Origin of the sequence: Nonomuraea sp. B19D2, from assembly GCF_040137845.1 — a bacterium.
GTDB lineage: Bacteria > Actinomycetota > Actinomycetes > Streptosporangiales > Streptosporangiaceae > Nonomuraea.
Genome location: NZ_JBEFAK010000012.1, coordinates 111,010 through 168,680, shown reverse-complemented (window position 1 = coordinate 168,680; position 57,671 = coordinate 111,010). Strand labels below are relative to the sequence as shown.

52 protein-coding genes (2 of these 52 only partly in view) are annotated in these 57,671 nt (G+C 70.9%); 18 read left to right on the top strand and 34 right to left on the bottom strand.

Annotation, left to right across the window (positions count from 1 at the left end; genetic code table 11):
- Together ABN273_RS23425 and ABN273_RS23420 are read left to right on the top strand one after the other, a co-directional pair.
- Positions 1-200: the 3' portion of a DUF349 domain-containing protein gene (locus tag ABN273_RS23425; protein WP_349451093.1), read on the top strand. The gene continues 1,030 nt to the left of window position 1, outside the view; only the last 200 of its 1,230 coding nucleotides appear in the window; the start codon falls outside the window, past its left edge; it ends in the stop codon at positions 198-200.
- Positions 201-441: 241 nt separating this feature from the next.
- On the top strand, positions 442-1,533 hold the full coding sequence (locus ABN273_RS23420) for a cupin domain-containing protein (protein ID WP_349451092.1): 1,092 nt from the start codon (positions 442-444) through the stop codon (positions 1,531-1,533).
- 189 nt (positions 1,534-1,722) lie between these two features.
- Here the strand turns inward: ABN273_RS23420 and ABN273_RS23415 are convergent, their stop codons facing one another.
- From ABN273_RS23415 to pgsA, 19 genes are all read right to left on the bottom strand, one after another.
- Positions 1,723-4,008 (bottom strand): RelA/SpoT family protein, encoded by a 2,286-nt coding sequence (locus tag ABN273_RS23415; protein ID WP_502911116.1) that lies wholly within the window; start codon positions 4,006-4,008, stop codon positions 1,723-1,725.
- Positions 4,009-4,096: 88 nt separating this feature from the next.
- Positions 4,097-4,615 (bottom strand): adenine phosphoribosyltransferase, encoded by a 519-nt coding sequence (locus ABN273_RS23410; protein ID WP_349451090.1) that lies wholly within the window; start codon positions 4,613-4,615, stop codon positions 4,097-4,099.
- A gap of 117 nt (positions 4,616-4,732) precedes the next feature.
- Positions 4,733-5,728, bottom strand: a complete 996-nt coding sequence (secF, locus tag ABN273_RS23405; RefSeq protein WP_349451089.1) for a protein translocase subunit SecF — start codon at positions 5,726-5,728, stop codon at positions 4,733-4,735.
- A gap of 1 nt (position 5,729) precedes the next feature.
- On the bottom strand, positions 5,730-7,532 hold the full coding sequence (secD, locus tag ABN273_RS23400) for a protein translocase subunit SecD (protein ID WP_349451088.1): 1,803 nt from the start codon (positions 7,530-7,532) through the stop codon (positions 5,730-5,732).
- 43 nt (positions 7,533-7,575) lie between these two features.
- On the bottom strand, positions 7,576-7,965 hold the full coding sequence (yajC, locus tag ABN273_RS23395; protein ID WP_349451087.1) for a preprotein translocase subunit YajC: 390 nt from the start codon (positions 7,963-7,965) through the stop codon (positions 7,576-7,578).
- Between the two features lie 212 nt (positions 7,966-8,177).
- Positions 8,178-9,209 carry a Holliday junction branch migration DNA helicase RuvB gene (gene ruvB, locus ABN273_RS23390; RefSeq protein WP_349451086.1) on the bottom strand — a complete coding sequence of 344 codons (1,032 nt, stop codon included), beginning with the start codon at positions 9,207-9,209 and terminating at the stop codon, positions 8,178-8,180.
- 261 nt (positions 9,210-9,470) lie between these two features.
- Complete coding sequence (gene ruvA, locus ABN273_RS23385; RefSeq protein ID WP_349451085.1) at positions 9,471-10,091, bottom strand: Holliday junction branch migration protein RuvA; 621 nt, start codon at positions 10,089-10,091, stop codon at positions 9,471-9,473.
- A gap of 148 nt (positions 10,092-10,239) precedes the next feature.
- Entirely contained in the window at positions 10,240-10,770 is a 531-nt protein-coding gene (ruvC, locus tag ABN273_RS23380; protein WP_349451197.1) for a crossover junction endodeoxyribonuclease RuvC, read from the bottom strand.
- Positions 10,771-10,885: 115 nt separating this feature from the next.
- Positions 10,886-12,028: a GNAT family N-acetyltransferase gene (locus ABN273_RS23375; RefSeq protein WP_349451084.1), complete on the bottom strand. Its 1,143-nt coding sequence runs from the start codon at positions 12,026-12,028 to the stop codon at positions 10,886-10,888.
- An 11-nt stretch (positions 12,029-12,039) separates the two neighbouring features.
- The gene (locus ABN273_RS23370; RefSeq protein WP_349451083.1) at positions 12,040-13,701 is read right to left on the bottom strand and encodes a hypothetical protein; all 1,662 of its coding nucleotides are present in this window, start codon (positions 13,699-13,701) and stop codon (positions 12,040-12,042) included.
- Between the two features lie 157 nt (positions 13,702-13,858).
- A complete protein-coding gene (locus ABN273_RS23365; protein WP_349451082.1) occupies positions 13,859-14,608 on the bottom strand; it encodes a YebC/PmpR family DNA-binding transcriptional regulator in 750 nt (249 codons plus the stop codon).
- A gap of 3 nt (positions 14,609-14,611) precedes the next feature.
- Complete coding sequence (gene pdxT / locus ABN273_RS23360) at positions 14,612-15,190, bottom strand: pyridoxal 5'-phosphate synthase glutaminase subunit PdxT (protein WP_349451081.1); 579 nt, start codon at positions 15,188-15,190, stop codon at positions 14,612-14,614.
- A 146-nt stretch (positions 15,191-15,336) separates the two neighbouring features.
- A complete protein-coding gene (locus tag ABN273_RS23355; protein WP_349451080.1) occupies positions 15,337-16,986 on the bottom strand; it encodes an alkaline phosphatase D family protein in 1,650 nt (549 codons plus the stop codon).
- A gap of 266 nt (positions 16,987-17,252) precedes the next feature.
- A complete protein-coding gene (pdxS, locus tag ABN273_RS23350; RefSeq protein ID WP_349451196.1) occupies positions 17,253-18,167 on the bottom strand; it encodes a pyridoxal 5'-phosphate synthase lyase subunit PdxS in 915 nt (304 codons plus the stop codon).
- 129 nt (positions 18,168-18,296) lie between these two features.
- Entirely contained in the window at positions 18,297-19,313 is a 1,017-nt protein-coding gene (locus ABN273_RS23345; protein WP_349451079.1) for a DUF3048 domain-containing protein, read from the bottom strand.
- A gap of 63 nt (positions 19,314-19,376) precedes the next feature.
- Entirely contained in the window at positions 19,377-19,919 is a 543-nt protein-coding gene (locus tag ABN273_RS23340; RefSeq protein WP_349451078.1) for a hypothetical protein, read from the bottom strand.
- Positions 19,920-19,956: 37 nt separating this feature from the next.
- Positions 19,957-21,087 carry a glycosyltransferase family 4 protein gene (locus ABN273_RS23335; protein WP_349451077.1) on the bottom strand — a complete coding sequence of 377 codons (1,131 nt, stop codon included), beginning with the start codon at positions 21,085-21,087 and terminating at the stop codon, positions 19,957-19,959.
- Positions 21,084-21,992: a phosphatidylinositol mannoside acyltransferase gene (locus ABN273_RS23330; protein ID WP_349451076.1), complete on the bottom strand. Its 909-nt coding sequence runs from the start codon at positions 21,990-21,992 to the stop codon at positions 21,084-21,086. Before ABN273_RS23330 ends, ABN273_RS23335 begins: the two co-directional genes overlap by 4 nt.
- Positions 21,982-22,611 (bottom strand): phosphatidylinositol phosphate synthase, encoded by a 630-nt coding sequence (pgsA, locus tag ABN273_RS23325; RefSeq protein WP_349451075.1) that lies wholly within the window; start codon positions 22,609-22,611, stop codon positions 21,982-21,984. The genes ABN273_RS23330 and pgsA overlap by 11 nt, the downstream gene beginning before the upstream one ends.
- A 233-nt stretch (positions 22,612-22,844) precedes the next feature.
- Here pgsA and ABN273_RS23320 point away from each other — a divergent pair, with 233 nt between their 5' ends.
- From ABN273_RS23320 to ABN273_RS23310, 3 genes are all read left to right on the top strand, one after another.
- Entirely contained in the window at positions 22,845-24,986 is a 2,142-nt protein-coding gene (locus ABN273_RS23320; protein ID WP_349451074.1) for an elongation factor G-like protein EF-G2, read from the top strand.
- A gap of 128 nt (positions 24,987-25,114) precedes the next feature.
- A complete protein-coding gene (locus ABN273_RS23315; protein WP_349451073.1) occupies positions 25,115-26,701 on the top strand; it encodes a glycoside hydrolase family 10-like protein in 1,587 nt (528 codons plus the stop codon).
- A gap of 230 nt (positions 26,702-26,931) precedes the next feature.
- A complete protein-coding gene (locus tag ABN273_RS23310; RefSeq protein WP_349451072.1) occupies positions 26,932-29,010 on the top strand; it encodes a hypothetical protein in 2,079 nt (692 codons plus the stop codon).
- 97 nt (positions 29,011-29,107) lie between these two features.
- Here ABN273_RS23310 and ABN273_RS23305 read toward each other — a convergent pair whose 3' ends face one another.
- Positions 29,108-29,638 carry an HIT family protein gene (locus ABN273_RS23305; RefSeq protein WP_349451071.1) on the bottom strand — a complete coding sequence of 177 codons (531 nt, stop codon included), beginning with the start codon at positions 29,636-29,638 and terminating at the stop codon, positions 29,108-29,110.
- Positions 29,639-29,714: 76 nt separating this feature from the next.
- Here ABN273_RS23305 and ABN273_RS23300 point away from each other — a divergent pair, with 76 nt between their 5' ends.
- Entirely contained in the window at positions 29,715-30,299 is a 585-nt protein-coding gene (locus ABN273_RS23300) for an Asp23/Gls24 family envelope stress response protein (RefSeq protein ID WP_349451070.1), read from the top strand.
- A 62-nt stretch (positions 30,300-30,361) separates the two neighbouring features.
- Complete coding sequence (locus ABN273_RS23295; protein WP_349451069.1) at positions 30,362-31,084, top strand: PIG-L deacetylase family protein; 723 nt, start codon at positions 30,362-30,364, stop codon at positions 31,082-31,084.
- An 85-nt stretch (positions 31,085-31,169) separates the two neighbouring features.
- Here ABN273_RS23295 and thrS read toward each other — a convergent pair whose 3' ends face one another.
- Genes thrS through ABN273_RS23280 form a run of 3 tightly spaced genes read right to left on the bottom strand, consistent with a single transcriptional unit; the run spans position 31,170 to position 34,716 of the window.
- A complete protein-coding gene (gene thrS / locus ABN273_RS23290) occupies positions 31,170-33,167 on the bottom strand; it encodes a threonine--tRNA ligase (protein ID WP_349451195.1) in 1,998 nt (665 codons plus the stop codon).
- Positions 33,168-33,199: 32 nt separating this feature from the next.
- Positions 33,200-33,805, bottom strand: coding sequence for a glycoside hydrolase family 25 protein (locus tag ABN273_RS23285; RefSeq protein WP_349451068.1), 606 nt, complete (start codon positions 33,803-33,805; stop codon positions 33,200-33,202).
- Between the two features lie 11 nt (positions 33,806-33,816).
- The gene (locus ABN273_RS23280) at positions 33,817-34,716 is read right to left on the bottom strand and encodes an LLM class F420-dependent oxidoreductase (protein WP_349451067.1); all 900 of its coding nucleotides are present in this window, start codon (positions 34,714-34,716) and stop codon (positions 33,817-33,819) included.
- A 95-nt stretch (positions 34,717-34,811) separates the two neighbouring features.
- Here ABN273_RS23280 and pgm point away from each other — a divergent pair, with 95 nt between their 5' ends.
- Entirely contained in the window at positions 34,812-36,443 is a 1,632-nt protein-coding gene (gene pgm, locus ABN273_RS23275; protein WP_349451066.1) for a phosphoglucomutase (alpha-D-glucose-1,6-bisphosphate-dependent), read from the top strand.
- A 122-nt stretch (positions 36,444-36,565) separates the two neighbouring features.
- Here pgm and ABN273_RS23270 read toward each other — a convergent pair whose 3' ends face one another.
- Positions 36,566-37,258 (bottom strand): DUF2786 domain-containing protein, encoded by a 693-nt coding sequence (locus tag ABN273_RS23270; RefSeq protein ID WP_349451065.1) that lies wholly within the window; start codon positions 37,256-37,258, stop codon positions 36,566-36,568.
- Between the two features lie 11 nt (positions 37,259-37,269).
- Positions 37,270-38,508, bottom strand: a complete 1,239-nt coding sequence (locus ABN273_RS23265) for a hypothetical protein (protein WP_349451064.1) — start codon at positions 38,506-38,508, stop codon at positions 37,270-37,272.
- A 441-nt stretch (positions 38,509-38,949) separates the two neighbouring features.
- On the opposite strand from ABN273_RS23265, the gene ABN273_RS23260 reads away from it, so the two are divergent.
- Genes ABN273_RS23260 through ABN273_RS23250 form a run of 3 tightly spaced genes read left to right on the top strand, consistent with a single transcriptional unit; the run spans position 38,950 to position 41,199 of the window.
- Entirely contained in the window at positions 38,950-40,119 is a 1,170-nt protein-coding gene (locus tag ABN273_RS23260; protein ID WP_349451063.1) for a cytochrome P450, read from the top strand.
- A gap of 18 nt (positions 40,120-40,137) precedes the next feature.
- Positions 40,138-40,893 (top strand): HAD family hydrolase, encoded by a 756-nt coding sequence (locus ABN273_RS23255; RefSeq protein ID WP_349451062.1) that lies wholly within the window; start codon positions 40,138-40,140, stop codon positions 40,891-40,893.
- Between the two features lie 42 nt (positions 40,894-40,935).
- Positions 40,936-41,199, top strand: coding sequence for a DUF4031 domain-containing protein (locus ABN273_RS23250; RefSeq protein ID WP_349451061.1), 264 nt, complete (start codon positions 40,936-40,938; stop codon positions 41,197-41,199).
- Here the strand turns inward: ABN273_RS23250 and ABN273_RS23245 are convergent.
- Positions 41,196-41,807 carry an HD domain-containing protein gene (locus tag ABN273_RS23245; protein ID WP_502911120.1) on the bottom strand — a complete coding sequence of 204 codons (612 nt, stop codon included), beginning with the start codon at positions 41,805-41,807 and terminating at the stop codon, positions 41,196-41,198. The genes ABN273_RS23250 and ABN273_RS23245 overlap by 4 nt on opposite strands.
- 255 nt (positions 41,808-42,062) lie before the next feature.
- Between ABN273_RS23245 and ABN273_RS23240 the strand changes: the two genes are divergently transcribed.
- From ABN273_RS23240 to ABN273_RS23225, 4 genes are all read left to right on the top strand, one after another.
- Entirely contained in the window at positions 42,063-42,485 is a 423-nt protein-coding gene (locus tag ABN273_RS23240; RefSeq protein WP_502911115.1) for an alpha-hydroxy-acid oxidizing protein, read from the top strand.
- Between the two features lie 190 nt (positions 42,486-42,675).
- The gene (locus ABN273_RS23235; protein WP_349451058.1) at positions 42,676-43,113 is read left to right on the top strand and encodes an alpha-hydroxy-acid oxidizing protein; all 438 of its coding nucleotides are present in this window, start codon (positions 42,676-42,678) and stop codon (positions 43,111-43,113) included.
- Between the two features lie 121 nt (positions 43,114-43,234).
- Positions 43,235-43,654: a hypothetical protein gene (locus tag ABN273_RS23230; RefSeq protein ID WP_349451057.1), complete on the top strand. Its 420-nt coding sequence runs from the start codon at positions 43,235-43,237 to the stop codon at positions 43,652-43,654.
- Between the two features lie 185 nt (positions 43,655-43,839).
- Complete coding sequence (locus tag ABN273_RS23225) at positions 43,840-45,090, top strand: hypothetical protein (RefSeq protein WP_349451056.1); 1,251 nt, start codon at positions 43,840-43,842, stop codon at positions 45,088-45,090.
- A 1-nt stretch (position 45,091) separates the two neighbouring features.
- Here the strand turns inward: ABN273_RS23225 and ABN273_RS23220 are convergent, their stop codons facing one another.
- Positions 45,092-45,664, bottom strand: a complete 573-nt coding sequence (locus ABN273_RS23220) for an RNA polymerase sigma factor (RefSeq protein WP_349451055.1) — start codon at positions 45,662-45,664, stop codon at positions 45,092-45,094.
- 182 nt (positions 45,665-45,846) lie between these two features.
- On the opposite strand from ABN273_RS23220, the gene ABN273_RS23215 reads away from it, so the two are divergent.
- From ABN273_RS23215 to ABN273_RS23205, 3 genes are read left to right on the top strand one after another with little or no spacing between them, the layout of a single operon-like run.
- Positions 45,847-46,548, top strand: a complete 702-nt coding sequence (locus ABN273_RS23215) for a Crp/Fnr family transcriptional regulator (protein WP_349451054.1) — start codon at positions 45,847-45,849, stop codon at positions 46,546-46,548.
- A gap of 23 nt (positions 46,549-46,571) precedes the next feature.
- Positions 46,572-47,849: an oxygenase MpaB family protein gene (locus ABN273_RS23210; RefSeq protein ID WP_349451053.1), complete on the top strand. Its 1,278-nt coding sequence runs from the start codon at positions 46,572-46,574 to the stop codon at positions 47,847-47,849.
- Positions 47,846-51,064 carry an ATP-binding protein gene (locus ABN273_RS23205; RefSeq protein WP_349451052.1) on the top strand — a complete coding sequence of 1,073 codons (3,219 nt, stop codon included), beginning with the start codon at positions 47,846-47,848 and terminating at the stop codon, positions 51,062-51,064. Before ABN273_RS23210 ends, ABN273_RS23205 begins: the two co-directional genes overlap by 4 nt.
- Before the next feature lie 35 nt (positions 51,065-51,099).
- Here ABN273_RS23205 and ABN273_RS23200 read toward each other — a convergent pair whose 3' ends face one another.
- The 7 genes from ABN273_RS23200 to ABN273_RS23170 all read right to left on the bottom strand — a co-directional run.
- Positions 51,100-51,843, bottom strand: a complete 744-nt coding sequence (locus ABN273_RS23200) for an SDR family NAD(P)-dependent oxidoreductase (RefSeq protein WP_349451051.1) — start codon at positions 51,841-51,843, stop codon at positions 51,100-51,102.
- Between the two features lie 54 nt (positions 51,844-51,897).
- Positions 51,898-53,172 (bottom strand): sensor histidine kinase, encoded by a 1,275-nt coding sequence (locus tag ABN273_RS23195; protein WP_349451050.1) that lies wholly within the window; start codon positions 53,170-53,172, stop codon positions 51,898-51,900.
- A complete protein-coding gene (locus ABN273_RS23190) occupies positions 53,169-53,846 on the bottom strand; it encodes a response regulator transcription factor (RefSeq protein ID WP_349451049.1) in 678 nt (225 codons plus the stop codon). Before ABN273_RS23190 ends, ABN273_RS23195 begins: the two co-directional genes overlap by 4 nt.
- A gap of 82 nt (positions 53,847-53,928) precedes the next feature.
- Positions 53,929-55,245 carry a cation:proton antiporter gene (locus ABN273_RS23185; protein WP_349451048.1) on the bottom strand — a complete coding sequence of 439 codons (1,317 nt, stop codon included), beginning with the start codon at positions 55,243-55,245 and terminating at the stop codon, positions 53,929-53,931.
- Positions 55,246-55,247: 2 nt separating this feature from the next.
- A complete protein-coding gene (locus ABN273_RS23180; RefSeq protein ID WP_349451047.1) occupies positions 55,248-56,567 on the bottom strand; it encodes a cytochrome P450 in 1,320 nt (439 codons plus the stop codon).
- A complete protein-coding gene (locus ABN273_RS23175) occupies positions 56,564-57,604 on the bottom strand; it encodes an alpha-hydroxy acid oxidase (protein ID WP_349451194.1) in 1,041 nt (346 codons plus the stop codon). The genes ABN273_RS23180 and ABN273_RS23175 overlap by 4 nt, the downstream gene beginning before the upstream one ends.
- On the bottom strand, positions 57,604-57,671 hold the 3' end of the coding sequence (locus ABN273_RS23170; RefSeq protein ID WP_349451046.1) for an NAD(P)-binding domain-containing protein. The gene runs 1,489 nt beyond the window's last position; the window shows 68 of its 1,557 coding nt (coding positions 1,490-1,557); its start codon lies beyond the right edge, outside the window — the gene reads right to left on this strand; the stop codon is at positions 57,604-57,606. Before ABN273_RS23170 ends, ABN273_RS23175 begins: the two co-directional genes overlap by 1 nt.

Sequence of the window (57,671 nt, the reverse complement as noted above, 5' to 3'; positions counted from 1 at the left end):
AGCGGTCCAACCCGGAGGCAAGGGCCCGGGCGCAGAGCACCGTCGACCAGCTGCGGACCTCGATCGAGCAGCTCGAGAAGCGGCTGTCCAAGGCGCAGGCCGCCGGTCGCGCCAAGGACATCAAGGAGACCGAGGAAGCGCTGACCGCCCGCCGCTCGTGGCTGGAGGAGGCCGAGCGCACGCTCGCCGAGTTCAGCTGACCCGGTGGAGGCCCGCTCGGCCTCCACCGGCCTCGCGTGCCTGAGTGTGGCGTGCCATGCCCAGGTGCCCGCGCCGGCGTGTGAGGCGATCGGGGCCGCACGCCCCTCCCTCCCGAAGGACCCGCGCCGAAGTGCGGTGGGCGGGCCGCGAACGGCGCGCGAGCCGAGGCGGCGCGAAGCCCGGGAGCCGGTGCGTGAAATGGGGCACCGGCGAAGGGGGCGGAGACCTAGGCTGGCGGGCATGGATCCGGTCAGCGCCGCGCGTGCCCTCGTCGAGGACATGTTCCCGGGCGCCCTGTACGCCTTCGTCGGCGGCAGCGCGCTCACCGAGCACCGCACCAGCACCTCCGACCTCGACGTCGTGGTGGTGCTCGACGGTCTGCCCACCCCGTATCGCGAGTCCCTGCGGTGGCGGGAGTGGCCCGTCGAGCTGTTCGTGCACAGCGAGACCAGCCTCCACGCCTACCTCGACAAGGACTTCGACAGGCGACAGCCCAGCCTCGCCCGCATGTGCGCCGAGGGCGCGGTGCTCACCGACCGGACCAGCGGCCGGGCCAGTGACCTCCAGACGGCGCTGAGCGAGCGCCTGGCGGCCGGACCGGGCGGCCTGACGAGCTCACAGGCCGAACGGGCCAGATACGCCCTGTCCGACCTCCTGGACGACCTCTCCGGAGCCACGGATCCGGGCGAGCAGACGTTCGTCCGCTGGCAGGTGGTGCAGGAGACCGCCAGGATGGCGCTCGGTCTGGGGCGCAGGTGGCAAGGGAGCGGGAAGTGGCTGCTGCGCGAGCTGCGCGCCCACGACCCGGAGCTGGCCGAGAAGCTGCTCGCCGCCCACGACGACTCCGCACGGCTGGCCGGCGTCGCCTCGGACGTGCTGGAACGCGCTGGAGGGCGTCTCTGGGAGGGTTACCGGGCCGAGGGTGACCCGTTCCACCAGCCGCTGCGTCACGTGCCCTCAGGGGAGCTCTCAGGCGAAACGGCGCAGAGCTCCGGCATGCGCCGGCTGGCCGCGATCAGCGGCGCCACGGCCGGGTCCTCCCGCCTCTGGATGGGCCAGACCCACGTCGCTCCCGCCACCCGCTCGTCCGACCACCACCACGGGGCCTCCGAGACGGCCATTTACGTGGTCAGCGGCACGCCGTCGTTCGTGTTCCTGGAGGACGAGCGGGAGGTGCGGCTGGACACGAAGCCCGGCGACTACATCTTCGTCCCGCCGTACGTGCCCCATCGCGAGGAAAATCCCGACCCGTCCGAGGAGGCCGTGGTCGTCATCGCCCGCAGCACCCAGGAGGCCATCGTGGTCAACCTCCCGGACCTCCGCCCCCGCTGACCCCACCGGCTGCCCGCCGACGCCTCACGCGCCCGCCGCAGCCCGCACATGAGCGCCGCATCCGCGCTCCGCTCTGTCCCGTGGTCGCCGCGTTCGCGCGAAGACGCGCCGCACGCCGTCCGCGTGGAGGCATGCGGCGCGCACCGCACAGGGCCCAGCCGTTCGCCCGGCGCGCGCGGCAGGGGCGGGTCAGCCGCCCGCGCCGCTGACCCGATAGACGTCGAACACGCCCTGGATGCTGCGCACCGCCTTGAGCACATGCCCCAGATGCTTCGGGTCCCCCATCTCGAACGTGAACTTGCTGATCGCCACCCGGTCCCGCGACGTCGTCACGGACGCGCTCAGGATGTTCACGTGCTGGTCCGACAGCGTACGGGTGACATCCGACAGCAGCCGCGGCCGGTCCAGCGCCTCCACCTGGATCGCCACCAGGAACACGCTGTCGTCGCCCGGCGACCAGCTGACCTCGACCAGCCGGTCCGGCTGCTCCTTGAGCTGCTGCACGTTGGTGCAGTCGGCCCGGTGCACCGACACCCCGTGCCCTCGGGTGACGAACCCGACGATCTCGTCGCCGGGCACCGGCGTGCAGCACTTCGACAGGCGTACCCACACGTCGGCGTCGCCCGCCACGACCACGCCCGCGCCGCCGCCGCGGGGGCGGCCGCGCAGCCGGGTGGGCAGGGCGGTCTCGGCGATGTCCTCCTCGGCGCTCTCGACGCCGCCGATCGAGGCCACGAGCTTCTGCACGACGGCCTGGGCGGCGATGTGCCCCTCCCCCACGGCCGCGTACAGCGCGGACACGTCGGGATAGCGCAGGTCGCGGGCGAGCGCGAGCAGCGCCTCGCCGGACATCAGCCGCTGCAGCGGCAGGCCCTGCTTGCGCATGGCCCGCCCGATGGCCTCCTTGCCCGCCTCGATCGCGGTCTCGCGGCGCTCCTTGGAGAACCACTGCCGGATCTTGTTTCGGGCCCGGCCCGACTTGACGAACTTCAGCCAGTCGCGCGAGGGCCCGGCGTCGGGCGACTTGGAGGTGAAGATCTCGACCGTGTCGCCGTTGCCGAGCCGCGACTCCAGCGGCACCAGGCGCCCGTTGACCCGCGCGCCGATGCAGCGGTGGCCCACCTCGGTGTGCACGGCGTACGCGAAGTCGACCGGCGTGGCCCCCTCGGGCAGCGCGATGACCTGCCCCTTCGGGGTGAACACGTAGACCTCGGACACCGACAGGTCGAAACGCAGCGACTCCAGGAACTCGCCCGGGTCGGAGGTCTCCTTCTGCCAGTCGAGGAGCTGGCGCAGCCAGGCCATGTCGCTGCCCGGCTTGACCTTGCCCGTGGGGCCGGGGGTGCCGACCTCCTCCTTGTACTTCCAGTGCGCGGCCACGCCGTATTCGGCCCTGTGGTGCATCGCGTGGGTGCGGATCTGCAGCTCAACCGGCTTGCCCTCGGGACCGATCACCGTCGTGTGCAGCGACTGGTACATGTTGAACTTGGGCATCGCTATGTAGTCTTTGAACCGCCCCGGCACCGGGTTCCACCGGGCGTGGATGGTGCCGAGCGCGGCGTAGCAGTCGCGCACGCTGTCGACCAGCACGCGGATGCCCACCAGGTCGTAGATGTCGTCGAACGCCACGTCGCGGGCGATCATCTTCTGGTAGACCGAGTAGTAGTGCTTCGGCCGCCCCTTGACCACGGCGCGGATCTTGGCCTCGCGCAGGTCGCCGGAGACCTTCTCGATGACCTCCTGCAGGAACAGGTCGCGGCGCGGCGCGCGCTCCGACACCATGCGCGCGATCTCGTCGTAGCGCTTGGGGTAGAGCATCGCGAAGGCGAGGTCCTCGAGCTCCCACTTGATCGTGTTCATGCCCAGGCGGTGGGCCAGCGGGGCGAAGATCTCGAGGGTCTCGCGGGACTTCTGGTGGCGCTTGTGCTCGGGCAGGTAGCGCATGGTGCGCATGTTGTGCAGCCGGTCGGCGAGCTTGATGATCAGCACGCGGATGTCGCGCGACATGGCGACGACCATCTTGCGCACGGTTTCGGCCTGCGCGGCGTCGCCGAACTTCACCTTGTCCAACTTGGTCACGCCGTCGACCAGGGACCCGATGGTGTCGCCGAAGTCGCCGCGCAGCTCGTCGAGGCCGTAGGCGGTGTCCTCCACCGTGTCGTGCAGCAGCGCGGCGCACAGGGTCTCGTCGTCGGTGCCGAGCTCGGCCAGGATCGTGGCCACGGCCAGCGGGTGCGTGATGTACGGGTCGCCGGACTTCCGCTTCTGGTCGCGGTGGTGGTAGGCGGCGACGTCGTACGCACGCTCGATCAGGCGCAGGTCAGCCTTGGGGTGGGTGGCGCGGACCGTGCGGAACAACGGCTCCAGCACGGGATTCATGGCCCCACCCCCGAACCGCCTTCGACGCGCCGGAACGCCGGGCGCATCGGCATTGCCGGCGTCGGTTACGTCGGGCGCGACCACATCACGGGGCACACAGACTCCTCACGCAATGGCTCCTCACGTTCGAGTCCAGGCTCCCCAGTGTATCCAGGCGGCGAACCTGGACCGTCGCGGGCCGGGCTCAGACGATCACGAGGGAGTGCAGCTCCACTCCCGGCAGACGCTCGCGTCCCTTGAGAAACGCCAGCTCCATGAGCACGGCGATGCCGACGACCTCGGCTCCGGCCCTCTTCACCAGGTCCACGGCCGCCTTCGCGGTGCCGCCCGTGGCCAGCACGTCGTCGACCACGAGAACGCGGTCGCCGGGCGTGAAGGCGTCACGGTGGACCTCGATGGTGGCCGAGCCGTACTCCAGATCGTAGGACTCTTCCAGGGTCGCGGCGGGCAGTTTCCCCTTCTTGCGCACGGGCACGAACCCGGCCGCCGCCCGGTACGCCACCGGGGCCGCGAGGATGAACCCCCGCGCCTCGATCCCCACGATCTTGTCCACCTCGCAGAGCCCTGCCAGCTCCTCCACCACGGCCGCCATGGCGACAGGGTCGGCCAGCAGCGGGGTGATGTCCTTGAACTGCACGCCCGGCTTGGGGTAGTCGGGCACGTCCCTGATCCTGTCCAGGATCATCGCGCTGAGCTCGGTCATGGGTATATCCCTCGCAATTCTCCACCGGCGGTGTGCCGGGCTCCATGATGGTGCATTCCGCCCGCACACGACGACGCCCCCGCCCCGGTGCAGGGCGAGGGCGTCGTACGTGTGCGGCTACCCGTTGGCTACCGCTGCGCTTTTGGAGCCCTTGGACCCCTTGCCACCACCTCCCGTGGAGGCGAGCCTCCTGGCGATGGCCTGGTACTTCGGCTCCCGCTCCTTCAGCGTCACCAGCAGCGGCGTGGCGACGCACAGCGAGGAGTACGTGCCGACGATCATGCCGACGAACAGCGCCAGCGACAGGTCCTTCAGCGTGCCCGCGCCGAGCAGCGTGGTGCCGATGAACAGGATCGCCGCCACCGGCAGGATCGCGACCAGCGAGGTGTTCAGCGACCGGATCAGCGTGTGGTTGAGCGCGTTGTTGGCGGCCATCGAGTATGTCTGCTTCGACGTGTGCCCCAGCTTGGCCGTGACCTCCTTGATCATGTCGAACACCACGACCGCGTCGTAGAGCGAGTAACCGAGGATGGTCAGGAAGCCGAGCAGCGTCGCCGGGGTGACCTCGAAGCCCGACCAGGCGTAGATGCCGGCCGTGATGACGAGGTCGTGGATGAGCGCGACGATGGCGGCCAGCGCCATCTTCGGCTCGAACGCCATCGACAGGTACAGGATGATCGCCAGCATGAACACGCCGAGGCCGATCCAGGCCTTCTGGGAGACCTCACCACCCCAGGAGGCGCCGACCGACTCGACGCTGACCTCGCTGGCGGGCACGTTGAAGTCCTTGGAGACCGCGGTCTGCACCCGGGTGAGCGTGCCTGACTGGAGGGTCTCGGTGGTGACCCGCCAGCCCTCGCCGGCCGTCTGCACGATCGGCTGGTGCACGCCCTCCTCTTGGAAGACCTCGCGGACCTGCTCGATGCTCGCGCTGGGCGCCTTGAACGAGAAGACGGAGCCGCCCTTGAACTCCACGCCCAGGTTGAGCCCGTTGATGAGCAACCCGGCCAGCGAGACGATGAGGAGGAAGCCCGACAGGCTGTACCAGAGTCTCCACTTGCCGACGAAGTCAACGTCGATCTCGCCGCGATAGAGGCGACGCGCCAATCCCATCTCAGGCCTCCTGCGGTTTGGTCGTGCGACCCGACGTGTGCGCCTCGCTCATGCGCTCGGCGTCGAGGCCGGACAGCGGATGCCCCTTGGCGAAGAACTTCAGCCTCGCCAGCAGGGCGATGAACGGCTTCGTGAACAGGAACACCACCACGATGTCGATCAGCGTGGTCAGGCCCATCGCGAACGCGAACCCGGCCACGCCGCCCACCGCGAGGAAGTAGAGCACGACCGCGGCGATGAACATGACGGCGTCGGCGATCAGGATCGTGCGCCGGGCACGGACCCAGGCCACTTCGATGGCCGCGCGGAGCGACCTGTGGCCCTCCTTCATCTCGTCGCGTATGCGTTCGAAGTACACGATGAACGAGTCGGCCGTGATGCCGATCGAGACCACGAGACCGATGATGTGCGGCAGGGACAGCCGGAAGTTGGCGTTGTGACCGAGCACGACCACCGAGGTGTAGGTGATGATCGTGGCGACGAAGAGGCTCAGCACCGCCACGATGCCCAGGCCGCGGTAGTACAGCATGGCGTAGACCACGACCAGCACCAGGCCGATGAGTCCGGCGATCAGACCGCCCTCGAGCTGGTCCTGGCCCAGGGTCGAGGAGACCGTGACGATGGAACCGGGGTTGAACTTCAGCGGCAGCGCGCCGTACTTGAGCTGGTCGGCCAGCTGAGTGGCGCTGACCTGGTCGAAGTTGCCGGTGATCTGAGCCCGGCCGCCCGGGATGGGGCCCTCGATGTTGGGTGCGGTGATGACGACGCCGTCGAGCACGACCGCGACCTGGTTACGCGGCGGCTGGGCGTTGTAGGCGGCCGTGGTGAGCTTGGCCCACTCGCCCGCGCCCTTGCTCTTGAAGTTGAGCTCGACGGCCCAGTTGACGCTGCCCTGGGGGATGCCCGCGGAGGCCGAGTCGATGTCCGTGCCGACGACCTTGGCGACGTCGAGCACGTACTTGACGCTGCCGTCGCTCTCGCAGGCGGCGTACTGCTTCTTCGGGTCGTCCTGGACGCCCTGGCCGCGGTTTTCCTTCTTGCTGCAGTCGAGCTTGTTGAACTGGGCGAGCACCGCGGGGTCGATGCCCTGGGTGTTGATGCCCGGGTCCTGCGCGGGCGGCGTGCTGGGCTGGCCGGTCGGCGTCGCCGTCGGCGTGGCCTTCTGGCCCTTCTGCTGCTTCTGCGGGCTCTGCGCCGCGGACGGCTGCGCGCTCGCCGAGACACGGGGCGCCTCCGCCGACGCGCTGGGGGTCGGCGCGGTCAGCGCCGACGACAGCGCCTTGCCCGTCGGGGACGTGCTGGGCTTGGGCGTGGAGACCTGGCTGGACTTGCCGGACTTACTGGACTTGGGGGTGGCGGTCGGGCTCGCCGAGGCCGACGGGGTCGGCGTCGGCGCGCTGGTGGCCAGCTCCTGCGGCGCCTGGGTCACCTCCGCGGCGAGCACCTGACGGAAGCGCATCTCCGCAGTGGTGGAGACCAGCTTGAGGGCCTCGCTCTGTCCGACGCCCGGGATCGAGATGACGATGTTGCTGCCGGACTTGGCGACCTCCGCGTCGGAGATGCCGGTGCCGTTGACTCGGTCGCGGATGATGCTGACCGCGCGGTCGAGCACCTCCTCCGGCGGGGGCGCGTTGTTGAGAGTCACGGGAAGCAGAGTCATCGTCGTGCCGCCGGCGAGGTCGAGTCCCAGCTTCGGCGTGAACGCCTTCTGCAAGAACATCGTCCCGCCCAGGGCGAGGATGAGCGCCAGCAGCACCAGGAGCGTGCGCCCCGGTTTGCTGTGGCGGCTGGTCGGTCGGGCCACTGGTCGTCAGTTCTTTCGGGTAGAGGTTTGTCGCAGAGCTTAGTCAGGACTGCTTCGTGCTGGAGTCCTGGCCGCCTTCGCGCTCAGCGGCGGCTTCGGACTCTTTCTTACCCTCCTCGCCGGTCTCGGCCTCGTCGGCCGAGGACTCGTCGTCCGCGGGAGCGTCGCCGGGCGTCACGACACGGCCGATCGCGGCCTTCACCCAGCGGGTCTCGATCCCTGGCGCGACCTCGAGGATCACATCCTCATTCTCCACCGCGACCACGGTGCCGAACAGACCGGTCGTGGTCATGACCCGGGCGCCGGGGGCCAAGGAGTTCTGCATCTGGATCGCCTCCTGCTGGCGCTTGCGCTGGGGGCGGATCAGCAGGAAGTAGAACACCACCACCAGAAGAATCAGCGGCAGGATACTTCCGAGTTGTCCCATGTCCATAAGGGGCACCCTTCATTGTCGTACAAGGAAGTTGACACCGGCCTCGCGCCGGAAATTCCGTGCGTTGCGTCGGGCCGCGCCGCATCAGCCCGTCAGCCTACACAGCCAGCCAAGCCACGGAGTGTAGGCGCTTGTTGCGAAACGCGGCAACGAGGCAGCGTTTCGGCGCGCGGGGAAGTTCCCATTGTGAAACGGTTGCAACCGTTCTGTGATCAGTCGAAAAGGGATGCTCCGAACGCGTCGGGGGGCGGCGTCATGCCGAGATGGCTCCAGGCGGCGGCGGTCGCGACCCGGCCGCGCGGCGTCCTGGCCAGCAGTCCCTGGCGTACGAGGAACGGCTCGGCCACCACTTCGACGGTCTCCGGCTCCTCCCCCACGGCCACGGCGAGGGTGGACAACCCGACCGGGCCGCCGCCGAACTTCTTCAGCAGCACGCCCAGCACCGCCCGGTCGAGCCGGTCGAGCCCTTCGGCGTCGACCTCGTACAGGTTGAGCGCCGCCGCGGCGATTTCCCGATTTATCACCCCATCGGCCCTCACGTCCGCAAAATCCCGCACTCGCCTGAGCAGGCGATTCGCGATTCGGGGCGTCCCCCTGGACCGCCGGGCGATTTCATGCGCCCCGTCCTCAGGAAGCGTGACGCCGAGCAACTTGGCCGACCGGTAAAGCACCTGCTCGAGCTCGCTGACCTCGTAGAAGTCCATGTGCGCGGTGAACCCGAACCGGTCGCGCAGCGGCGCCGGCAGCAGCCCTGCGCGCGTGGTGGCGCCGACGAGCGTGAACGGCGCGATGTCCAGCGGGATCGCCGTGGCTCCCGGCCCCTTGCCGACGACGATGTCGACCCTGAAGTCCTCCATGGCGAGGTAGAGCATCTCTTCTGCGGGCCTGGCCATCCGGTGGATCTCGTCGATGAACAGCACCTCGCCCTCGGCGAGCGTGGACAGGATGGCGGCGAGATCCCCGGCCCTCTCCAGCGCGGGCCCCGAGGTGATCCTGAGCGGCGCGTTGAGCTCCGCCGCGATGATCATGGCGAGCGTGGTCTTGCCCAGCCCCGGCGACCCGCTCATCAGCACGTGATCGGGCGGCCGCTGCCTGCGCAACGCGCTCTCGAGCACCAGGGAGAGCTGCTCACGCACGCGGCCCTGGCCGATGAACTCGCCCAGCCGCTTGGGCCGGAGCGCCGCCTCGATCTGCAGCTCATCACCCCCGGCATCGGGCGACACGAGCTCCCGCTCAAACCCCACGTCCCCACCTCCTCCAGGCAGCTCCCCCACCGGCACTCGCTCCCGTCACCACACCACAACGGCGAAACGCCCGACGGGATGTCGTGCGGCGGGGCTCGGCGCGATGCCGACGGCGCCGAGCCGGGCCACGGCGCCGGACCCACGTCTGGCCCGTCACGGCGAGCAGCCCGTGGCCGTTCACGACCGGCCATGACAGACGGAAACCGGCCTCGGCGTGCACGGACACGCCGGTCCCGCCGTGCGGACAGATGACGGGCGCGGTCATCGAAGGCTCAGGGCTTGGAGTGCGGCCTTCAGGAGCGCGGCGACCTGGGGCTGGCGGCCGGCGGCGAGGTCGGCGTCGGCGCGCGGCTCCACGGTGGCGACGGCCTCGTCGGCGTCCTTGCTCGAGTAGCCCAGCCCCACCAGTCCCGAGTGGACCTGCTCGCGCCACGCCGCCGCCCGCCGCTCCCCGTTGAGCGCGGCGTTGACGGCCTCCTCGGGCGTGCCGAGCCGGTCCTTAAGCTCCAGCACGATCCGCTGTGCCCCTTTCTGCCCGATCCCCGGCACCTGCGTGAGCGCCTTGAGGTCGGCACTGGCCACGGCGACGCGCAGCGCGTTGGGCGTGTGCACGGCGAGCATCGCCAGCGCCAGCTTGGGCCCGACCCCGCTGGCCGTCTGCAGCAGCTCGAACACGGCCCGCTCGTCGTCGGTGGCGAACCCGTAGAGCGTGAGCGACTCCTCCCGCACCACCAGCGACGTGGCCAGGCGCGCCTCCTCGCCGACCCGCAGCGTGGCGAGCGTGCCTGGAGTGCAGTGGGTGAGGATGCCGACGCCGCCGACCTCGATCACGGCTCCGTCGGGAGCGATCGCGGTCACCTTGCCCGACACCGACGCGATCACAGCCCACCATCCTTCCACGCCGCCACGGCCCGCACGCCGCCGGCAAGGGTCACAGCCCGACATCCTCTCGCATGACCGGTGACGACACGCCGCGGGCCCGCGGTGCGGTGGCGCGTCGCATCGCCCGCAAGGCCCGTCTCCGGGAACGTCACGACCTGGTGTCCTTCCGGGTGGCCTTGGCCAGGGCGGCGGCGAGGCGGTGCTGGGCGCCGCCGCGCCAGACGTGGCAGATGGCCAGGGCGAGGGCGTCGGCCGCGTCGGCGGGCCTCGGCATCTCCGTCAGGCGCAGCAGCCGGGTGACCATGGCGCCGATCTGCTTCTTGTCGGCCGTGCCGCTGCCGGTGATGGCCGCCTTGACCTCGGACGGCGTGTGCAGCGCCACCGGCAGCCCGCGCCGGGCCGCGCACAGCACGGCGATCCCGGCGGCCTGGGCGGTGCCCATGACGGTGCGTACGTTGTGCTGGCTGAAGACGCGCTCGACCGCCACCGCGTCGGGCCGTACCTCGTCGAGCCACTGCTCGATCCCGGCCTCGATGCCGACGAGCCGGGCGCCGAGCTCCTCGTCGGCTCCGGTGCGCACCACCCCGACGGCCACCAGCCGCAGCGGCGCGCCAGGCCGCCCCTCCACGGCGCCCACGCCGCACCGGGTCAGCCCGGGATCGACGCCCATCACCCGCACCGGCCACCCCTCCCGCACTGCCGAACATCTGTTCGGCACGAGACTCTACCCCGGCAGCGGTGCCCACGCACCGGGAACCGCCCGTACGCCCGGGGAATCGACCGACCCTGAGCGGTCAGAAGGAGTCCAGCATGTACGGCTTCGCGGCGAAGGCCGTGTCGAGGGCCTCGTCGTACCGTTCGTCGCCGGACATGAGCCCGCTCATCCGCAGCGTGGCCGTCGGGACCCCGGCATACAGCGCCGAGAACGCGTTCACGCTGAGCACGACCCCAGGCTCGGAGACCGCGGTGGCCGCGCAGGACCCGCCCGCGAACTCCAGCCGCCACGTCCCCCCGCCCAGCAACGGGTCCTCCACGGTGACCACGGCGTCGCAGGTCACGTGTGCCGGATAGCCCCGGCGCTCGACCGCGGCGGCCACGTCCAGCACCCTGAACATCCACCGCGCCTGCTTCACCTCCTCCTTGGACCGCTCGCGCAGCAGCCACAGCACCGGGTCGTCCGGGGCCACGGGGGCGACGACGTTGCGCGCGATCGACGACGCGCTGCCCACCATGGACCACAGGGCCCTGGCGGTCTCGCCGGAGCCGGCGACGAGGTTGTCGACCAGGAGGTCGTCGCCGCGCCAGCGGTAGACGACGAAGCCGTCCTCGGCGAGGTAGAGGAAGTCGTCCTCGATCCCCAGCCACAGGCTCCAGGTGCCCTCGTCCCAGGTGACGGGGCCGCTGGAGCGGGCGGCGGCGTGGACGCGGTGGAGCACGGAGACGAGCTCGGCGGCGTCGCCCGGGCCCATCCTGCGCAGCTTGACCTGCCCGGACGGTCTGATCTGGCGCAGCGCCTCGGCGGGGAGCGTCACGTTGTGCTGGGCCCCGGCGTGCTCGTAGCCGACCGAGCGGTAGAGGGGCGTGGTCGCCGGGTAGAGGGCGGAGACCGCGTCGCCGAGCGCGGCGGCCCGTTCGACGACGGCACGCATGAGCCGGGTGCCCAGGCCGCGGCCGCGGTCCTCGGGGTTGATGGTGACCCCCTGGATCCCCGCCATCGGCTGCGGCTTGCCGTGCCACCACTGCGTGAACTGGCGCAGCCGGGCCGCGCCGGCGAGCCTGGAGCCGTCGAACGCGCCCAGGTAGCGGCCCTCGCCGAGCGCCGGGAACACCGCCTGGCGCCACCTGTCGGCGTCGCCCGCGGCCAGCGGGCCGAACGAGCGCTTGCGGATGTCGAGGACGTCGTCCAGATCCTCAGGAGTCAGGTCGCGAATTTCCACGAAAAGACAACTTATGCAGCGGGGGTACGCGGCCGCGAACCATTTGTCGTGATAGCGAGCCTGTCCAGGTAGAGCAGCTGGGCGGCCACGACCGCGATCAGCGCGACGGCGACGACGAGGAGCGGCGTGCCGGCGCCGACGTCCGGGCCGGTGCCGGAGAAGCCGCCGAGCTGGGCCACCTGCGCGACCGGCGCGGTGTACAGGGTGGGCTTCTGGGCCACCAGCAGCGGCCAGAGGAGGTCCTGCGCGTTCACCAGGGCGACGGCCCCGGCGAGGATGCCCGCCATGGGCAGCGACGGGAGGAAGACGCCGCTGAAGAAGTCCTTGTCGGTGCGCTCCGCCAGCCCCTTGCACAGCAGCGTGAGCACCAGCAGGGCGGGGACGCTGACCAGGAGGGGCGGGAAGAGAGCCAGGAAGGAGTCGATGAGGCCCATGTTGCGGGCGTTCTGCCAGTTCGCGACGCCGAGCGGGCCGGGGCCGACGAACAGCCACGGCGCGAACGCCAGCAGCAGCCACTCGCTACCGCGCCCGAGCGGCCGCAGGCCGCCGATGCCGAGCGCGGCCAGGTAGGCGACGCCGACCGAGATGACCGCTCCGGCGATCGCGGGCACCCAGGTGTTCACCTGGGCGCGGAGGGTGCCCGCCGGGGTGTCGGGCGAGGCGAGCACGCCGTCGATCCACGGCCAGGCGCACACGAGGGCGACGGCCACGAAGACGACCAGCGCCGCCACCCCGACGGCCAGGCCGGCGGCGCCGGGCCTGCGCTCGGCCGCCGCCTCTCCCCCGTCTTCCCGCGCGACGCGCGGGGTCAGCGTGATGCTCAGCCGCGAGGCCGCCGCGATGACGGTCGCGATGATGCCCAGCACGCCGAGGATCACCCCTGTGAGCGTCGCAACAGCCGCGCCAGGGCCGAACTGGGCCATTCTGAAGGCGAGGTCGTACTCGAGGCCCGCGAGCGTCTCTGTGGAGCGCTCAGGGCCTCCCCTGGTGAGGGTCAGCCCTATCGAGAAGGCCTGGAGCCCGACGGCGAGCATGGTGATCGCCAGGAGTGCCCCCACCACGAGCATCGCGGGCACCACCCCGCCACCGCGCTGCCCGCCCAGCGCGCCGGATGAGAAGGACCCGGCGCGCAGCGCGGGCAGGAACGCCATGACCGCCAGAGCGCACACCACCCCGAACGTGGCGGCCGCGACGATCAGCCGGAGCGCTCCAGGGGCGCTCGCCGGCTCGCGCAGCCCCTGGGCCAGGCCGGCCAGGCCCGAGGCGTCCGGCATGAGCCCGCGCATCCAGGCCGCCGCCACCCCCACGGGCGAGAACGTCACGACGGCCAGCGACAGCGCGATCCGCCCGGCCCGCCTCGGCCACGTGCCCGCCCGGTCGAGCGCCAGCGCCAGCAGCGGCGCCACCACCACGGCCACCAGCAACGGCACCACGGTCAGCGACAACGTGAACCACAGCGCCCGCCAGACCTCGCCGCGTCTCCCCAGCTCGTGGTAGTTGTCCATCCCCGCGAAGGAGCTTTCCCGAAGGACGCCGCCGCTCTGGAGGCTGAGCCAGATCGTCTGCACGGTCGGCAGGACGAGTGAGATGAGGGTGCCGAACAGCGCCGGCACGGCCAGCAGCCAGCCGAGCGCCCGATGTGGTGCCTGTGTCGTGGTGGTGGGGGGAGTCACGTCGCCCGACCCTACGCTGCCCCGCCCCTTTCGCGCACCCGGAGAGCGCTCCGGAGCCGGCCGGGCCCCGGCCGGAGCCCCTCGTGCGGGCCGGTGAACGGCGCACGCACGAGCAAAGGGCCCGGCGCCGAGCCGAGCCCTCCACCAGCCGGCCGCGCTAGTCCAGCGCCGCCAGCACCTCGTCGGAGACGTCGAAGTTGGCGAAGACGTTCTGCACGTCGTCGCTGTCCTCCAGCGCGTCGATGAGGCGGAAGACCTTCTTGGCCCCCTCCTCGTCCAGCGCCACGCTCATCGTCGGCAGGAAGCTCGACTCCGCCGAGTCGTAGTCGATCCCGGCGTCCTGCAGGGCCTTGCGCACCGGCACGAGGTCACCGGCCTCGCAGACGACCTCGAACGAGTCGCCGATGTCGTTGACCTCCTCGGCGCCCGCGTCGAGCACGGCCATCAGCACGGTGTCCTCGTCGAGCCCGTTCTTGGGGACGATCACGACGCCCTTGCGGTTGAACATGTAGGAGACCGAGCCCGGGTCGGCCAGCGAGCCGCCGTTGCGGGTCAGCGCCACGCGCACCTCGGAGGCGGCGCGGTTGCGGTTGTCGGTGAGGCACTCGATGAGCACCGCGACACCGCCGGGCGCGTAGCCCTCGTACATGATCGTCTGCCAGTCGGCGCCACCGGCCTCGAGGCCGCCGCCGCGTTTGCGGGCGCGCTCGATGTTGTCGTTGGGCACGGAGTTCTTCTTCGCCTTGAAGATGGCGTCGAAGAGGGTGGGGTTGGCGTCCGGGTCAGGGCCACCGGTCCGTGCCGCCACCTCGATGTTCTTGATGAGCTTCGCGAACAGCTTGCCGCGCTTGGCGTCGAGTGCGGCCTTCTTGTGCTTCGTCGTCGCCCATTTGGAGTGGCCGGACATTACCTAGAGCTCCCTCACCATGTCTACGAAGTAACGGTGCACGCGCGTGTCCCCGGTCAGCTCGGGATGGAACGACGTCGCGAGCAACGGCCCTTGACGGACCGCGACGATCCTATCCCCAGGCTCGCACCGGCCCAGCACTTCGACATCGCCGCCGACGGACTCGACCCAGGGCGCGCGGATGAACACCGCGTGCACCCGCCCCCCCGCGAAGTCCAGGTCGGACTCGAACGAGTCGACCTGGCGGCCGAACGCGTTGCGCCTGACCACCATGTCGATGCCGCCGATGGTCTGCTGGCCGGAGATGCCGTCCTCGATCTTGTCGGCCAGCATGATCATGCCGGCGCAGGAGCCGTAGGCGGGCATGCCTTCCTTGATCCGCATCCGCAGCGGCTCCAGCATGTCGAAGGTCTCGGCGAGCTTCCACATGGTGGTCGACTCCCCGCCGGGGACGACCAGACCGTCGACCGCCTCCAGCTCGGCCGGCCTGCGCACGGCGGTCGCCGACGCGCCTGCCTCCTGAAGCATGCGCACATGCTCGCGCACGTCTCCCTGGAGAGCGAGTACACCGATCGTGGGCACAGTCGATCCTTCCGTCCGGGTGCGGGTTCCGACAATTCAACACCAGGATGGCCTGGGATCTTCCTTCAGTGGGCGCGTTCAGCGCCCGCCGCATCCAGCAGAAGAAAAGGGCGGCACCCCTTCGCGGGATGCCGCCCCTGCGGAGATCACGGACGCTCGGTCTCCCAGCGGACCGTGTCCTCCACCGTCATCTCCTGCGCGGCGCGCAGCGCCGGGTCCAGCGGGCGCAGGTACGTCTGCTGCACCCCCGGCACCCGGTCCTCCACGACGAACGTGGCCCGCGTGTACACCTCGGCCCCGGGCGTCTTCACCCGAGGCACCACCTTGAAGTCCGCCGTCAGAAGCTCTCGATCGATCTTGGTCAGCACGTAGCCGCGCTGGTTGTTGTAGAACTTCAGGTGCGGGTTGATCTTCAGGAACGGATGCGTGGCCGGGTCCGAGTCCACGCCGTCGCCGCCGGTCGAGATCGAGGTGGCCACCAGCTCCGACCCCACCGAGGGCCCGGTCGGGTCGTCGTAGTCCAGCTTGAGGTCGCTGGCCCAGTGCGCGTGCACGTCGCCGGTCAGCACGACCGCGTTGCGCACATCCGCGTCCACCCAGCCCTGCGTGATGCGCCGGCGGGAGGCCACGTAGCCGTCCCAGGCGTCCTGGCTGGTGACCTTGGCGGGACCGGCGTTGTTGTCACGCTGGGCGAAGAACACCTGCTGGCCGAGGATGTCCCACTGCGCCCGCGACTTGTGGAAGCCGTCCAGCAGCCACGCCTCCTGCTCCGCCCCCGTGATCGAGCGCGCCGGGTCCACGGAGGCCGGGCAGTCCTTGTATCCGTCGCCGCAGCCCTGGTCGTCGCGGTACTGCCGGGTGTCGAGCATGTGGAACGTGGCCAGCCGCCCCCACCGGATGCGCCGGTAGAGCTGCATGTCGATGCCGCGCGGGATGGAGGTGCGGCGCAGCGGCATGTTCTCGTAGTAGGCGCGGAAGGCGGCCTCGCGCCTGGCCAGGAAGTTCGGCTGCGGGACCTCCGGCTTCTCGGGGATCTCGTCGGCCCAGTTGTTGTCGATCTCGTGGTCGTCCCACACCACCAGCCACGGCGCGGCGGCGTGCGCGGCCTGCAGGTCGGGGTCGGCCTTGTACTGGGCGTGGCGCTGGCGGTAGTTCGCCAGGGTCTCCGTCTCGGGGCCCTCGTGGTCGCGGACGTTGCCGCCGGGGATGTTGTAGGTGTCCTTGGTGTACTCGTACTGGTAGTCGCCCAGGTGCAGGACGATGTCCGGGTGCTCCTCGGCCAGCCTGCGGTACGAGGTGAAGTAGCCGTGCTCGTACTGGGCGCACGAGACGAACGCCATGGCCAGCGGGCTCCCGTACGAGAGGGGGTGCGGGGCGGTGCGGGCGCGCCCGACCGGCGAGACGTACTTGCCCACGCGGAAGCGGTACCAGTAGTCGCGGTCGGAGCTCAGCTGGTCGACCTCGACGTGCACGCTGTGGCCCCATTCAGGAGTGGCCACGCTGACGCCGGAACGGACGACGCGGCGGCACTGCTCGTCGGCGTACACCTGCCACTGCACCGGGAACGGCCGCTGCGGCATGCCGCCGAACCCGTCCTCGGCGAGCGGCTGCTGGGCGAGCCTGGTCCACAGGACGAAGCCCTCGTGGTCGGGGTCTCCGGAGGCGACACCGAGGGTGAAGGGGTCGGTGCTCAGATCGCGGGAGGCGGTGGCGTGCGCGGCGGTGGCGGGGATGGTGACGGCGGCGCCTGCGGCTAACCCGGTGACGAGGAAGTGCCGGCGGTTCAGCTTGCCCATGGTGCTCCTGTGACGCTCGAGGGTGAGGGGGATGACAGGTAGCTTTACTGAGGATCATGACCATTCCGTGAACATCACACAACACGAAAAAGGCGACATCCTTCGTGGATGTCGCCTTTTCCGGCAATTTTCACCGTCGCTCTGTGGTGCTGCACCCTGCCTGCCGTAAGGCAGGCCTCACTGCCTGCGGCGAGCCGCGGAATGCGTCCCGCCGCATGTGATCATGTCACGTGGTAAGGCCGGGTGACCTGCAACGACGCGCCGATTTACCAGCCGCGCTCGGCCAGCCGGTGCGGCTGCGGGATCTCGTCGACGTTGATGCCGACCATGGCCTCGCCCAGGCCGCGCGAGACCTTGGCGATGACGTCGGGGTCGTCGTAGAAGGTGGTGGCCTTGACGATGGCCGCGGCGCGCTTGGCCGGGTCGCCCGACTTGAAGATGCCCGAGCCCACGAACACGCCCTCGGCCCCGAGCTGCATCATCATCGCCGCGTCGGCCGGGGTGGCGATGCCGCCCGCGGTGAACAGCACGACCGGCAGCTTGCCGGTCTTGGCGACCTCCACAACCAGCTCGTACGGGGCCTGCAGCTCCTTGGCGGCGACGTACAGCTCGTCCTCGGGCAGCGAGGTGAGGCGCTTGATCTCGGCGCGGATCGTCCGCATGTGGGTGACGGCGTTGGAGACGTCGCCGGTGCCGGCCTCGCCCTTGGAGCGGATCATCGCCGCGCCCTCGGTGATGCGGCGCATGGCCTCGCCCAGGTTGGTGGCCCCGCACACGAACGGCACGGTGAACTGCCACTTGTCGATGTGGTTGGCGTAGTCGGCGGGGGTCAGCACCTCCGACTCGTCCACGTAATCCACACCGAGCGCCTGCAGGACCTTGGCCTCGACGAAGTGGCCGATGCGGGCCTTGGCCATCACGGGGATCGACACGGCGTTGATGATGCCGTCGATCATGTCGGGGTCGCTCATCCGGGACACGCCGCCCTGCGCACGGATGTCGGCGGGCACGCGCTCGAGGGCCATCACGGCGACCGCGCCGGCGTCCTCAGCGATCTTGGCCTGCTCGGGGGTGACGACGTCCATGATGACGCCGCCCTTGAGCATCTCGGCCATGCCACGCTTGACACGGGCGGTTCCGGTGACGGGGGTGCTTTCAGGCGTGCTGGTGGACACGGTCATCCTCACGGCTCTCACGGCTGGTCGGTAAGTTATCAACCCCATGGTAGGTCCTGAAGGACCCCACCCCCGACATGCCAAGATGTCAGGATTTATCGCCTTACTTGGACGTGTTGTCCGGACAAGAGCGACCTAGGGGATGACGGGCTTGCGGCTGGCGAGCGCCACCCAGACCTGGCCGGGCGCGAAGTTCATCGGCTCGCCGCTCTCGGTGGTGAACGTCGTGCCGTCCTCTTCTGATTCCCGCTCCCAGTTCGCCTTGTACGCCTTGCCGTCGCGCAGCACGATCGCCTTGCCCTTGCCCGTGCTGTGCACGAGCGGCGTGTAGCTGTCGTTCTTGTCGTGGAACTGCGAGCGCTCGGTCTTGGTGTACTGGACGACGATCGTGGGCGCGCCGAGCTGGCCGCCCTCCGCCGCCATGTCCTTCTTGCCGTCCTGCCAGATCAGCCACTGCTTCTTCGCCTCCGACCAGGCGAAGGTGAAGCGCGCCCCGGGCCACTTGACCGTGTACGCCTTCCTCTCCACGCCGCCCTCGGCCGGGGCGTCGCCGAAGGTGAAGCCGATGTCCTTGGCCTTGCTCGCCTTGGGCGCCTTGGCCAGGAGCTGCTTGGTGTTGGCGAACAGGTTGTAGGGGGCGACGCGGCCGGGCTGGCGGAAGAACGCCCCCGGGTTGCGCGTGTCACCCACGTCGAACAGCGACGCCTCGGCCACGAACGGCAGCATCTTGGTCTGCACGCCCGAGTAGGCGAAGGCCGGCTTGCCGAACTGCGGCGTGATGTGCAGGTCGGAGATGCGGGCGCTGCGGACGGGACCCACCTTGGCGGGCAGCTTGGCGGAGAAGATCGCCATGAGCCTCGTCAGACCCGCCTCGACCTGCTCGATGTAGACGATGTCCGCGCTCTTCAGCCCGAGCTGCGGCTTGCCTGCCGCGGTGTTCTCGATCTTCACCGCGAGCACCGGCTTCAGCTCGTCGTACGGCTGGCCGGTGAACGGATGCCCCTTGACCGGCTCCGTGGGCTCCTCGCTGGGCGCCACCGTCGCGGCCTGGGGCGCCTTGCCCGGCGCGGGCTCGTCCGAGGAGCAGGCCGCTACGGGCAGCAGCACGGCCGCGCCGGCCAACGTGACCGTGATCATCCGGGGTAGCCGCACGTGCAACACTCCTTGCTTCAGCCCAGAAAACGGGATGAAGCTTACTGGCTTCCTCAAATCAGGTCATTCAGTTGCCATAGTCGCCGGCGGATTGTCATCAATCTCGAAGAATTGCGGATATTCCGTATGCCCCGCCAGGCGCAGGGTCCTGGCGAGCCAGCGCCGCTGTGCCGTGCGGGTGACCGCCACCGCGTTGTTGTAGAAGCGGCGCGAGTAGACCACCTTGGCCACGGCGGTGTCGAGCTCCTCCAGCAGGTCGCCGCCGCCGGGCGACTCCGACAGCTTCTCCCTGAACCGCTCCTGGTCCACGGCCGCGCGCAGGGCCCGCGACAGGTCGCTCTCGGCGTGCTCGCGCTCCTCGGGCCCCGCCGTCCTGGCCTCGTGCGCGGCGGCGGCCAGCACCAGCGAGGTGGCGGGGTCGAGCAGGCGCGATCCGGCCAGCTCCAGCACCACCGCCCTGCGCCGCATCAGCGCGGCGTCCAGCGACTCCTGGGCCAGCTCGAGCCGGATGTGCAGGCGGTCGAGCCGGCCCGCGCGCCAGGAGATGTAGACGGCCGTGAGCACCACGACGATGCCCACGATCAGCACGATCATGGTCGAGGTCAACGGTCACCCTCCGCGTGCCCGGCAGCGCATCCCAGCGTCACAGGTCTTCCTCCACACGCCCGGCGCCGCTCGTGGTGACCGTCTCGTAGACGCGTACGACGTCCCGCGCCACCGTGGACCAGTCGTACTTCCGCACCGCCACCAGCGCCTCGGCGGCCAGCTTGGCCCGGCGCTCCGGCGCGTCGAGCAGCGCGGCGGCCTCCCGCGCCAGCGAGGCCGCCGCTCCGTTGGCGAACAGCGCGCCCGCCTGCCCGTCGCCGAGCACCTTGCGGAAGGCCGGGATGTCGCTGGCCAGCACCGTCGCCCCGGACGCCATGGCCTCGGCCAGCACGATGCCGAAGCTCTCGCCTCGCGTGTTGGGCGCGCAGAAGACGTCGACCGAGTGGTACGCCCGGATCTTGTCGGCCTCGCTCACCATGCCCAGCACGGTCACCCGGTCATGGAACGGCTTGGGCACCCGCTCGTACACGTCCTTGGCGTCGCCCGGCCCGGCGATCAGCAGCTTCAGCCGGGGCCGCTCGGCCGCCAGCGTCTTGAACGCGTCGAGCAGGATGGGCAGCCCCTTGCGCTCCTCGTCCATCCGGCCCAGGAAGCCGATCGTGGCGCCGTCGGGCCCCCAGCCGTCGAGCGGCTCGGCCTCGGTGTAGCGGGAGACGGTGACGCCGTTCGGGATCAGCACGGCGTCGCCGCCGAACTGCTCGACCAGGCTCTTGCGGGCCGCGTCGGAGACCGCGATGCGGCCCATCAGCTTCTCCAGCGCGCTGCGCAGCAGCGGCTCGGCCACCGCGATGGCCCGCGAGCGCGTGAACGACGCGTGGAACGTGGCCACGATCGGCCCCCTGGCCGCCCAGCACGCCAGCACCCCCAGGCTCGGGATCAGCGGCTCATGGATGTGCAGCACGTCGAACTCTCCCGTGCGCACCCACCGCCGCACCCGCGCGGCCGACAGGAAGCCGAACGACATCCTGGCCACGGACCCGTTGTACGGCACCGGCACCGCCCGGCCCGCGCCCGTCACGTAGGCGGGCAGCTCGTCGTCGTCGGCCGCCGGCGCGATCACCGACACGTCGTGTCCCTGCGCCATCAGGGCCTGGGCCAGGTCGTCGATGTGCTGTTTGACCCCGCCCGGCATGTCCCACGAATAGGGGCACACGATGCCGACTCTCATCGCGAGAGGTCCTCCAGCCAGAGCCGCTGCAACATGTGCCAGTCCTCCGGATGCTCGGAGATGCCCTTCTCGAAGACGTCGGCCAGTGCCTGGGCCACCGCCGCGACCTTCTCCTGCCTGGTGCCCTCGGCCGGGACCGGGATCTCCTCGTGGATGTGGATGCCCCAGTCGTCGCCCACGTTGTAGACGATGGCCGGGAGCAGCGCGGCCCCTGTCTGCACCGCCAGCAGCGGCGGCCCGGCGGGCACCTTCGTGGCCCCGCCGAAGAAGCGCACCTCGATGCCGCCCTTGGTCAGGTCGCGCTCGGCGGGCAGGCACACCACGCCGCCCTTGCGCACCCGGATGGCGAGCTTGGCGAAGTTGTGCCCGTCGCCGCCGGTGAGCGGCAGCACCTCCATGCCGAGCCCCTCGCGGAAGGCCACGTACCGGCGGAACAGCGACTCCGGCTTCAGCCGCTCGGCCACGGTCGCGAACGGATGGCCCACGCCCACCAGCCACGCGCCGGCCTGGTCCCAGTTGCCCATGTGCGGCAGCGCCAGCACCACGCCCCTGCCTGCCGCCACGTTGGAGTGGACGTGCTCGGCGCCGATGACGTGGCTGCGGCGCACGATCTCCTCGACGCTCATCGACGGCAGCCGGAAGATCTCGTGGAAGTAGCGGAAGTACGAGCGCATGCCCGCCCTGCTGAGCTCGCGCAGCTCGCGGCTGCCCGCCTCGAGCCCGGTCACCCTGGCCAGGTTGGACTCCAGCCGCCGTACGGACTTGCCCCGCCTGCTCCAGATCCGGTCGGCCAGGAAGCGGAAGACCGCGGCCGTCGGGCGTTCGGGCAGCAGCGGCACGAGCTTCCAGCCGGCCGCGAAGCCCGCGGCCACGACGCGATCGGCGAAAGACGCGTTATCGCTCATCTCTCCTCGTCTGCTGGTAGACCGCCACCACCCGCTGCACCACGGTGATCAGGCTGGCCGCCGCGAGCAGCCACATCCCCACAGGCAGGACGTACGGCACGCCGAGCCCCGAGAGACAGGCCGCGACCAGCGCCACGACCAGCCGCTCCGGCCGCTCGGCCAGCCCCACGTCGGCCGTCAGCCCGAGCCCCTCCGCCCTGGCCTTGGCGTACGACACCAGGGTGCCCGCGATCAGGCACACCAGCGTCACCGCGGCCATCAGCGTGTCATGCCTGGAGATGAAGTAGAGGATCAGCCCGGCGAAGATGGCCGCGTCGGCCACCCGGTCGAGCGTCGAGTCGAGGAACGCCCCCCAGGTGGAGCCGCCCTTCCCGCCGAGCCGGGCCACCACGCCGTCGAGCAGGTCGAACAGCACGAAGACGGTGATCACGAGGGCGCCCCAGGTCAGCTGTCCCAGGGGGAAGAAGAGCAGGGCCGACACCACCGTGCCGAGGGTGCCGATCGCCGTGACGGCGTTCGGGCCGATCCCGCGGCCGGCGAGGGCTCTGCCCAGCGGGGTGAGTATCCGGGTCATGGCCGGGCGCAGGAGTTTGAGCATCGCCGTCCGATCGTAGGCCATTGAACGCCTGACAACTTTCTTTGCCCCGCCCCCCTTGTGATATCCGCCACACGGGTATTTGGTGAACACACCGCGTCCATGCGGTTTCTGACACCTTCCGCGCGGGTGCGGTCACGGACTGTCGCCTGCCTGAGTGAGCGGAGGAGCGTAGCGACCAGCGATGAGGGAAGGCGGAGGGTCCCGGCGACGGAGCCAGAGCCTCACCTGGTGAGGCCGATGAACAGGAGGCCAACGTGGCAGAACGGAACCCAGGCGGCGCCGCGGGAGCCGCGGGCAGGGCACCCGCGGCCGACAGGGCGGATGCGATACGCAATGTCGTGCTGGTCGGCCACTCAGGAGCGGGTAAGACGACCCTCGTCGAGCAGCTGCTGACCGCGACGGGCACCATCCAGCGCCCGGGACGCGTGGAGGACGGCAACACCGTCAGCGACTTCGACGAGGTTGAGGTGCGGCAGCAGCGGTCGGTCAACCTCGCCGTGGCCCCGCTGGTGTACAACGGCATCAAGGTCAACCTGATCGACACTCCCGGTTACGCCGACTTCGTGGGCGACCTGCGCGCCGGGCTGCGCGCGGCGGACGCCGCGCTGTTCGTGGTGTCGGCCTCCGACGGGATCGACGGGCTCACGCAGATGTTGTGGGAGGAGTGCGCCCAGGTCGGCATGCCGCGGGCGGTGGTGATCACCAAGATCGACCATCAGCGGGCCGACTTCGACGAGGTGCTCGCCACCTGCCAGGACGTCTTCGGCGACGGGGTCGCGCCGCTCTACCTCCCGGTGATCACCAACGGCAACGTCAACGGGCTGATCGGGCTGCTGTCCGAGAAGTTCTACAACTACGCCACGGGCACGCGTACGGAGAAGGAGCCCGGCGCGGAGTACGCGGCGCAGATCGAGGAGCGCCGCGGCGAGCTGATCGAGGGGATCATCCAGGAGAGCGAGGACGAATCGCTCATGGAGCGATACCTCGGCGGCGAGCACCTCGACACCAAGATCCTCGTGGCGGACCTGGAGAAGGCCGTCGCGCGCGGCAGCTTCTACCCGGTGCTGTGCAGCGGGCTCGGCGTCGGCGCGGAGGAGCTGCTGGAGATCGTGACCCAGGGCTTCCCGTCGCCTCTCGAGCATCCCATGCCGGAGATCACCGACCTGTCGGGCAAGCCGGTCAAGTACATCACGTGCGACCCGGACGGCCCGCTCGTGGCCGAGGTCGTCAAGACCACCAGCGACCCGTACGTGGGCCGCATCAGCCTCGTACGCGTCTTCTCCGGCACGCTGCGCCCCGACATGACCGTGCACGTGTCCGGCCACGGGCTGGCCGACCGCGGGCACGAGGACCACGACGTGGACGAGCGCATCGGCACGCTGACCTGCCCGCTGGGCAAGCAGCAGCGCCCGGCGGCCAAGGGCGTCGCGGGCGACATCGTGGCGGTGGCCAAGCTGTCGCGGGCCGAGACGGGCGACACGCTGTCCGACGCCGACCATCCGTTGCTGATGACCTCCTGGGCCATGCCCGACCCGCTGCTGCCGGCGGCGATCAGGGCCAAGTCGAAGGCCGACGAGGACAAGTTGTCGCAGGCCCTCGGCAGGCTGGTGGCCGAGGACCCGACGCTGCGCCTGGAGAACAACGCCGAGACCAAGCAGCTCGTGCTGTGGTGCATGGGCGAGGCCCACACCGACGTGCTGCTCGACCGCCTGGCCAAGCGCTACGGCGTCGAGGTGGAGCGGGTGGAGCTGCGGGTGCCGCTGCGCGAGACGTTCGGCGGCAAGTGCCAGGCGATGGGCCGCAACGTCAAGCAGACCGGCGGCCACGGCCAGTACGCGATCTGCCACCTCGAGGTCGAGCCGCTGCCGTCGGGCGCCGGGTTCGAGTTCGTGGACAAGATCGTCGGCGGCGTGGTGCCGCGGCAGTTCATCCCGTCGGTGGAGAAGGGCGTGCGGGCCCAGATGGAGCGGGGTGTCGTGGCCGGCTACCCGATGGTGGACGTGCGCGTCACCCTGTACGACGGCAAGGCCCACTCCGTCGACTCCTCCGACATGGCCTTCCAGATCGCCGGGCAGCTCGCGCTCAAGGAGGCGGCGTCGAAGGTGCCGACGCTGCTGCTGGAGCCGGTGGACGAGCTGTCGGTGCTGGTGGCCGACGACTACGTGGGGTCGGTGATGTCCGACCTGTCGTCGCGGCGCGGGCGGGTGATCGGCACCGAGCCCGTCGGCACGGGACGCACGCTGGTCAAGGCCGAGGTGCCCGAGCTGGAGATAACGCGGTACGCCATCGATCTGCGATCCATGTCACACGGCACCGGGACGTTCCAGCGGACATTCCTGCGCTACGAGCCGCTGCCGCCGAACCTGGCGAACAAGGTGGCTTCGGGCACCCAGTAACGCGGGCGCGCCGGGAGGGACCTTGTCCCTCCCGGCGCGGTCATGCTCTTTTGTCACAATGACATCACGAGTCGATTTCAATTTTTCGTCCCGAGCATCCCGGAGCAGCTGCCACACTGAATGGCATTATGCGAACTGGACGCCCACTCCTAGCCGCTGCCGCTCTCGCGGTCGTCACGACCGCCGCCGCCTACGTCTTCGCCCCCGGGGCCGGCGAGAGCCCCGCAGCGAGCGAGAAGAAGACGGCCATCGCCGCCGGCCCCGTCGCGGCCTGCAAGGCCGACGCCCGCTATCCCAAGCGCCAGCTGCGTGGGCTGTGGATCGCCACGACCACGAACCTCGACTGGCCCTCCAAGGCCGGGCTCTCGCCCGACCGGCAGCGGGCCGAGTACGTGAAGATCCTGGACGCCGCCGCCAAGCGCAACTTCAACGCGGTCTTCGTCCAGGTGCGGCCCGCCTCCGACGCGCTCTACAAGTCGTCGCTGGAGCCGTGGACGCAGTACCTGACGGGCAAGGCGGGCAAGGACCCCGGCTGGGATCCGATGCCGTTCCTCATCGACGAGGCGCACAAGCGGGGCATGGAGTTCCACGCCTGGTTCAACCCGTACCGCGCCTCCTACGGCGCCGACACCGCCAAGCTGCCCGCCGGCCACCCGGCGCGCAAGCACCCGGACTGGACGGTCAAGTACGGCGGCCGCCTCTACTACAACCCGGGCCTGCCCGCCGTGCGCGACCACGTGGCCAAGGTCGTCACCGACGTGGTGTCCCGGTACGACGTGGACGGGGTGCATTTCGACGACTACTTCTACCCGTACCCGGAGGCGGGGCAGACGTTCGACGACTCGGCGGCGTTCGCGAAGCACGGCGACGGCAAGAAGCTCGCCGCCTGGCGGCGCGACAACGTCGACACGCTCGTCGCCCAGGTGGACAAGGCCGTCCACGCCACCAAGGACTACGTCAAGTTCGGGATCAGCCCCTTCGGCATCTGGCGCAACAAGTCGAACGACTCAAGCGGCTCCGACACTTCGGGCATGTCCGCGTACGACTCGATTTATGCGGACGCGCGCGCCTGGATCAAGTCGGGCACCGTCGACTACGTCCTGCCCCAGCTCTACTGGCCGCGCGGCCACAAGCTGGCCGACTACAACACCCTGGCGGCCTGGTGGGCCGACGAGGTCAAGGGCACGGACGTGCAGCTGTACATCGGCCAGGGGCTCTACCGGGTGGGGGCCAAGGACGACCGCGCCTGGACGAAGCCGGGCGAACTGGCTGCCGAAGTGGGCGTGAACCGGGATCACAAGCAGATCAAGGGTGAGGTCTACTTCAGTGCCAAGAACCTGCTCGCGAACCCCCTCGGCGCGGTGGACCGCGTCGCCAAGGCCTACTACGCCCGTCCCGCCCTGCTGCCCCTGATGAAGGACCGCGGCGGCGCGGCCCCGGCCCCGCCCGCCGGCGTGCAGGCCACCGGCCCCGCCGGGGCGAAGGCCGTCGGCCCTCAGCTGTCGTGGACGCCTTCCCAGGGGGCCCGGGCGTACGCGGTGTACCAGGTGCCGAAGTCGGGCAAGGACTGCCACGGCACGGACGCCCGCGACCTGGTGGCCGTCGTCACCAGCCCGTCGTTCACGGCCACGTCGGAGGGTACCTACCTGGTCACGGCGCTGGACCGGCTGCAGCACGAGAGCAAGGCGGTCAAGGTGAAGGTGGAGGGCGTCTGACGCGGTGACGGCGGCGGGGGGTGCCAAGCCCCGCAGAGCCGCCGAGACCGGCCCGTACACCGCCCCGCCGCCCCGTTGCCTCGCTGCCGAAGCGAGCAGGCCCCGTCGCACGAGTGAAACGGTGCACGTGATACATGCGCCGCATGAGAGGGTAGTCGGGGTCTGGTGGCGCCGGAACATGACCTTGCTCCGCCGTGCCACGGAACAATCGATCGCGGGAGGTCATCGGGGTGAGGCGCGCGCTAGTCGTACTGGCCGTGCTGATCGGTCAAGTACTGGTCGGTCAAGGGCTGTTCACCGGGCCGGCCCAAGCCAGGCAGGATGCCGCGAGCCGGGTGGCGCTCATCGGCGTGTCCGGCCTGCACTGGAACGACATCACCCAGGCCGACACCCCCAACCTGTGGGAGCTGGCCAGGTCGAGCGCGATCGGCTCGCTGTCCATCCGCACCGTCGGCAGCGTGACCTGCCCCTACGACGGGTGGCTGACCGTGTCGGCGGGCACCAGGTCGGCGGCCGGCTACTGGTGCGGCGCGCCCCCCAGGCCCGAGCAGCAGGGCGCGGGCGCGGTCATTCCCGACTACCGCTACCTCATCGACGTCGCCCGGCAGCGCAACGCCGGCACCCTGGGCGAGTCGCTGAAGGCGGCCGGGCAGTGCTCGATCGCGATCGGCCCCGGCGCCGCGCTGGCGCTGGCCGACCGGCAGGGCGCGGTCCAGCGCTACCACCCGTCCCCGCTGCAGGTGGGCACCGCGGACCTCCAGCAGTGCCGGATGATCGCCATGGACGTGGACGATCTGGTGCTCCCCTACCTGACCAGCGGCAAGCTGCCCAAGGTGCCCGACGCGCTGGGCCCCGCCGAGCGCCGCGAGGCGCTGCGGATGGCCGACGCCAAGGCGGGCGCGCTGCTGTCGGTCCTGCCCGCCGACACGACGGTGCTGCTCGCGGGCCTGTCCGACCACGGCTCCGTACCCCATCTGCGGGTGGCCGCGCTGCGTGAGCCCGGCGCGCAGGGGCATCTGCTCGGCGCGGCCTCCACCCGCCGCGAGGACATCTCGATCCTGCCCGACCTGACCTCCACCGTGCTGACCAAGCTCGGCGTGCCGGTCCCGAGCACCGTGATCGGCGTGCCGCTGCAGGTCGGCGGTCCGGGCGCGACGTTCGAACGGCTCCAGCGGGCCGACGCCACCGCGCAGGCCATCCGTTCGATCAAGGGCATCTACTTCACGGTCGTCGCAGTGCTGCAGGTGCTGTTCTACCTGATCGCGTTCCTGCTGCTGCGCCGCCGCAAGGGCCTGGCACCGATACGTTTCGCGGCCGTCGCCCTGGCCGCCCTGCCCGTCTCCAGCTACCTGGTCAACCTGCTGCCCTGGTCGAGCCTGCCGCAGCTGGTCGCCGGGGTGCTCGGGTGGGCGGCGGCCATCACGGCGGTGGCGTTCGCGGGGCCGTGGCGGCGCAGACCGCTCGGCCCGCTCGCGGTGGTGGCCGGGGTCACCGCGCTGACACTGGCAGGCGACCTGCTGACCGGCACGACGTTGCAGCTCAACAGCGTGATGGGCTACAGCGCCGACGTCGGCGCCCGCTACTACGGGCTGGGGAACATCCCGTTCGCGCTCCTGGCCACCGGCACCCTCCTGGCCACCACGGCCATCGCGCACCGGTGGCCCGGCAAGGTGGGGCTGACCGCGATCGTGGTCCTGGGGGCGTTCGCGATGATCCTCGGCGGATCCGGGATGGGCAGCGACTTCGGCGGCGTGATCGCGTTCGTGCCCGGCATCGCGGTGACCGCGCTGATCCTGTCGGGCAAGCGGGTCTCGCTGATGAAGCTGGGCGCGTTCCTCGTGGCCGGCGGGGTGATCGTGATGACGTTCGCCTGGATCAACTACCTGAAGCCGGCGGACCAGCAGACGCACCTGGGCAGGTTCGTGGGGCAGGTGCTGAGCGGGGAGGCGTTCGACGTCATCCTGCGCAAGCTGCAGGCCATGCTGGCCACCCTGCTCAGCCCCAACCTGATGCCGATCGTGATCGCCGCCGCCGCGTTCCTCGTGTACGCCATCCTGCGGCCCGAGCAGGCGTCGGCCGGGGTGGTGCCGGCCGCATTCGAGCACTCCCCCGCGCTGCGTGCCGGGCTGATCGGCACGCTGGTCAGCGGCGTGGTGGGCATGCTCGTCAACGACTCGGGCGCGGCCGTGCTGTCCATGGCGCTGGCGCTCGCCGTACCGCTCCTGCTGGCCACCGGCATCGGCGCGCTGCCGCGGGAGCGCGAGCAGGTCGCCGACCCCGTCACGGACTTAACGCCCGCGACGAAGTGACACCACCCCGCGGGTGACGCCGCCGCCAACGGGCTGCCCCTCCCCCGCAGGCATGGCGACGTAGCGGGCGGCGCGGCGATGCGGTGGCGGCTCGGGATCAGTCCCAGGCGTCGGCGAGCAGCTGGCGGGTGTCGCGCAGCAGCTGCGGCAGGACCTTGGTCTGGGCGACGACCGGCATGAAGTTCGTGTCGCCGCCCCACCTCGGCACCACGTGCTGGTGCAGGTGCGCGGCGATGCCCGCGCCGGCGACGTGGCCGAGGTTCATGCCGACGTTGAAGCCCTGCGCCCCGCTCGCCTTGCGCAGCGCGCGCAGCGACTTCTGCGTGAACTCCCCCAGCTCGACCAGCTCGGCCGCCACCAGCTTGTCGTAGTCGGACACGTGCCGGTAGGGGACCACCATCAGGTGGCCGGAGTTGTACGGGTAGAGGTTGAGCACGGCGTAGACCGTCTCGCCCCTGGCGACGATCAGGCCGTCCTCGTCGCTCATCTTGGGGATCGCGTCGAACGGGCAGCCGTCGTCGGGACCGTTGCCCGTCGGTTTGTTCTCGCCCTTGATGTAGGCCATGCGATGCGGGGTCCACAGACGCTCGAAGTTGTCGGGGGCCCCTGCCCCTGCCTGATCGTGCATAACTAGCAGCATAGGACCACGGACAAACGGGGGGACCTTCCGGCACAATCCCAAGCACCGTCTACAGGAGGCCGCGATGAGCGACGCTTTAGCCGAGCACCACGCCCCACCGACCGCCCAGCCCGGCCCCGATGCCCCGGACCCGTCCGCCGACCTCGCTCTGGACCCGGCCGATGGCCTCGCTCCTGACCCGGTCACCGGCACTGGCTCGGACCCCGCCCCGGCGCACCCCGAAGCCCCGTCCGTCGGCGCCGTCGTGAAGGGCCGGATCAAGGTGGCCGACGAGGTGGTCGAGAAGGTGGCCGCGCTCGCGGCCCTCGAGGTGGCCGGGGTCGCCGACCTGGGTGGCGACCTGGCGCGGGCCTTCGAGTCCGTACGCGACCGCATCGGCATCGGCGCCCGGCGCGCCAACCAGGGCGTCAGCGCGCAGATCCAGGACCAGCAGGTGGCGGTGAGCGTGACCATCGTGGTGGAGTACGGCCACGTGGTGCTGGAGGTCGCCTCTGAGGTGAAGACGAATGTGGCCAGGAACGTCAGCCACATGCTCGGGATGCGGGTCGCAGAGGTCAACGTGACGGTCGACGACGTCCGCCTCCCCGGCGAGCCCCGGCCGCCCTTCCGCGACGCCCCCGACGACGAGGACGTGCCCGCCATCCCCTGACCGGGACCGGCCCCACGCCGAGGACCCTCCCATGCCCTGGAGGACGCCCCTAGGGTGGGGCCATGACGGATCAACTCGAGCCCATGCCCACCGACTGGCAGCGCGCGCTGGCCATCGTCGCCCACCCCGACGACCTCGAGTACGGCTGCGCGGCGGCCGTGGCGACCTGGACCGACGAGGGCCGCGAGGTCGTGTACGTGATCGCCACCAGGGGCGAGGCAGGCATCGACACGCTGTCGCCAGCCGAGGCCGGGCCGTTGCGGGAGCGGGAGGAGCAGGCCAGCGCGGCCGTCGTCGGGGTGACGAACGTGGAGTTCCTCGACCACGCCGACGGGATCATCGAGTACGGCACCGCGCTCAGGAAGGACATCGCCGCCGCCATCCGCAGGCACCGGCCCGAGCTGGTGATCACCCTCAACCCGGACGACACCTGGGGCGGAACGTACTGGAACACGCCGGACCACCGGGCCGTGGGCCGGGCCGTGCTGGACGCGGCCGGGGACGCCGGAAATAGATGGATATTTCCAGATACGGACGCCAAGCCCTGGAACGGCGTCCGCTGGGTCGCCGTGGCGGGCACCGACTCCCCCACCCACGCCGTGGACGTCACCGACGGCCTGGAGCGCGGCGTGCGCTCCCTCACGGAGCACCGCGCCTACATCGAGGCGCTCACCGAAGAGGACCCCGAGTCGTACGCCCGCAACCTGATCGAGGGCTTCGCCCACCAGGAGGCCAAGCGCTTCGGCGGCCGCCCCGCCATTACATTCCGCCTATTTCCCCGATAGTTCCCCAAGGCGGCATATTTCGGAAATTCCAAACAGGCAGGAAAAGAACGGCGGAGCCACTGTCTCCGCCGTTCTTCGCAAGAGGTCAGACCTGGACGCGGCGCTCCACAGCGCTGACGATCTCGGAGATGGCCTCGTCGATCGGCACGCCGTTCTTCTGCTCCCCGTTCCGGTAGCGGAACGAGACGGCGCCGTTGGCGATGTCCTCGTCGCCGGCCAGCAGCATGAACGGGACCTTCGACTTCTGCGCGTTACGGATCTTCTTCTGCATCCGGTCGTCGGAGGCGTCGACCTCGATCCGGACGCCGCGCTCGCGCAGCTTCTTGGCCACATCCTGCAGGTACGGCACGTGCGCGTCGGCGATCGGGATGCCCGTCACCTGCACCGGCGCCAGCCAGGGCGGGAAGGCGCCCGCGTAGTGCTCGGTGAGCACGCCGAGGAAGCGCTCGACCGAGCCGAACAGCGCCCGGTGGATCATGACCGGCGTCTGCCGGCTGCCGTCCGCCGCCTGGTATTCGAGGCCGAAGCGCTTGGGCTGGTTGAGGTCGAGCTGGATGGTGGACAGCTGCCAGGTGCGCCCGATCGCGTCCTTGGCCTGCACGGAGATCTTCGGCCCGTAGAACGCCGCGCCGCCCGGGTCGTCGACCAGCTCCAGCCCCGACTCGGTGGCCACCTGGTGCAGCGCCTGGGTGGCCTCGTCCCACTCGGCCGGGTCGCCGATGAACTTGTCGGACTCGTCGCGGGTGGACAGCTCGAGGTAGAAGTCTTCAAGGCCGAAGTCACGCAGCACGCTGAGCACGAACCTCAGCAGCGACTTGATCTCATCGGCCATCTGCTCCCGGGTGGTGTAGATGTGCGCGTCGTCCTGCGTCATGCCGCGCACCCGGGTCAGCCCGTGCACCACACCAGACTTCTCATACCGGTAGACCGAGCCGAACTCGCACAGCCGCAGCGGCAGCTCACGGTAGGACCGCCCGCGCGCCCTGAAGATCAGGTTGTGCATCGGGCAGTTCATCGGCTTGACCCGGTATTCGATGCCCTCCAGCTCGAAGGCCGGGAACATGTCGTCGGCGTACCAGGGCAGATGTCCCGAGGTCTCGAACAGCGACGACTTGGTGATGTGCGGCGTGTTGACGAACTCGTAGCCCGCCTCGGCCTGCCGCCGCCGCATGTAGTCTTCCATCTCCTTGCGGATGATCCCGCCCTTGGGATGGAAGATCGGCAGGCCGCTGCCCAGCTCCGGCGGGAAGCTGAACAGGTCGAGCTCCACGCCCAGCTTGCGGTGGTCGCGCTTTTCGGCCTCCTCCAGCAGCTTCAGGTATTCGTCCTGCTTGTCGCGGGACTCCCAGGCGGTGCCGTAGATGCGCTGGAGCTGCGGGTTCTTCTCGCTGCCGCGCCAGTAGGCGCCGCCCGAGCGCATGAGCTTGAACGCCGGGATCGACCTGGTGGACGGCACGTGCGGGCCGCGGCAGAGGTCCTTCCACTGCAGCTCGCCGGTCTTGGGGTCGAGGTTGTCGTAGATGGTGAGCTGCCCGGCCCCCACCTCGACCGACTCCTCGTCCGCTGCGCCGCCCTTGATCCCGATCAGCTCCAGCTTGTACGGCTCCGCGGCCAGCTCCTCGCGCGCCTCGTCGTCGGACACGGGCCGGCGGGAGAACAGCTGCCCCTGCTTGACGATCTCCCGCATGCGCTTCTCGATGCGCTTGAGATCGTCGGGGTGAAACGCCTGGGCGACGTCGAAGTCGTAGTAGAACCCGTTTTCCACGGGCGGCCCGATGCCCAGCTTGGCCTCGGGGAACAGCTCCTGCACCGCCTGCGCCATGACGTGGGCGGTGGAGTGGCGGACGATGGCCCTGCCGTCCTCGCTGGAGATGTCGACCGGCTCGACCGCGTCGCCCTCGGACAGCGGGTGGGCCAGGTCGCGCAGCTCGCCGTTGACCCGGGCCGCGATGACCGTGCGGCCGTCGGCTTCGAGCGCCTCGCCGGCCGTCGTGCCGGCCGCCACCACACGCTCGGCTCCGGCGAGGGTGATGCGTAGCTCGGCTGACACGGTGACTCCCTTTGATCGCGCCCCGGCGCTCAACACCGGAGCTGCTTCGTTGGTGAACACCGATGCTATCGCGGGTGAAACCCCAGCTTTGTCAGCTCCTGCCTGGTCCCGTGGAAGACGTTGCGGTCGAGCGGGCTGTGGGAGTACTGGTGGATCGTCCAGTCTCGCCAGGGCCGCGGCGTTATGGGCCGGGCGCGCGGCCGATCGGGAGCGGCGATCCACAGCGGGTATTCGCCCAGGCCCGCGCAGTGCCCGTCGCGCGCGAACGCCTGGAAGGTGTAGACGAAGGGCCGTACGCCGCCGTGCCGCTCGATGTGGTGGCACCAGCGGCGCGCGTAGCGGGCGACCTGCTCGGGGCGCAGCCCGTCGTTGGTCTCCAGGTCGAGGGCCACCAGGTCGCCGCGGCGCAGCCCGCCGGCGGACCTGATCGTGGCCAGGAAGTGCCGCGCCTGCTCGATGGGATCGCCCTTGGGCCTGGCGAAGTGGTAGGCGCCGCAGACGAGCCAGCTCTCGCGCATGCCGTTCCAGTTACGCGCGAACTTCTTGTCGGTGTAGTCGCCGCCCTCGGTGGCCTTGGCGAACGCGAAGGCCACCCCTGCGTCGGCGTGATCGGCCCAGTCGACGGTCCCCTGCCAGTTGGACACATCTATGCCGTGGAGCACACGATTCACCCCGCCGAAGCTTAGCCCTTTGCCGCGCCGATCAGGAGGTTCCGCGTGCGTTCCCTGCCCGCGAACACGGAGCCCACGAAGTCGGTCACACCGGCCTGCCGCAGCTGGTCGATCTTGGCCAGCACGGTGTCCTCGTCGCCGACGATGGCGACGTCGCCCGGGGTGGCCGCGCCTTCCTTGTCGAGCATCGCACGATAGGAGGGGAGCTGTCCGTACACCGCGAAGATCTCGTTCGCGCGATCGACGGCGGCGGCCGGGTCGTCGGTGACGCAGATCGGCAGCGCGCAGACGATCCTGGGCGCCTCGCGGCCCGCCTCGGCGGCCGCCGCGTTGATGGTGGGCGCGATGTGCTCGGCGACCGTCCTGGGGCCGGTCATCCACAGGACGGTGCCGTCGGCCACGGTGCCCGCCAGCTTGAGCATGCGCGGGCCGAGGGCGGCGATCAGCACGGGGAAGCCGGCGCCCGGCGTGGTGAGCTGCAGGTCGGCCTTGAGCGTCGCGCCCTCGTACGTGACGTGCTCGCCCCTGCTGAGCGGGAGCAGGATGTCGAGGTACTCCTTCATGTGGCGGTAGGGACGCTCGAAGCTGTAGCCGTACATGTCCTCGATGACCATCTGGTGTGACAGGCCGATGCCGAGCGCGAGGCGCCCGCCGAGGGCGGCGTTGGCGGTCATGGCCTGCTGGGCCAGGGCGGCCGGATGGCGTGGATAGGTCGGCACGACGGCGGTGCCGAGCTCGATGCCGGGCACCTGGCTGCCGGCGACGGCCAGGGCGGTGAGCGCGTCGAGGCCGAAGATGTTGGAGAGCCAGGCGGAGGTGAAGCCGTCCGCCGCCGCCTGGGCGATCTGGTCGCGCAACCCGCCGATCAGGTCCGGCTCTTTCCGCTCGGCCAGGTAATATCCGAATCGCATAACAGAACTCCGTTCTAGTGACTGACGCGACTGTACCTGCCCGTGTCGACGTGCGGTCATCCGCCGGGCCCTGCCGGATTTGTAAAGTGGCCTCTATGACGCACGAACGCGCAGGACAGCCCGCTCAGCCCGCCGACCTCGTCGACGTCGCCAGGCTCGTGACGTCCTATTACGCCCTGCATCCCGATCCCGGCGACGCGGGGCAGCGGGTGGCGTTCGGCACGTCGGGGCACCGGGGGTCGTCGCTGAAGGCGGCGTTCAACGAGGGCCACATCCTGGCGACCAGTCAGGCCATCTGCGACTACCGGCGGTCGATGGGCACCGACGGGCCGCTGTTCCTCGGCATTGACACTCATGCGCTCTCCGAGCCCGCGCGGGTGTCGGCGCTGGAGGTGCTCGCGGCCAACGGGGTCGAGGTGCTGATCGACACGCGCGACGGCTACACGCCGACGCCTGCCGTCTCGCACGCCATCCTGCGGCACAACCAGGGGCGCACCACGGGCCTGGCGGACGGCGTCGTGATCACGCCGTCGCACAACCCGCCCGGTGACGGCGGGTTCAAGTACAACCCGCCGCACGGAGGTCCCGCCGACACCGACGCGACCACGTGGATCCAGGACCGGGCCAACCGGCTGCTGGCGAGCGGGCTGGAGAGCGTGCTGCGGGTCTCGTACGCCAAGGCCCTGGACGTGGTGGGGCGTTACGACTTCCTCGGGATGTACGTGGACGACCTGCCGTCCGTGCTGGACATCGACGCCATCCGGGCGGCCGGGGTGCGGATCGGGGCCGATCCGCTGGGCGGGGCCAGCGTGGCGTACTGGGGGGAGATCGCCGAGCGGCACCGGCTCGATCTGACCGTGGTCAATCCGCTGGTGGATCCGACGTGGCGGTTCATGACGCTCGACTGGGACGGCAAGATCCGGATGGACTGCTCGTCGCCGTACGCGATGGCTTCTCTTATCTCCAACCGGGATAAATACGACATTTCCACCGGAAACGACGCCGATGCCGACCGGCACGGCGTCGTCACCCCCGACGGCGGCCTCCTGAACCCCAACCACTACCTCGCCGTCGCCATCTCCTACCTCTACACGCACCGCGACGGCTGGCCCGCCGACGCCGGGGTGGGCAAGACCATGGTCAGCAGCCAGATCATCGACCGGGTCGCGTCCTCTTTGGGGCGGCGGCTCCATGAGGTTCCGGTGGGCTTCAAGTGGTTCGTCCCGGGGCTGCTGGACGGGTCGCTGGGCTTCGGGGGCGAGGAGAGCGCGGGGGCGTCGTTCCTGCGGCGGGACGGGTCCGTGTGGTCCACCGACAAGGACGGCATCATCCTGGCGCTGCTCGCATCGGAGATCCTGGCCGTCACCGGCAAGTCGCCGAGCGCGCACTACCGCGAGCTGGTCGAGCGGTTCGGGGAGCCCGCGTACGCCCGGGTGGACGCCCCGGCGACGCGCGAGGAGAAGGCGGTGCTCGCGAAGCTGTCGGCCACGCAGGTGACGGCGTCGTCGCTGGCCGGCGAGCCGATCACGGCCGTGCAGACCTCGGCGCCCGGCAACGGGGCGGAGCTGGGCGGGGTGAAGGTCTCGACGGAGAGCGCCTGGTTCGCCGCGCGGCCTTCGGGGACGGAGGACGTCTACAAGATCTACGCCGAGTCGTTCCGCGGCCCCGACCACCTGGCCAAGGTCCAGGAAGAGGCCCGCTCCCTGGTCTCCGCCTCGCTGGGCTGACCGCCCCCGCCGTCCCGCGCCTCGGCGACGTACCCCTGCACGGGCCCGACGCGTGCGAGGCGGCGGGCGTGGGGCGGCCGAGCAGAGGGCGCTGGTGGCTCAGGACGGGGTGTGCGGAGGGTTCAGCCTGGGGTCAGCTCGGGGGCGGTGACGGTGGTCATCCCGGTGCGGCCGAGGTCGGCGCTGCGGCCGGCGGCCACTCCGTCCCGGTAGCCGGTGCCGCTGGTCCGGGGCACGCTCACCCGGATGTCCGAGTAGCGGGCCGCCACCACCCGCTCCACCTCGGCCCGCCGGTCGGCCAGCACCAGCGCGGCGCCCGTACTGACCTCCTCGGCCCGGGACTCCGCCGCGCACAGCAACCGGTACACCTCGTCCGTGAACCCCAGCAACCACGACCGCCGGTACGCCCGCACGGAGGTCACTTCGCCGGGCACCCGCACCCGAGCCAGCCCGGTCGCCATCTGCAGCAGCAGCGACGTGGCGAGCAGGTCGGCCCGCTCCAGGTCGGCGGCGAACCCGAACACGTGCACCCGCTGGCCGCCCGCCTCCCCGCGCCCGATGAGCAGGGGACGGCACCGCACCGCCTGCGCCACCAGGCTCACGAGGCGGGCCTTCTCCCTGGCCCACGGGTTGGGCAGGGTGACGATCCGGTCGCCGGGTGTCTGCCGCGTGCCCGCCGGGGGGAGCGAGTCGATGCCGTGCTTGGCCATCAGCGCCGACGCGGCCGCCATGAACGTCGCGCGCTCGTGCTCGTTGTCGGTGCGTTCGGCCTTGGCCAGGAGTTTCCTGACGCGTTCGAGCGTGCGCTCCCGCAAGCGTGCTCCCCCTACGACTTGGTCAGCACCCTCCCGTCGTCCGCGATGGCGGGGAAGGCGCCCGTGTCGACGATGCCGTGCTGCTGGAACAGCGCCTCGATGAGGGCGTGTGCCTGCGGCTCGAGCTTCCACAGGGCACGATACTCGCGGGCCGTGGCCAGCGAGATGCCGATCTCCTGGGCGATGTCCACCGTACGCGGCACGATGCCCTTGGCGATCTGGCGGTCCCAGTACGCGCGGGCCTTGCGCATCAGCGCCGCCCGCTGGGCGGTGTCGACGACGTGCGGGGTGGTGTCGAGCACCTCGATGTCCTCGTCCTCCTCCTCGACGAGTTCGGCCAGGGCGGGCGGCAGCGCCGGGCGGGCGGGCACCGGGTTCTGCTCGGGCTCGGGCTCCCACGGCACGCGGGGGTCGGCGTCGATGAGGGCGGTGGTGTTGTACAGGGCGGCGATCTGGGCCAGGAGCGCCTCCTGGCGAGCCTGGTCGACGGCCAGCCCGGTGTGTTCGACGGCCTGGTCCATGGCCTTGTCGAGCTTGGCCAGCGCGGCGCGCATCTTGCGGTCGGAGGCCCCGGCCTCGCGCAGCGCCTTGGCCCGCTTGGCGGCCAGCGCGACGCGGGTCAGCCTGCGGTGGGCGTCGACCTCGCTCGCCGTACGGTCGCTGACCTCGGCCAGGCCCATCCTGACCAGCAGCCGCTCGGGCGTCAGGCGCCAGTTGATGCGGCCGGTGCCGCGGATGCGGTGGCGTTCGATGGCCATGCCGCGCTCCCACAGCCAGGCGGCCACCAGCGGCGCGGCCAGCCTGAACACCGCCTCGGGCAGGCTGCGCGCGTCCATGCTGGACAGCACGGCGGTCAGACAGGTCAGTGCCCACACGGCGATGCCGTCGATCCCGGCGGAGAAGTTCTCGCGCATGTTGCGACGGGCGCGTACCGCGCTCGTGATGATCGCGACCTCGATGAACGCGAACAGCAGCAGCCTCAGCGGCCCGTCCAGGCCCAGCACGTCCCCGGAGAAGCGCCACATGCCCTGCGCGGACACACCGGTGGCGATGGACGCGGCCACGATGGTCAGCACGTCCTCGATGGGACGACGGGCGACGTATCGGGCGAACAACCAGGTGGTGGCGCGCCAGGCGACCCTGATCACCAGGAACGCCAGCGCCAGCCCCGCCAGGCTCAGCAGCGCGATGACAGCGGTGGCGAGCGGCTTCTCGGTGACGAAGGCTGCTATTTCCTCAAATGTCGGCATCAGTCACTATCCGTGAGGGCTCAAACTCCGGCTCTATGCGACGAGATCATCGCAGAATGTCGCCATCTTGTACGCCAAACGACATCTGCTGCCCCATTTTGCCCCTGTTTCACTGCTGTTCCGGCCCGGGCGGACGGATGTGTCAGGCGCTCGTGCGCCGCCGTCCAACGTGACACGCGGCTGGGTGGCGGGAGGGATAGAGGCCCCGCTGCCCGAACCGCCCCCGCACACCCGCCATCGCAGCGAGCCGTCGCCCGGCGAAGCGGCCACGGTCCTGGCCGGCCACGGCGCGTAGAGCGTCCCGCTGCCATGGAGTACACATCCGCAAGGTGGGGTGGAAATTCGTCCTTTCGGAGGGCAACATCCGCTGTTCCTGATGGGACCATCTACGCAGGGATTTATCCCGACATGGTGTGATGTATCCCAGCAGGACGGATATCGATGTCAGACAATGAGTTCCCCCTCGTCCAGTTCATGCGTGACGGATTCGACCCCGTGGGCGAGCTCGCACGCATCCGGACCGAGCAGCCGGTCTTCCCCATGGAGATCCCCGGCGGCCAGACCGTGTTCCTCATCACCCGCTGGGAAGACGTTCGGAGCGTCCTGAGCGACCACGAGCGCTTCAGCAACGACTTCGCCGGGGTGATCGGCCTGGGCTCCAACCAGGAGGACCCGGGCGGCCTGGGGTTCCGCGACCCGCCCGAGCACACGCGGCTGCGCAAGTACCTGACCCCCGAGTTCACCATGCGCCGCCTGCGCAGGCTGGAGCCGCGCATCGAGGCGATGGTCGAGGAGTACCTCGACCGCATCGAGGCCAAGGGCTCCCCGGTGGACCTGTTCGAGGAGTTCGCGCTGCCGATCCCGTCGCTGGTGGTGTGCGAGCTGCTCGGCGTCCCGTACGAGGAGCGCGCCGACTTCGTGAAGATCAGCAAGGACCGGTTCGACTTCACGGCCGGGCCGGAGGCGTCCCTGCAGGCGATCAACGACGCCATGACGTACCTGATCGACCTGGTCGCGAGGGAGCGGCAGAACCCGGGCGAGGGGCTGCTCGGGCAGCTGCTGCGCGAGCACGGTGACGAGCTCGACGACCGTACGCTGGCCAGCATGGCCGACGGGCTGCTGACCGGCGGGCACGACACCAGCACCAGCATGCTCGCCCTCGGCACCCTGTGGCTGCTCCGCAATCCCGAGGAGGCCGCCAAGGTCCGCGAGGTCGACGGGTACATCAACGACGTCGTCGAGGAGCTGCTGCGCTACATGACGGTCGTCCAGGTGGCCTTCCCGCGCTTCGCCCGCGACGACCTCGAGCTGCACGGCGTGCCGATCAAGAAGGGCGAGATGGTGCTCTGCTCACTCACCGGCGCCAACCGCGACCCCGCCCTGGGCGAGGACATGGACCAGGTACGGCCCGGCAGGGAGACGGCGGGCTCGCACATGGCCTTCGGCCACGGCATCCACCGCTGCATCGGCGCGCCGCTCGCGCAGATGGAGATGCGCATCGCCTTCCCCGCCCTGCTGCGCCGCTTTCCGGGGCTGCACGTCGCGGGCGAGGTGCCGTTCAGGGAACTCGCCATCGTCTACGGAGTCAAAGAGCTACCCGTCGCCTGGTAGAGAGGTTACGTTCGCAATGTGAACGAGCCTGTCATCGATCTGACCTCGATCAACGCCGTCGTGTTCGACACCGACGGCGTGGTCACCGACACCGCTCGAGGGCACGCGGCCGCCTGGAAGCACGTCTTCGACGCGTTCCTGCGCGGCCGCTCGGAGCCGTTCGACATCCGCGACGACTATCTGCGCCACGTGGACGGCCGCCCGCGCCTCGACGGCATCCGCGCCTTCCTCGATGCCCGCGGCATCACGGTGCCCGAGGGCTCGCCCGACGACGAGCCGGGCGCGGCGACCGTGCACGGGCTCGGCCTGGCCAAGGACCAGACCTTCATGGCCCAGGTGGAGAAGTACGGGGTGGCCGCGTTCCCGTCCACGGTGGCGCTCCTGCACGAGCTGCGCCGGCGAGGCGCCCGTACGGCGGCGGTCTCCGCCAGCCTGCACGGCCGCAAGCTCGTCACCTCGGCCGGGGTGATGCACCTGTTCGACCTGCTGGTGGACGGCAACGACGCGGCGCTGATGAACCTGCCGGGCAAGCCCGACCCCGCGCTCTACCTGGAGGCGGCGCGCCGCCTGGCGCTCCCCGCGGCCAGGGTCGCGGTGGTGGACGCGGCCCTGCCCGGCGTGGCGGCGGGCAGGAAGGGCGGGTTCGGGCTGGTCGTCGCGGTGGCCAGGGAAGGCGGCGGCGCGGGCGACCTGCGCGCGGCGGGCGCCGAGGTCGTGGTGTCCGACCTGGCCGAGCTGGCGATCCAGGGCAAGGTCCCGCCTGTGACGTCGTGACCCCGCGTCATGAGCACGCGTACGGCCCCTACCCTTGAGGTCGTGACCGTTCTCATCGACCCGCCCAACTGGCCAGGGCCGCGTGGCCTGATGTGGTCGCATCTGGTCAGCGACCGCTCGCTGAAGGAGCTGCACGACTTCGCCGCGCGGCTCGGGGTGCCGGAGCGGGCGTTCGACCGGGATCACTACGACGTGCCGGAGACCGTGCACGCCCTGGCGGTGGAGCTGGGGGCCGAGGCGGTCAGCTCGCGGGAGCTGCTCTTACGGCTGGTCGCCTCCGGGCTGCGCCGCAGGAAACGACGCTAGCCACGCCCGGACGCAAGCGCCGCCAGCTCCCGTGACAGGTTCGCCCGCGCCCGCTCCTCCCACAGCTCGCGCGCGCGTTCCGTCCGGTAGAGGCGCGGTAGGGCCAGCAGCCGCCGCAGCACCTCGGCCCGCCCCTTCCTGAACAGGTCGTCGGGCACATGGGCGTACTCCTGCCGGATCCTGGCCGCGTAATCGTCATATCCGGGCCGGCCGAGCACGGCCAGGTCGGCGTCGCACAGCACGGCGCCGTTCCGGTCCCCGGCGGCCAGCGTGTCGTGGGCGGCGGTGAGGCGTACCAGCCTGGCCACCTCGGCCACCCGTGCGGCGGGCACGCCGCACGCGGGGAGCCTGGACTGGGCGAGCTGGGCGCTGCGCTCCTCGTCCCAGCCCGGCCGCCCGTCGTAGACGGCGTCATGGAACCAGGCGGCGAGGCGTACGGCCGCGAGATCGCCGGCCAGGGGCGCGAGCTGGGAGACCGCGGAGAGCACGGCGGCGAGGTGGTCGAGGGTGTGGTAGCGGCGGCGCGGCTCAGACCAGCGGGCGATCAGCTCCGCCCCCGTGGCCAGGGAGGCGGGGGACTCCCCCGCCACCGCTGCCCAGTCGTCGATCACCACTCAACCGTACCTTTGGTACCGTCCTGGATTTGAAGCGCTCCCCACGGGTGAATCAAGGGGATTTCAGCCGCCCCGGCCCTGTGGCTGTGCGACAGGGCGAGACGCTGTTGCTTGGCGATTCACCTTCCAGCCCCGCTGACACGGGTTTCCACGCCCCAGCCCGCACGACCGGTCTGGCCGTCGCGAACTCCGCCCTCCCGGCGGTGAGCACACACTACCCGCGCGTCGCCCGCCTTGAAGGAGTTTTCGATGGCCAGGGCGGTGGAGGCGTTCGAACGGGTGGAGTTCAGCCCGCGGGTCCTGCGCGACGTCGCCGAGGCCCCGACCGCCGTCGAGATCCTGGGCCGGCGGATCGCGATGCCGGTCGTGCTGGGGCCCACCGGGTTCACCCGGATGATGCACCGCAAGGGCGAGCGGGCCGTGGCGCGGGCGGCCGAGCGGGCGGGGGTGCCGTACACGCTGTCCACCATGGGCACCACGACCGCCGCGAGCGTGGCCGCCGCGGCGCCCGGCGGGTGGAACTGGTTCCAGCTGTACGTGGTCCGCGACCGCGCCCGCAACCTGGAGACGCTCTCCCTGGCGCGGGAGGCGGGCATGGACGTGCTGGTGGTGACCGTGGACGTGCCGGTGGCCGGGGCAGGGATTCCTGTGTGCATGAGCTCGCTTGAGTGAGCACCTGCGTTGACGTATTGTCACGGATCACCTACGCTTCGTAGCGATCTGGACGGCTGATGCGGTGTCGGTTCCAGGGCCCCCGTTCCACCGGAGCGATGGTCCAGGGCCTCTCCGGTTGCCTCTGACCGCGTCGGCACGACCAGGTCGAAAGGGAACCCGCCGCTCCGGATCGGACCGCACGCGGGACGTGCGTCGCCGCCCGGGGTTGTACGTGGGGGACCAGTGCGCCCAAGACCGTTCGGGGCGCGCCGCTGCACGGGTTTCATTCCTGCTCAGTGTCGAGGAACGGTGGACGGCATCGTCGTACGGCGGGCGCCAGCTCGACCGCTCCCCCACGCCGCTGGAGCTGCTGCCCCACGTGGTGGCCGCCGTGGGCGACCGCACGGAGGTCTTCCTGGACGGAGGCGTGCGGAACGGGGCCGACGTGGCCGCGGCGGTCGCGCTGGGCGCCAGGGCCTGCTTCATCGGCCGGGCCTACCTGTACGGGCTGATGGCCGGCGGGGAGCTCGGCGTGCGCCGGGTGCTCGACCTGCTGCACGCCGAGCTCGTACGCACCCTTCAGCTGCTGGGCGCCGGCGGGGTCGCCGGGCTCGGCCCCGACATGGTGCGCATCAGGGAACGGTGACGCCGCCCGGCGTGCCTAATACCCGGCATTTATTGACAACACGGACGCGTATTTCGCCGCCTCCATCGCCGCTCTGGTCATTCACACGGGGACGACGTTCCCACCGGAGAAGGAGATCGGAATGGCTACTGGAGAATTCCAGGTGATGAAGGTACCGGCCGAGCAGTTAGCCGGCGTTCTCCACAGCCAGGTTGTCGATCCCGGCGCGCAACCCACGGACGTCGTACGGAGTAACGAGGGTTGGACCGTGGACGTGAACTGGGAGGTCACCGGCGAGCTCGTCGACTGGCTGGCGGGCCGCTGGAATTTGGAGATCATCGCCGACCTGGTGGGAGGCGGCGAGACGAGGCACCCCTCACCCCCCGTGGAGCTGACCTTCACCCCCGGCTCGGGCCGATATACCGCGTCCGTCCCCATGCGCGGCCAGCTCGCCCCCGGGATCTATGACCTGGTGGTCAACCTCACCACCACGACCGCCGCCGGCACCGCGGGGGCGCTCGGCGGGTTCGTGGTGCTCAGCAAGATTGCGGTCAAGGAATGAGGCGCGCCGCCCCGGGCGGCCCGCCCGGGGCGGCGCTTGCGGCCGCTCGGCATCCTGCAAGCCCGCCGCAAGTCACGCGCCCTACGCTCCTGGCTGGCGGTCACGGGGGAAAGGCGGGCCGCCGGACGTATCTGACGCCGCTGGAGACGCTCTTATCTCCTCGAGGCGAACCAACGGGAGAACCCATGTCCGACACTCCGATGACCGCGGACGACGTCCTGCGCATCGCCGCGTACAAGGACCGGAGCCCGGCACTTGAGGCGATGGTCATCGCCTACAGCTACCACCGCGTCGCCGGGGACCTCGCCCAGCACCTGGGCAAGGACGCGACCAACTGGTACTGCTACGCCACCTGGACCTCCAAGGCCATCGGGGAGAGCCTCGACCTGGGCCCCGACTCGCCGTTCATCATGGACTTCAGCCGGAAGATGAGGGTGCCCCACCGCTTCAGGAGGGTGTTCAGGGCGGTGCTGCTCACCCTGCTCGGCCCCAGCTACCAGCTCGGGCTCGCGCTGGCCAACCGGGCGATCTTCCTGGAGACCGCCAGCCTGGCCGTCAACCTGTGGAACGACTCGCCCGACCGCTACCTGAGGGTGAGCCCGGAGTCGGAGCTGACGCCGACCCCGCCGGAGTTCCTGACCGACCTGCTGTCGGAGGCCGACGACCGCTACCTGAGGGACGCCGCGCAGTTCCTGGTCGAGGCCAGGCAGGCCACCGACCCCGAGGACCGGGCCGAGCTCATGTTCGGCGCCAACATCGCGCTGTCCGCCTACGAGCAGGCCCGCGCGCAGAAGGCGCTGGAGCTGGTGCTCTACCGGCCGGTCAGGTGGCTGACGCGGGTGTCGTGGCGGTCGCTGCGCTCGCTGGTCACCCGGCGGCCCTTCCCCAGGTTCCGCCTGTACGCCGCGCGGCACGAGGACCAGCCGTGGCTGACGCGCCGGCTGGAGGAGAAGTGGTCCTCGCTCTACACCCGCCACCTGTTCGCCGTGCAGACGCCGCTCAGCGACATCAAGGTCGGCAGGCCGCTCACGGCGCCGGCAGGAGTGGACATGGCGAAGGCCTGGGCGCCGATCCAGAACGAGAAGGTACGCAAACTGGCCGAGGAGTTCATCACCGAGGACCAGGAGGCGTCCACGGCCAGCGTGGCCGACTGGGTGTCCTACCCCGACCGCATGCGCTTCATCGTCAGCTATTTCCGCGTCTACCAGCACGTCGCCGAGCTCTACGACGTGCCCTTCGCCAAGGACGTCGCCGACGGCCTCGCCGAGGAGATGCGGCGCGGGCTGGTCCCCGAGGCCGTCAGCGGCATGCTCGCCCGGGGCGGCCGCCGGCTCTACCGGTATCCGGCGGAGTCCGACCCGGACGCGTACGAGATGGCGCACTTCGACTTCGAGCCGTTCCTGGAGGCGATCCGGCTTGACCCGTCCGCGAAGTGAGTCAGTCCAGGAAGTCGCGGGTGATCTCGCGGGCCTGAAGGAGGCCGCGTAGCTTCGCGAAACAGCGGGCTCGGGTGGGCCCGATGCTTCCGACCGGCCTGCCCAGCCTGCGTGCCACGTCCACATAGTGCGGCTCGGAGGTTTCCGTGAGCGCCCTGAACAGGACACGCTGCGCTGTCGGCAGCTCCTCGACCAGCTCCTCCAGCGTGCCGGCCAGCCAGATCCTGGCCAGCTCCCGGTCCACGTCGTCCGTGCTGCCCAGCGTGTCGAGGTCGGGGGTGCAGATCTCCTTCGTGCGTTTGCTGAGCTTGAGGCACTCGCGGAAGGCGATCGTGGCCAGCCAGCCGGCCATGCGCTGGCCGTCCTCCACGCTCCTGAGGTTCTGCCAGGCCAGCAGCCAGGTCGTCTGGAGCACGTCCTGGGCGTCCTCGTGGCTGAGCCTGAACCGGCGGATGCGTGCCTTGAGCATGGGGCTGAACTCCTCGACCAGCCGCTCCCACGCCTCGGCGTCGCCGTCCTGCGCGGCCGAGACCAGGGCTGCCGTGTCGGTGCGTTCGATGGTGTCCAGGTGCATGTCGATCTCCCTGCCGGGCCGGGTACTCGGGGGGTCGCCATCACCGGCCGGCACACCTACGGTGCGCCGAGTGATCGCCCGGGGCTGTCTCGCGCGTGACAGTCCAGATGTGGTCCGCATCACACCTGGGAGATCGCTTGTCGCCGGCTTCCCGTGCGCGGGATGCGGCCTAAAGTTCTTGCATGAGCGGGTTTCCACGCGATGTCCAGCCGGTCGCCTCTGTGCTGGCGGAGATCCCGCTGTTCCGCGTACTCGGCGAGAGCGGCATCGAGACCGCGGCGCGGGCCGGGCTGTCGAGGCGCTACCGGTCCGGGCAGATCATCATTCACCAGGGCGATCCGGGAGAGTCCCTGTACGTGCTGCTGGACGGCCTGGTGAAGGTCGTGTTCACGACCGAGCACGGCGACGAGATCGTGCTCAACATGCTCGGCCGGGGCGACACCTTCGGCGAGATGGCGCTGCTGGACGGCTCGCCACGCTCGGCGTCGATCATGACCGTGCGCCCGGCGTGGGTGTTCGCGCTGCCCAGGGCGCGGCTGCTGGAGCTCATGCGGGAGCATCCGGGGCTGGCCGACGAGTTCCTGCGCATGCTCGGCCACATGGTGCGCAGGCTCACCGACCAGGCAGCCGACCTGGCCTTCCTCGACCTGGGCGGGCGGCTGGCCAAGCTGCTGCTGCAGCTGGCCGACAAGCACGGCCAGTCCGACGGGGTGGTGGACCTGCCCGGGCTGACCCAGTCCGACCTCGCCGCGCTGATCGGCGCGTCACGGCCGGCGGTCAACCGGGCGCTGCAGTCCCTCGTCGCGAGGAACCTCATCGCCGTCAAAGGCCGCACGATCACGCTGCTGGATGTCGCCGCCCTGCGGAAACGGGGTGGCCTCTGACCGAAATCTGGAGTACGGGGTAGATGAACGATCAAGACCGCTGGCCGGAGGAGAGGTTCCGGCAGCTGAGGCAGCAGGCCGACCCGGACATCGACAAGGTGGTGGCCGGCTACCTGGACGACCAGCCCGCGGGGACGGGGCCGCTCGAGCTGGTGAAGGCGGTGATCCAGGAGCTGTCGGCGGCCAAGCGGGAGGCCAGGGCCCCCTCGGGCGAGCCGCCCGCCTCGGACATCTTCGAGGCCATCGACTTCGCCGCGGACCTGCCCGAGTGGGGCGACGACCGCGAGCTGCTGGCCAAGGGGCAGACCGTGTTCGCTGACTACGGGCTCTACCAGTCGGCCGCGCTGTTCTGCAAGTGCCTGCCGATGGCGTACGTGGAGGTGTCCAGCGCCAAGGTGCTGGCCGGTGTCTCGCAGCTGGCCACGCACGGCCTCACCCGCCGGGTGGCCGAGACCGGGCAGATGCTGGTCGACGTGATGGGGCTCAAGGCCGTCAACAGCCTGGAGCCGGGACGTCCAGGCCACACGACGGCGATCGGGCTGCGGATCCTGCACTCGTTCGTGCGCGCGCTGGTCAACGAGCGCTTCGCTGACCACTGGGACACCGCCCGGTTCGGGCCGCCGGTCAACCAGGAGCTCCTGCTGGCCACCATCTTCGACTTCTCCGTGGTGACATGGGAGGCTCTGGAGAGCATGGGTGTGACGCTGTCCGAGGAGCAGCGCGCGGCTCACCTCTACACCTGGAGTGTGTTCGGCCATCTCATGGGCGTGGAGGCCTGCCGCGACCGGCCGCTCACGCTGGAGGACGTCGAGCCGGTCAGCGAGCGCCTGGGCCGTCTGTACGAGTCCAGCGACGAGGGCCGCCGGCTGATGGCCAGGCTGTTGGCGGAGATGGAGGGCTTCATGCACCTGGGGTGGCGCAAGCTGCCGCGCAGCCTGGTGCACTGGGTCTTCCGCGACGCCAAGTACGGCGCCGACCGGGTGCCCGAGCTGCTCGGGGTGCCCAAGCCCGCCTGGTGGTTCACGGGGCTGTTCACGGTGGCGCGCGCGGCGCACCGGCACTCAAAGCTGGCCGGGCCGGTCGACGGCGTGGTTCGCTGGCTCGTGCGCAAGGCCGGGCGGCAGATCGTGATCGCCCTGATCGACCGCCACTCCGACGGGCAGGCGGCGTTCCGGATCCCCGAGGAGCTGGCCGGCGCCTGGCGGATCAGGCAGTCCCGCCCGGCGGTGAAGACGCGTGCGATCCGCCGCACCGTCCGCAGGACCCTGCGAGCGCCTGTCCGGGGAGGGCCGCACAGGTGACCGCCACCCACGCGCCAGGCACGCTGACCACGGCGACGATCCTGTTCACCGACGTGGTCAGCTCCACCGCCATGCGGATCAGGCTCGGCGAGGAACGCGCCAACGTCGTCTTCCGCCGCCTCTACCAGCTGCTCCGCTCCGTGGTGACCGCCAACGGCGCCACGTTCACCAAGAGCCTCGGCGACGGGCTGATGGCCGTCTTCGACTCGGCCACGGCCGGGCTCGACGCGATCATCGCGGTGGAGCAGGCGGTGGCCGACGAGAACGAGCGGGCCCTGGAGAAGATCTCCATCAGGGCCGCGCTGGCGGCGGGCGACGTGTGCTGGGGCCACGACGACGTCAGCGGGCTGCCGACCGTCGAGGCGGCCCGCCTGGTCGCCGTCGCCGAGGGCGGCCAGGTGCTCTGCACCGATCTCGTACGGCGGCTGGCGCAGGGGCGGAGCCGGCACGAGTTCAAGGATCTGGGGCGGCTGCCGGGCAAGGGGCTGCGTGAGCCGATGCACACGTACGAGCTGCACTGGCAGGCCGCCGACCACCACGAGGTGGGCGGGCTGGCCCCGTGGCTGGACGACGGCCACGTGCTGCCGTTCGTCGGCAGGGACGAGCAGCTGCGGGCGCTGGACGGGCAGCTGGCGGCGGCCGAGTTCGGCAGCGGGCTGGTGATCCTCCAGGGTGATCCGGGGGTCGGCAAGACCCGGCTGGCGTCCGAGGTGGCCAGGCGGGCGCTGAGGCGGCAGTTCACGGTGCTGGCGGGGCGGTGCACGGATCCGGCGCGGCAGGCGTACGAGCCGATCGCCGGCGCGGTGGAGCGGCTGGCCCGCACCTCGCCCGCGCTGCTGCTGCGGGCCGGGGTCGACCAGCAGTGCGGCCAGCTCGTCCGCCTCGCGCCCTCGCTGGCCGCTCCCCCGCTGTCGCTGGAGGTGCCGCCCGCCACCGAGCCCGTGTCCGAGCGCTACCACCTGATGGCCGCGGCCCGCACGCTGATCGAGCGCCTGGCCACCGTACGGCCGGTGCTGCTGGTGATCGACGACCTGCAGTGGGCGACCCTGGAGTCGCTGCAGATGCTCAACGCCCTCATGTGGGACGCCGAGGCCCTGCCGCTGCTGGTCCTGGCCACCTCGCGGCCCCTGCCGGTCGAGTCCGCCATGCCGGAGCTGCACAAGCTGACCGCCGACGGCACCATGATCCAGGTCCCCTCCTTCGGGCTGGACGAGGTCTCCCACGCGCTGGCGGAGGTGCGCGGCGGGGGCGACTCCGAGCTGCTGCACCGGATCACCGGCGGCAACGCGTTCCTCATCAGCGAGGTGGTCAGGGAGCTGGCCGCGGGCAAGGACCTCGACGCGCTGGCCGTGCCCGACTCGGTGACGCGGATGGTCATGGCCCGGCTGGCGCAGCTCCACCCGGACGCCAGAGACCTGGTCAACCTGCTGGCCGTCGGCGAGCGCATGGAGTCGGCGGAGCTGCGGCTCGGGCTCGGGCTCGACGAGGCGAGGTTCGTGGCCGCGGTGGAGGAGGCCATGGGCGCGGGCCTGGTCACCATGTCGGGCGGCGGGGCCTGCCGGTTCTCCCACGAGCTGACCAGAACCGCCCTCTACGCCAAGCTCTCCGCGCCGCGCGCCGGGCTGCTGCACGGGCGGGTGGCCGACGTGCTGTGCCAGACGGATCCGCGCGCCATGGAGACCCGGCCGTACGTCGTGGCCGCCCACCTGACGGCCGCCGCCGAGCACGGCCGCGACCCGGCCCGCGTCGGCGCCGCGGCCGAGGCGGGCGTGCGGGCGGCCCAGCACGCGCTGGCCGGGCTGGCCCACCGCGAGGCGGTCACCTGGTACCAGCGGGTGCTGGACCTGCTGCAGGACTTCCCCGGCGCCACGCTGGAGCGGCGCGCGGAGCTGCTGGTGGAGTGCGGCAGGGCGATGTGGCTGGCCGGCGACCCCGACGCCAGGCAGACCCTGGCGCAGGCGGCCGACCTGGCCAGGCAGTGCGAGCGCGACGATCTGATCGTCCTGGCGGCGCTCGGCGGCGACCGCGGCTTCTCCACCATCTCGGCGGCGCCCGACCAGCAGCGCATCGCGCTGCTGACCGAGGCGCGCAGGCTGGTCGACTCCACCGACCTGAGCACCAGGGCGCTGCTGGCGGCCAAGCTCGCCTCTGAGCTCATCTGGGCGCCTGACGGCGAGCGGCGCTTCGCGCTGAGCGACGAGGCGGTGGCCCTGGCCCGCAAGTCGGGCGATCCGCGCACGCTCGCCGGCGTGCTCGGGCTGCGCAGCCTCACGATCATCCCCGCCGACCCGCTGCACCAGCGCCACCGCGACGGCGACGAGATGCTGGAGGCGGCCCGCCGCACGGGCGACGACCTGGCGCTCTTCCACGCCTACGTGCAGCGCACTCCCCCGGTGCTCGACGGCGGCGACGTGGCCAAGGCCGCGGTGCTGCTCGACAAGGCCGACGAGCTGGCGCACCGGCTGGCTCAGCCGCACCTCAACTGGCTGATCGGCTACTCCAAGGCCGGCCTGACGCTGATGCAGGGCGACCTGGCGCAGGCCGAGTCCGAGGCGGTGTCGGCCATGCGGCTGGGCTCGGAGATCGGCCGCCGCCTGGAGGCCGTGGCCATCTTCTCGGAGCAGATCGCCGAGATCCGGCGGCTCCAGGGCCGGCTGTGGGAGCTGCGCGACCGGCTGCGCCGCGCCGCCCAGGCGCCGCGCGTGGACCCGGTGCACGCGGTGCTGCGCTATCTGTGCGAGATGGCCGACGAGGAGGCCGATCCCCTGCTGGAGCGCATCCTCGCGTACGGGGGCGCGACGCCGCCCCGCAACATGGCTCACCGGCCCGCCCTGGACAACCTCGCCGTGGCCGCCGCCCGCCTGGGGCGGGCGGAGCTGGCGGGGCAGCTGTACGACTCGCTGGCCTCCGACGGGGAGACCTTCGGGCACGGCACGGTGGCCCACCACTGCGGGCACCACTACCTGGCGCACCTGTGCGTGGCGATGGGCTCGCCGCAGCGGGCCGCGGAGCATTTCGAGGCCGCGGCCGAGGTGCACGAGCGGCGCGGCGTGCCGCTCATGCTGGCGGAGTCGCTGCTGGACTGGGCCGACCTGCTGGAGGCCGGCCGGGAGAAGGGCACGGTGAGCGGGCCGAAGCCGGCGGACCTGCGCGAGTGGTGCGCCACGCTGGTCGCCGGCCGCGGGGCCCTGCTGCTGGAGCGGCGGCTGCGCTGATCCCGTGGGCTGATCCCGGGGGCTGACGCCGGGGATCAGCGCAGGTAGGAGGCGCCGTTGAGGTCGAGTACGGCGCCGCTGGCCCATTCGGCGGCCGGGGAGGCAAGGTAGACGACGGCCGCCGCGATCTCGTCAGGCCGCGCCACCCGCCCGAACGGGCTCTGCGCCCGGATCTCCTCCCCCCGAGGGGACTTGAGGTGCTCATTGGTCATGTCCGTCTCCACGTACCCGGGCGCCACCCCGGCCACCGCGATCCCGCGCGGGGCCAGCGCGATGGCCAGCGACTGGCCCAGCGCGTTGAGCCCGGCCTTGCTGGCCCCGTACGCCGGGCTGTTCGGCTCGCCGCGGAAGGCGCCGCGCGAGGAGACGTTGATCACGCGGCCGCCGGCGGGCATGTGCTGGACGGCGCACCAGGTGACGTTGGCCGGGCCGATCAGGTTGGTGCCGAGGATGCGCTGCCAGGCCGTGCGCCACTCGTCGTAGGACGTCTCGGTGATGGGGTGGTCGATGAAGACGCCGGCGTTGTTCACCAGCACGTCGATCCCGCCCAGCTCCTGCGCCGCCGCGTCCACCATGCGCCGCACCGCCTCGGGGTCCGCCAGGTCGGCCTGCACGATGCCGTGCCCCTGGCCGGGCAGCTCCTCGAGCAGGCTCTGGGCCTCCTTCGCCGAGTCCCGGTGATGGATGGCCACGTGATCGCCCTGCGCGGCGAACGCCGCCGCGATCGCCCGGCCGATGCCCCTGGACGCACCTGTGACAAGAACTCCACGCCCGCTCATTCGCCGTACGCTAGCAGGGCCCCTGATCGCGGCGGCGAGCCGGGTGTCCGCCGCTCAGCTGCGCCGTTCGGGTTCGCGGGCGGGTGGCGCCCAAAGGGGCGGTGCACCGGTCTGGTCGGCCGGGAGGCGGACGGTGAAGGCAGCGCCGGCGCCGGGGCGGCCGTCGGCGGTGATGGTGCCGTGGTGGCCCTCCACCACCTCCCGGACGAGCGCGAGCCCCAGCCCGAATCCTCCTCCCACGAACCGGGTGAAGAGGCGTTCGGCGTGTGCCGGATCCAGGCCCTCCCCGTCGTCCCCGACCGTGAGCAGGACGGCGTCGCGGTCCCTTGAGAGGGTCATCCGGATGTGGCCGCCCATGCGCGTGTGGCCCAGTGCGTTGTCCAGCAGGGCCGAGATGACGCGGCGCAGCGCGGACTCCACGCCGCGCACCACGTGATCGCCCGGGCCCTCGCACCAGACCTCGATCGTCACCCCCTGGGACTCCGCACGGGCGTTCTCGGCCACCGCCAGCTCCGCGGCCAGCACCGCCAGGTCGACCGGGCCGAACAGGCGGCGGAGCTGCTGGAACTGGGCCGACTGGAGCAGGTCCGCCACCACCTCGCCCAGCTGCCTGGTGCCGGTGACGAGCTGGTCGACCTCGTCGATCAGCAGGATCGGGTCCGTGCCGCCCCGCAGCCGGCGGGACAGGAGCTGGGCGCGGGTGTGCAGGCGGGTCAGCGGGGTGCGCAGCTCGTGGCTGACGTCGGCGGTGAAGCGGCGCTGGCGCGCCAGGGCCTCGCCCAGCGGCGCGATGGCGCGGCGGGAGATGACCTGGCCGACCAGCAGCGCGGCCAGCAGGCCCGCGACCTCCGCGCCGCCGAGCGTGCGGAGCAGCCGCAGGCGCTCCGCGGCCTGGTAGCGCAGGTCCATCGCCGCCTGGACGGTCGTGTCGCCGCGCCGCTGGGTGCGGATGAGGTACGCGTGCCCGGCCACCTCGACCTCCTCGACCCGCGGCGGGGAGCCGGCGGCCACCTGCTCCAGGCGTACCGGGAGCTCCGCAGGCGCGCCGGGAGAGCTGCGCACGGCGCCGTCGCGCAGCTCGTAGAGCCACACGCATGGAGGCGGGTGGGCGATGGAGGCACGGGTCGCGGCGGCGGCCAGGTCGCGCTGCGCCGAGCCGGCCTGCTGGTGCACCATGAAGCAGTAGACCAGCACGCCGACGAGCGCGAGCACCACGGAGATCGCGCCCGCGACCTGAACGGTGAGGCGGCGGCGGGCCCGCTTCAGCAGCCGCTTGTCGAGGGCGTACCGCTGCGGATCGGCCCGCCCGCCGAGGGCCGGCAGGCTCATAACTCACCCAGGCGGTAGCCCACGCCTCGCACGGTGTACACGACCCCTGATCCCAGCTTGTTGCGCAGGTAGTAGACGTACGTGTCCACGATCGATTCCTTCTTGGCGCCGTCGAAGACCCGCTGCCGGAGCGACGTGCGGGTGTGCACCTGCCGCGGCCGGGCCGCGAGGGCGCTGAGCAGCCGGCACTCCTGTCCCGACAGCGCCACCTGCTCGCCGCTCGGCAGCCGGACGATGTGCGACTCGGAGTCCAGCCAGCCCGCGCCGAGCGGCAGCAGCCTGGCCTGGTCGATGTTCCTGCGGTGCAGGGCCCGCACCCTGGCCAGCAGCTCGTCGATCTCGAACGGCTTGACCAGGTAGTCCTCCGCGCCCGCGTCCAGCCCGGCGACGCGGTCGGCGAGCGAGCCGAAGGCGGTCAGCACGAGCACGGGCGTGGTGACCGCCTGCCGGCGCAGCCGCCGGAGCAGGTCGATCCCGTCGAGCACGGGCAGGCCGCGATCGACGATCAGCACGTCGTACGAGCGGCTCAGCCCCAGGTGCAGCCCCCGCTGCCCCTCCAGAGCCAGGTCGACGGCGTACCCCTGCTCCGTGAACAGGTCGACCAGCATGTACCCCAGTTCGCGGTCATCCTCGATGATCAGCAGCCGACGGGCCGCACCAGATGAAGCAGCCACCTGACCACGGTTACACCACCGGTGGCGCAATTACCAGGTCCACTCGTCAGGAAACCGGAGGCACCCCCGCCCACCTGCACGATCACAACGGATTGGACCTGACAAGCTCGGGTGGTTCGGCCACCTTGGTCACGCCCTCGAGGCGCTGGGGCAGGGCCAGCTTGTAGAGCGGCAGGGCGCCCGCCGTGGTGATGACGGCCACGAGCACCAGCATGGCGAAGAGCTCGTCGGTGATCATGCCTTGGGCCAGGCCGATGTTGATGAAGATGAGGATCATCAGCCCGCGCGCGTTCATGAGGGCGCCCACCGCGTACGACTCCCGCCAGCCGAACCCGAGCCCGCGCATCGCCAGCGAGCACCCGAAGTACTTGCCGCAGAACCCGGCGAGCAGGATCAGCCCGAACGCCAGCAGCATGGCGCCGCCCGCGAGGCCGCCGAGGTGGGTGTTCAGCCCGGAGAAGGTGAAGAACGTCGGCAGCAGGAGCGTCGAGACGACCTCCATCATGCGGCCGTGCAGCGCCTGGCGGAAGGCCGGGTCACGCGGCATGGCAAGGCCGGCGAAGAAGCCGCCGAAGACCGAGTAGACGCCGATCCAGTCCGTCAGCCAGCCGGCGGTGAGGGGCACGAGCATGACGACGTACATGCCGGTGGCGCCGAGCCGGCCGGTGCGGGCCACGGTCCTGCCCAGAGGGCGCAGCGCTGGGGCGACCACCTTGAGCATCACGACGGCGAACACCGCGGTCAGGGCGATGGTGGGCAGCGCGCCGGTGGGGCCGGAGCCGAGGTGCATGGCCGACAGGACGGCGAGCAGGCACCAGGCCAGCGCGTCATCGATGGAGGCGGCGACGAGGGTGAGGCGGCCGATGGGCGAGTTCTCCAGGCCGCGTTCGTACAGGATCCTGGCGAGCATGGGGAACGCGGTCAGCGACAGCGCCCCGCCGACGAACAGGGCGAACTGGAACGGGCTGACGTCGGGACGCGAGAGCATGTCGTGCAGGAGGAGCGCGGCGCCGAAGCCGAGCAGCAACGACGGGACGATGCCCGCGGCGGCCAGGGCGGAGGCCTTGCGGACCTCGCCGGGTGTCCGCGCGCCGTGGTCGAGGCCGGCGCCGACCAGGAACATGTAGAGCGTCAGCCCGATGGTGCTCAGCACGTACAGGACCGGCCTGACCTCCCGGGGGAACAGGACCGCCTGCGCCTCGGGGAAGAGCCAGCCGAAGAACGTCGGGCCGAGCAGCACGCCGGCGACCATCTCGCCGAGCACGCGCGGCTGCATCACCATTTGCGCCAGCCGGCCGCAGATCGCCGCCGTGATCAGGATGACGACGAGGGCGGGCAGGACCTTGAGTATGAGGGCGAGGTTCGGATCGGGAGGCACGACGTGGGCCAGTACGGTCATGTTCAGTCCTCCACTGAGTGATCGAAGTGGCGCTCGCAGAGCCGTTGCCGGCGGGCGTCCCAGACCATGTACGTGCCGAGGACCAGTTGCACAAAGCTGCGCCAGACGTCCTCCCAGCGGTCGCGAACCCGCATGAAGGCGAGCGCGGCGCGGGGCGGGCGGGACGCGTCCGGCGGGGTGAGCAGGCACGGCCCTCGGTTGGGCAGGGACCGGGTGTGGGCGGCCGAGGAGTGCAGGGCGTACCGGTGCAGGATCTCCCGCGCCGCGGCCCGCATCGCGATCGGCGCCAGCCGCCAGGCCGGGCAGGCGCGGTTGGCGGCGACGCCGAACGGGATGTGGTTGAGCTCCTTGGCGGGCCGGTCGAAGCGGCTCGTGTCGAAACGGCCCGGATCGGTGAACCCGGCGCGGTGGAACTCGGGATAGTTGAAGCACAGCACCGCCCCGGCCGGGATCGCGGTGCGCTCGTCGAGCTGGATCTCGCCGGTGGTGATGCGGTGGGCGATGCCGAAGAGCGGGTAGAGCCGCAGCGTCTCGGCGATCACGTGGTCGAGGTAGCGGTCGTCGCCCGTGCGTGCCTTGTCCTGTACGCCGGGATGCTGGGCGAGGACCATCAGCAGGTGGGCCATGGCCTCCGACATCTGGACGACGGCGGTGGTGAAGAAGGCGCCGTGCAGGTAGTACGCCTGCTCCTGGGGAGACAGGCCGGCCGGGAGCGGGACCCGCACCCGCGGCAGGCGGCCGAGCAGGTAGCGGGTCAGGCGGTTGCGGCGCCCCATGTGCCGCAGACTGGTGCATTTGAGCGAGGTGACCACGTCGTTCGCGTTGCCGACGATCAGTTCGCGGGCCTCGCGCGGGCACGGCTCGGCGAACACCAGCTCGTACGAGAACTCGGCCCACAGCGGCATCATCACGTCGCGCAGCCGCACCAGCCCGCGGACGCCCTCCAGCGTGCGGGCGGCGCAGCGGCGCGTCAGCTCCTCGGCCTCGGCGCGCGGCACGGCGAGCAGTCCGCGTGTCGTCCTGGCCACGGCGTCGTACCGCTCGCCCGCCTCCAGGTGCTCCTGGTGCATCTCGGGGCCGGGCGCCAGCCAGTACCAGAACAGATCCGACAGCGCGGCGCCCTTGCTCCGCCCGCCCGCCGCGGGGTGCGAGTAGACCTCCTTGAAGCGGTCGACGCCCACGAGGTCGCCGGGGACGGGGATGCCCTCGTCGCCGTTGATCCGGTTGAACACGCGTACGCGCAGCGCCACGACCCTGCCGGGCAGCCACCACGGCAGGCTCACGACGACGGCGAGCGCCAGCAGGAGCGTGATCGGCATCATGGCCGCCGCACCGTGCCCGGCTCGAGATCGCCGATGGACGCGCAGCCGCACAATGTGAGTGCGTGCTCGACCTCCGCACGCAACAGGCCGAGCACGCGGGCCACTCCCCGCTCGCCGTCCGCGGCCAGCCCCCAGATCACCGGGCGGCCGACCGCGACCGCCGTGGCGCCGAGGGCCAGCGCCTTAAGCACGTCGGTGCCGCGCCTGACGCCGCCGTCCAGCAGCACGGGCACGGCTCCGCCGACGGCCGCGACGATGTCCGGGAGCAGGTCGATCGTGGCGGGAACCGTGTCGAGTTGCCGCCCGCCGTGGTTCGAGACCATGATCGCGGAGATGCCGCGGCCGAGCGCGAGCCGGGCGTCCTCCGGATGCGTGATCCCTTTGAGCACGATCGGCAGCGCGGTCATCTCCCTGAGCCGGTCGATGTGCTCCCACGACAGCTCGGGCGACATGACGATCGGGCGCACCCGGTCGCCGTCGCGCATGTTCTCGCAGCACAGGTGCTCGGGTAGATCGTGGAAGCCGTTGCGCAGGTCCCGCTCGCGCCGCCCGAGCACGGGCGAGTCCACGGTGACGACCAGCGCCTTGCAGCCGGCCGCCTCGGCGCGGCGCACGACGGTCTCGGTGAAGGCCGGGTCCGGCTGCACGTACAGCTGGAACCAGAGCTCGGCGCCGGGCGCGGCGGCGGCCACGTCCTCGACGGCGACGGTGGCGGCCATGCTCACGATCATGATCGTCTCTGCGGCGGCGGCCGCCCGCGCCGTGGCCCGCTCGCCCTCCGGGTCGGCGAGCCGGTGGAACGCGGTCGGCGCCACCAGCACGGGCATGGCCGCGCGGCTGCCGAGCAGGGTCACGCCCGTCTGGAGCTTGGCCGCGCCGCGCAGCACCCTGGGCAGCAGGACGAGGCGTTCGAACGCGGCCTCGTTCGCGCGCACGGTGACCTCGTCACCTGCCCCGCCGGCGAAGTAGTCGTAGTGGGCGGGCTCGAGGCGGTCGCGGGCCGCGGCCTCGAACTCGCGCAGGCTCCACCGCTCCATCACACCGGTACCCGCGCGGCCCGCCGGGCGAAGAAGGCCCGGAGCGGCTCGATGTGGATCTCCGGGG

Excerpts from the sequence above, each read along its gene's own strand:
- ABN273_RS23420 (WP_349451092.1), top strand. The coding sequence starts at position 442 with ATGGATCCGGTCAGCGCCGCGCGTGCCCTCGTCGAGGACATGTTCCCG.
- ABN273_RS23410 (WP_349451090.1), bottom strand. The coding sequence starts at position 4,615 with ATGACCGAGCTCAGCGCGATGATCCTGGACAGGATCAGGGACGTGCCC.
- secF (WP_349451089.1), bottom strand. The coding sequence starts at position 5,728 with ATGGGATTGGCGCGTCGCCTCTATCGCGGCGAGATCGACGTTGACTTC.
- yajC (WP_349451087.1), bottom strand. The coding sequence starts at position 7,965 with ATGGACATGGGACAACTCGGAAGTATCCTGCCGCTGATTCTTCTGGTG.
- ABN273_RS23365 (WP_349451082.1), bottom strand. The coding sequence starts at position 14,608 with ATGTCCGGCCACTCCAAATGGGCGACGACGAAGCACAAGAAGGCCGCA.
- ABN273_RS23355 (WP_349451080.1), bottom strand. The coding sequence starts at position 16,986 with ATGGGCAAGCTGAACCGCCGGCACTTCCTCGTCACCGGGTTAGCCGCA.
- pdxS (WP_349451196.1), bottom strand. The coding sequence starts at position 18,167 with ATGACCGTGTCCACCAGCACGCCTGAAAGCACCCCCGTCACCGGAACC.
- ABN273_RS23335 (WP_349451077.1), bottom strand. The coding sequence starts at position 21,087 with ATGAGAGTCGGCATCGTGTGCCCCTATTCGTGGGACATGCCGGGCGGG.
- ABN273_RS23330 (WP_349451076.1), bottom strand. The coding sequence starts at position 21,992 with ATGAGCGATAACGCGTCTTTCGCCGATCGCGTCGTGGCCGCGGGCTTC.
- pgsA (WP_349451075.1), bottom strand. The coding sequence starts at position 22,611 with ATGGCCTACGATCGGACGGCGATGCTCAAACTCCTGCGCCCGGCCATG.
- ABN273_RS23315 (WP_349451073.1), top strand. The coding sequence starts at position 25,115 with ATGCGAACTGGACGCCCACTCCTAGCCGCTGCCGCTCTCGCGGTCGTC.
- ABN273_RS23305 (WP_349451071.1), bottom strand. The coding sequence starts at position 29,638 with ATGCACGATCAGGCAGGGGCAGGGGCCCCCGACAACTTCGAGCGTCTG.
- ABN273_RS23300 (WP_349451070.1), top strand. The coding sequence starts at position 29,715 with ATGAGCGACGCTTTAGCCGAGCACCACGCCCCACCGACCGCCCAGCCC.
- ABN273_RS23295 (WP_349451069.1), top strand. The coding sequence starts at position 30,362 with ATGACGGATCAACTCGAGCCCATGCCCACCGACTGGCAGCGCGCGCTG.
- ABN273_RS23280 (WP_349451067.1), bottom strand. The coding sequence starts at position 34,716 with ATGCGATTCGGATATTACCTGGCCGAGCGGAAAGAGCCGGACCTGATC.
- pgm (WP_349451066.1), top strand. The coding sequence starts at position 34,812 with ATGACGCACGAACGCGCAGGACAGCCCGCTCAGCCCGCCGACCTCGTC.
- ABN273_RS23265 (WP_349451064.1), bottom strand. The coding sequence starts at position 38,508 with ATGCCGACATTTGAGGAAATAGCAGCCTTCGTCACCGAGAAGCCGCTC.
- ABN273_RS23260 (WP_349451063.1), top strand. The coding sequence starts at position 38,950 with ATGTCAGACAATGAGTTCCCCCTCGTCCAGTTCATGCGTGACGGATTC.
- ABN273_RS23240 (WP_502911115.1), top strand. The coding sequence starts at position 42,063 with ATGGCCAGGGCGGTGGAGGCGTTCGAACGGGTGGAGTTCAGCCCGCGG.
- ABN273_RS23230 (WP_349451057.1), top strand. The coding sequence starts at position 43,235 with ATGGCTACTGGAGAATTCCAGGTGATGAAGGTACCGGCCGAGCAGTTA.
- ABN273_RS23225 (WP_349451056.1), top strand. The coding sequence starts at position 43,840 with ATGTCCGACACTCCGATGACCGCGGACGACGTCCTGCGCATCGCCGCG.
- ABN273_RS23220 (WP_349451055.1), bottom strand. The coding sequence starts at position 45,664 with ATGCACCTGGACACCATCGAACGCACCGACACGGCAGCCCTGGTCTCG.
- ABN273_RS23215 (WP_349451054.1), top strand. The coding sequence starts at position 45,847 with ATGAGCGGGTTTCCACGCGATGTCCAGCCGGTCGCCTCTGTGCTGGCG.
- ABN273_RS23210 (WP_349451053.1), top strand. The coding sequence starts at position 46,572 with ATGAACGATCAAGACCGCTGGCCGGAGGAGAGGTTCCGGCAGCTGAGG.
- ABN273_RS23200 (WP_349451051.1), bottom strand. The coding sequence starts at position 51,843 with ATGAGCGGGCGTGGAGTTCTTGTCACAGGTGCGTCCAGGGGCATCGGC.
- ABN273_RS23195 (WP_349451050.1), bottom strand. The coding sequence starts at position 53,172 with ATGAGCCTGCCGGCCCTCGGCGGGCGGGCCGATCCGCAGCGGTACGCC.
- ABN273_RS23185 (WP_349451048.1), bottom strand. The coding sequence starts at position 55,245 with ATGACCGTACTGGCCCACGTCGTGCCTCCCGATCCGAACCTCGCCCTC.
- ABN273_RS23180 (WP_349451047.1), bottom strand. The coding sequence starts at position 56,567 with ATGATGCCGATCACGCTCCTGCTGGCGCTCGCCGTCGTCGTGAGCCTG.
- ABN273_RS23175 (WP_349451194.1), bottom strand. The coding sequence starts at position 57,604 with ATGGAGCGGTGGAGCCTGCGCGAGTTCGAGGCCGCGGCCCGCGACCGC.